We start from the raw sequence: 54781 nt of genomic DNA, 5'->3' as shown, positions 1-54781 counted from the left end.
CTTGCGCACCGCGCCCGCCAGCGCTTCGGGCTGTGGCCACCAGTCGGCCACGGCCAAGGCCTGCGCGGGCGGCAGCGGATAGACGAAGCTGCGCCACCAGTCACGCACGGCTTCCTGCATCAGCGCCTCGGTGTCCGGCTGCAGGGTCTGGCTGAACAGGCTCGCGCTGTCGAAGGCGTGCTCGCGCAGCATGCGCTGGCACCAGCCGTGGATGGTGGAGATCGCGGCCTCGTCCATCCATTCGGCCGCCTGCTGCAGCCGGCGCGCGCACTCGGGCCATCGGGCGGGCGGGTAGCTGGCGCGCAGTTCATGCAGCAGGTCCGGCGTGCCACCTGCCGGCGCGACCTCGCCGGGGGCGAGACGGAAGGCGGCGGCGCCTTCGGCCAGACGGTGCCGGATGCGGTCCCGCAGTTCCTGCGTGGCCGCTTCGGTGAAGGTGACCACCAGGATCTGCGGCGGATCGAGCGGGCGATCGAAAGCGGCCTCGCCGCCGTGGCCCAGCACCAGGCGCAGGTAGAGCGCGCCGATGGTGAAGGTCTTGCCGGTGCCGGCGCTGGCCTCCACCAGCTGCGAGCCACGCAGCGCAAAGCGCAGGGGGTCCATGAGGCGCGGGCTCACCGGACGACCCTCCGCACGGCGGGCGCCGGTGATGAACGCTTGGGGCGATCCGGCACGCTCATGGGGCCTCCGGCCTGTTCCTGGGCGCCTGCTGCAGGGGCCGCAGCAGGCGCTCGGCCAGGCGTGCGAACTCGCCCTCGCTCCAGAGCGTGGCGAAGTCCGGGAAGGCGCGCCCGAGGTAGGGGTCGCGGCGGCACTCGGCTTCCTGGCCGAAGGCGGGCTCGTGGTCCTCGTAGCAGCGGCGCGCGGCCTCGCGCGCAGCCGCCTCGCCCTTGCCGTCCACCGCGGCGATCCAGGCGCACGCGGCCTGCATGGCAAAGGGCAGCGGCCGCGCGAGGCCCTCGGCCATCGCCGCCGCGAGGTCCTGCCAGATCGCGCGGGCCTGGTCCGGGGCCAGGGGCGACAGGCGCAGCGTGCCGGCCTTGCTGCAGACGATGCTGCTCATCGCCTGCCCGCCCAGGTGGCCGGCCAGGTGCATGACCCAGTGGCCCGCCAGCTTGTCCAGGCGCCAGTGCTTGTTCTTCACCAGGCCGGTGCTGTCGATGACCAGCCGGCAGCGCTCGCCCCGCGCGTTGCCGCGCAGGTCGGAAAGCCAGTCCTGCAGCCAGGGGCCGTCCAGTGCGCAGGCCGCGCTGTCCACCAGCTCGGCCTGCAGCTCGATCGGCCAGTCGGCCCGCGCGCGCTCGTAGGCGTGGAAGAGCGCCTCCATGGGTTCGGCCAGCGCCTCGCGCACCGGCGCGGCCAGCGCGCCCACCGGCAGGCATCCGCGGGCGTCCAGCGCCTCCAGGCCGGCGGCGAGCACGGCGGCGCGGTCGCCGCCCCGGTCCAGCGCGGCGCGCTGCGCGGCGATCAGTTCGTCCTGCAGCTTCCAGTGCTGCAGCGCGTCGAGCGCGAAGGGCTCCTGGTCGTCCTCCAAGGCGCCCTCGGCGTCGAAGTGCACGCGCAGGCGCTGGTTGAAGAAGAAGCGCACGGGGGCGCGGGCGAAGCCGGCGAACTCGCGCAGCGTGAAGGGCTCCTCGCGCGGCAGGAGTGCGAGCGCCGGTGCGGGTGCGTCGCCGGGGCCGTCTTCGCGCGCATGCCGCCACTCGCGCGCGTAGCTGGCGATGCGGGGGTCCCGGCCGTCGAAGTAGGCTTCGTCGAAGGGCTGCAGGCGGTGCTCGCAGCTGAGGGCCTCGAGCAGCGCCCGTCCGGCCTCGACGCCGCCGCGCGCGTCGCCTTCCAGGCGCCAGCAGGCGGCGAGGTGGTCGCGCAGCTGCGCCACCAGCACCGAGGCCGGGCGCTCCTGGTTGTCGCGGATGCTGCGGCCGACCCAGCTCACGTGCAGATGGTCCCGGGCGGACAGCAGGGCTTCCAGGAACAGGTAGCGGTCGTCCTCGCGGCGCGATCGGTCCCCCGCGCGCCAGTCGTGGGCCATGAGGTCGAAGTCCGCGGGCGGGCGGCTGCGCGGGTAGTCGCCGTCGTTCATGCCGAGCAGCGCGATGCGCCGGAAGGGAATGGCCCGCATGGGCATGAGCGAGGCGAAGGTGACGCCCCCGGTGAAGAAGGTCTGCGAGAGCGAGCCGCGTTCGATGCGCGCGAGCCAGTGCTCGCGCACCACGGCCAGCGGCAGCGCGTCCTCCAGGGCGGCATCGGCGCACTCGCGCGCCCAGTCGTGCAGCGCGCCGCGCAGGCGCAGCACCAGCAGCGCCTGCGCACTGCCGTCCGGCGCGTCGAAGAAGTCGTCCAGCAGCGCCTCCAGCCGCTCGCGCCAGGCCGACGGCGGCACGGGCTCGGCCAGGGCGCGCCCATGGCGCTCCAGCAGGTCCACCAGGCGCGCGAGCGGGCCGAGCAGCGCCGCGTCCAGTCCGCCGATCTCGTCCATGGGCGCGACGCCCTGCCAAGGCTGGCCGCGGCCCACGGCGTAGCCCAGGAACATGCGGCGCAGGCCGAAGGCCCAGCTGTTCTGCTCCAGCCCCGGCGGCAGGCCCAGGCTTTCGCGCTGCGCCGCGTCCAGGCCCCAGCGCACCTGCGCCTGCGCGATCCAGCGGCGCAGCAGCGGCAGGTCCTCCTCGGCCAGGCCCAGGCGCCGGCGCAACGCGGGCACCTCCAGCAGGTCCAGCACCTCGCTGGCCGGCACGCGCGAGCGGGGCAGCGCGAGCAACTGCGCCAGCGCGGCGACCAGCGGCTCGTGGTGCCCCGGGCCGCGGTCGGCGATGCCGAAGGGAATGTGGCGCGCGTCGCCGCGCGCGGCCTGCCCGAAGACGGCCTGGATGTGCGGCGCGTAGGCGGCGACGTCCGGCACCATGACCATCACGTCGCGCGGGCTGAGCGTGGGATCGGCCGCGAAGGCGGCGAGCAGGCGGTCGTGCAGCACCTCGACTTCGCGCAAGGGGCCGTGGGCGATGTGGAAGGCGATGGAGCGGTCGTCGCGGGAGACATCCGGCCACAGGGCGCGGGTCTCGGCGGGGTCGCGCAGCTCCAGGATGTCGTCCTGCAGGCGGTGCAGCAGCGACGGCGACCCGCCTGGCGCGGCGTTGGGCTCGAAGCAGTCCACCTGCCGCAGGACCTGCTCGAAGCGCCGGTCGTAGCCCTCGCGCTCGTCGTGCGCGTCGAGCAGGCGGATGAAATCGCGGCCCTGCCGGCCCCAGGCGGCCAGCAGCGGATGGCTGGGCGCGTCGGGCGCATTCGCCGGCAGGCGGCGCGGACGCTGGCGGCGGCGCTCGGCGCGCAGCAGCTCGTGCCCCGGCAGGATGCGGGACCAGTCGTGCCGGCAGGGGTTGTGCACGCACAGCAGCACCTGGCACCAGCGCGCGAGCGCCGCGAGCGTCTCCAGCACCTGCTGCGGCATGGAGGACACCCCCAGCACCGAGATGCGCCGCGGCAGGCCCGCAGGCCGCGCGCGGCCCGGCTCGCGCGCGGCGTGCAGGAAGCGTTCGTGCACCTCCGCCCGGCTGCGGCTGGCGGCGCGCTCGCCCACGTCGGCGCGCAAGGCGCGCCAGAGCGCGGGCTGCCACAGCGCCTCGCCGGGCAGCGGCTGCGTTTCGCCGCGCTGCGTGATCGTGTCCTGCCCTTCGGCCCAGGCGCCGAGCCAGTCGGCGCGCCAGACCTGGTACTGGTCGAACAGGTCCGCCAGGTGTTCGCACAGCTGGTGCAGGCGCCGCCCGGGCACGTCGGCGCCCGCGGCCTCCCCCAGGCCCTCGTCGGCGCGCAGGAAGCGGCGCAGGGGCTCGAAGGCGGGCTGCTCCAGCAGGGCGGGCAGCAGGCGCATGAGGCGCCAGACCAGGCGCGGCTTGTCGAATGGGGACTCCGCCGGCACCTCGCCCGGCCCCAGCAGCGCGCGGTAGGCCGTCCAGGTGAACTGCGCCGGAAGCTGCGTCTGCACGGCGGCCGCAATGCCCATGCCGCCCTGCCCTTCATCGCTCGCCATGTGCAGCTTGAACCACTGCGCCACGCCGTTGCTCTGCACCAGCACGACCTCGTTTTCCAGCGGGTGCAGGGGCGTGGCGGCCATCCAGGTGGACAGCAGGGCGCGCAGGGTCTCGGGATGGTTGCCGTGCAGCACCATGAAGCCGGGCTGCACGGCATCGGCCCTCTCGGGCGGATCGGAAACGCCCGGCACGCTCACGGCTGCGCGGGGCCGGGGGCCGGGTACTTGCGCGCGTTGAGCGCCATCTTGCGGCGCACCGCCTCGTCCAGGTCGATCTCCAGCACGGCGGCCAGGCGCACGAGGTACAGGAGCACGTCGGCGATCTCCTCGCGAACGGCCTGCGCGGTCGCGGGCGCCTGCGCGACCGCGCGCGACTCGTCCTCGGTGAGCCACTGGAAGATCTCGCTCAGTTCGCCCACCTCGCCGGTCAGCGCCATCACCAGGTTCTTGGGCGCGTGGAACCGCGCCCAGTCGCGCGCGGCCGCGAAGCGTTCCAGTTCGGCCATGAGCGGCCGGGCGTCGATGAGGAAAGGATCGGGCGATGTCATGGGGACCTCAAGCCTGCCACACGCCGAAGCCGCGTCGCCGCAGCGCGATGCCCAGCTCCACTTCCACCACGCGCGCGGCTTCGTAGGGCATGGGGTTGTAGGCCTCGTACAGCTCGGGCAACAGGCGCAGGCCGAACGCCATCACGAAGCGGTTGGCCTGGATGCCGGCCTTGTGCTTGTCGAAGCGGACATCCGGGTCGAGCCCCGTCATGCCCACGTACACGAAGGGGCAGCCCTCCCGCCACTGCGGGTTGGCACGCCGGAAGCGCGGCCGTTCCCACACGGCGCGCGCGAGTTCGACGACATAGACGTAGTGATGATCCGGTGCGCGTGGCATGCGAAAGCTCGGCCGCGCGAGTATGGACCCGCCAGGACCCCGGCCGCGCAAAAGCCGCGCGGAAAAATTCCGTCGCGGCCGATCGGCGGGCCCCACGCGCCCACCGGCCGCTACACTCACGCCCTTTTGGAAAGGAGACTTCATGAAAAAAGGCGAACTCGTCGAAGCACTGGCCCAGGCCACCGGAGAGTCCCAGGCCGCCGCCGCCAAGCACCTCGATGCCTTCATCGAGGTCATCAGCCAGCAGATGGCTTCGGGTGACGAAGTGACGATCACCGGCTTCGGCAGTTTCAAGGCCAGCAAGCGCGCTGCGCGCACCGGCCGCAACCCCAGCACCGGCGCGGCCATGGAAATCCCCGAGTCCACCGCCGTGCGCTTCACCCCCGGCGCCAAGCTCAAGGCCGCCGTCAACGGTCAGTAAACCGCCTGGGTCCTGCGGACCTCCGTTCGCCCTGAGCGTTCATCACCGCGGCCGAGGCCGCGTTGGAAGACATGGCTCGATCAAACACATCCGTTCGCCCTGAGCCTGTCGAAGGGCCTGTCCTGAGCCTGTCGAAGGGCTCGTGTGGTGGGTCTCGCGCGATGGGCTTCGACAGGCTCAGCCCGAACGGGTTGGACCCGACGGGTACGTGGATTGGCTGTTTTTTTGAGAGCGTTTGTTCACCGCGGCTGAGGCCGCGTTGAATGATTGGCTCGATCAAACACACCCGTTCGCCCTGAGCCTGTCGAAGGGCTCGCGTGGCGGGTCTCGCGCGATGGCGCTTCGACAGGCCTGTCCTGAGCACCGTCTGCGGCGGTTTCGACTCCGCTTGCCCTGAGCTTGTCGACGGGCCTGCGCTTCAGCCCAGGGCCTCGTAGGCCCGGCGCTTGAACTCCAGCGCGTAGGCGTGGCTGGTGCCCAGCCAGCGCTGGGTCATCAGCACGCCGGCCGTGCCTCGTTGCGGGTGGATCCACCACACCGTGCCGGCCATGCCTCCCCAGCTCACCTCCCCTTCGACGCCTGCCGGCTCGCCCGGTCCGGGCGCCAGCGCCACGGCCGAGCCCAGGCCGAAACCCATGTGGCGGCGCGGCGGCAGGCCGGGGAACTGCACGCACAGGTGCGCCGGCAGCTGGTTGGTCCACATGCGCGAAAGGGTCTGCGGCTTCAGCAGCGTGGGCCCGCCGGGGATCAGCGATTGCAGGAGCTTGACCATGTCCCCGCGCGACGACACCAGGCCCCCACCGCCCGAGTAGCGCGCGAAGAGGCTCAGGTACGCACCCGGATAGGGAAGCTCGTCCATGCGCACCAGGCCGGGCACGTCCGGCCGCGCCAGATCCACGCTCGCGTACAGCGCGCAGAGGCGCTCGCGCTTGTCGGGTGGCACCCAGAAGTCGGTGTCTTCCATGCCAAGGGGGCCGAAGATGCGTGTCATCAGGAAGTCGCGGAACGACTGGCCCGAAACCACCTCCACCAGCCGGGCCAGCACGTCGGTGCCCACCGAGTATTCCCAGCGGGTGCCGGGCTGGAAGGCCAGGGGCAGGGGCTCGAGCGCATCGATCATCGCCGCCAGGTCCGTGCTGGGGTCCAGCACACGGGCATGCCGGTACGCCGCGAAGAAGAGCGAGCCGGGATCGAAGACGCCGTAGCTCAGGCCCGAGGTGTGGGTCATGAGCTGGCGCACGGTGATGGGGCGCTCGGCAGGCTCGGTGTCGTCGATGCGCGTGGCGCCTGCACGCAGCACGCGGCGCTTCGCCAGTTGCGGCAACCAGCGTTCCACCGGGTCGTCCAGGCCCAGGCGGCCTTCTTCCTCCAGCAGCATCACCGCGCAGGAGGTCACGAGCTTGGTGTTGGAAAACACCCGGAACAGATGGTCTTCGCGCAGCGGCACGCGGGCCTCGCGGTCGGCCCAGCCGGTGTGGAAGCGGTCAACCACCTCGCGGCCCCGCAGCAAGGCCGTGGACACACCGGCGAGAAAGTCGTGCTCGACCTGCGACTGCAGGGCGGCATGGAAGGCATCGAAGGACCTCGGATGGGGCGCGCTCATGGATTCCTGTTGTGCAAGCTTGAGCGGCGATTATTCAGGCGCCCGGCAAGCGCGCGTGTCGCCCAGTGGTCGCGTTCCCAGGCGGTGGCGGCCTACATGCAGGTCCACGGCACGGGGCTAAGTTGGCGCGCATCCCCCCACGAGAGGCGCACACATGAATTCCAGCCAGAACGGGCAAGAGCCCGACCGCATCGATCTCGACGACAAGGCCTCGCGCGAGCACTGGGCGCGCAAGCTCGACTGCAGCGAATCGCAACTGCGCGACGCCGTGAAAGCCGCCGGTCCGCGCGCGGCCGACGTGGAGGCCTGGCTCAAGGGCGTGCACAGCACGACCAACTCGGACCGGGTGCGCGAGGCGGGCGGGTAGGCCCGCGGGTGGCGGCCTGCCACATCACCCTGCTTTGAGCACTCGTCTATGCAGCCCCGGTGCTGGCGCGACCGGCACAAGTGTCGCGACGGTGCTTAGCCCCACAGACCTTGATAGCTCATCGAGATTTGCCTCCAGCGCCACATGCTTCGACTTGAGGCGGCCATGGATCTTGTACAGATCGGGATCGGAGCACCTCATCGCTTTGCGCCTCGACTGACCTAGGCCTTCCACCTGGCGAAAGGCAACCCACTTGTTGTTCCGCACGGTTAAGCATCGATGCTTCTGCGTCGGTCTCCTCCGCACGGTGGCGCGTTCCTGAAGTCAGCGCGCCTTTGCAGCCGCACCCTGCTCCAGCCCTGGACGGCTGATCCGGTGCAAGGGGTTTTCTACGTCCAGTGCGTAGGGCTTGCGCCAGCCTTCGAACGGCATCTGCGTAAACCTCGAGGCAACGGACTGCGCCAGCAACAGAACTTCCGCGGTGCTCAGTCCCTTGGTGCTCAGGTGGAAGGTGCGGTCGCCGGTTGCCCACTGCAGGTTGCGGACGGGCGCGCCGCGCTCATCGCTCAGTGATTCGATGGTGGCGGGGCTTGCACCGACCTGTGTGTTGTTGAACTCCGGCGCGATCACCAGCCCGTCCCCTCCAGGAACGTCCACTTGGCGCTCCGAGAGCTCGACCAGAACATCAGTGGATGCATTGCCAAGCACTTGGAAGAACCCGCTGAATCCTCTGTCCAGCACCTGCTTGGCCTGCACGTCGGCGCCGAGCAGCTGAAATGCCGGCCCGAGCACGGCCTGAAGGTCCGTCGGACTGATCGCGAGCTGGGTGTGCAGCTTGCCCAAACCGTGCTTGCGCAGGTTCTCGGCCATGTAGTCCATCGACAGGAACTCATGCGTGAGCTTCCCCCGGCTCATGCTGCCGGTCTCGTGGAGTGCTGCGAGCTTGGCGGCGAGGTCATCGCGCCAACCATCCGGAAGGTTCTGAAGGGCGAGCGGCACATACCTGATTCCGGGCTCCGGGATCGGCAGAGGCGACTGCGACCCGGTGACCACTGAGCCGCCCGCCATGGAACTCGGGATCACTGATTCAGCTGAGCGTTCGTGACCGACAGCTTTCGGTTGGGCAAGATCTGAATAAGTCCCGGACCCATCCGAGCCAGCTGCTTCCTCGGGAAGCATGGATCGGTATTTGCCCAGCGTTAGCATCAATGCCGCCAGCGCCGCGCCGGCAGCCATCAAGAAGGCTTGCGTCGGCTTCATCTCACCACGTCGTCAGATTGCAGTCGATGGCACCACTGCTTTGGTAGTCCGCGTAGCGAGCCCCATCCAGCAGTTCCCAGTGATGGCCGCGGACCCAGCGGAACGGGCGAGTTCCGTTAGGCTGCTCACGCTTATCACCGTTGTCCACCTTACCCGCCCAGGTTCGCCACGAAGGACTATTGAAGTTCCCCGCCACATAGGTGGCGAGCAGCTGGTCGCTCCAGATACCGGCCCACCTGGTTTGCCGATAGTGATTCGATTGAACCTGTGAGCGATGGATGGCCTTGAATGAAGGATCCCAACTGATCGACTCGTTGAAGGTGTATCCCAGCCCAGCGGGCTGATCCGCGGCAAGGGTACCAGGCAGTTCGCGCGACTGACCACGCGCGCCCAATAGTTAGCCGCAGTTGCATCAGGTGATGCCGTCAAGCTGGCCGCACTGACCAGCATCGCAAAAAGAGAAGTTCTGCAGTTCATGATTCCTCTAAGTGCCGCTGCCCACGCGACGCGTGGTGTCACAGAGGCCTCGAATCATTACCTTTGTGCTACCTGTTGCCAGCCAATGTGACTGTTAGTATTGACGTCCATCAATTAGGACAGGGTCAGCCCAGACGTCGGCGGCTTCGATAACGCCCGTTTCCGTCAGACCCCACCGCCAAGGCCCCCACCCCTCCCCCGCTAAACTCGCCGGCTTCCCCTGTCCTCTTCCTTGCCCCATGAGCCCCGATGCGTCCCTTGCCACCCTGACCCAGTACGTCCTCTGGGGCGGCCTTCTCATCGGCGTGGTGTTCGGGGCGGTGAGCCAGTCCACGCGCTTTTGCGTGCGCGGCGCGATCGCCGACTGGGTGATCTTCCGCGGGCCGGCACGGCTGGTGGCCTGGTTCGTGGCGGTGGCGGTGGGCGCGGTATGCGTGCAACTCCTCATCGCCTCCGGCAGCTTCGACGCCAGCCGCACGTTGGCCTGGTCCGACCGGCTGCTCTGGGCCTCGGCCCTCTTCGGCGGACTGCTGTTCGGCTACGGAATGATCCTGTGCGGCGGCTGCCCGCAGCGCAGCCTGGTCAAGGCGGGCCAGGGCAACATGAAATCGGTGCTCACCCTGCTGGTGGTCGCCATCGCGGCGCTGATGACGCTGCGCGGCCTGCTCGCCAGCCTGCGCGTGTCGGTGTTCGACCGCTGGTCCGTGCAGCTGTCGGGGCCGCAGGACCTGGGGCATGTGCTCTCGTCCGCGCTGGGCCTGTCGGCGGGGTCGCTGCGCTGGCTGCTCACGCTGCTGATCGTCGCGGTGGTTGCCGCCTTCGCCTGGCGCGTGCGCCGTTCCCTGGACGCGGGCACCGTGATCGGCGGCGCGCTGGTGGGCCTGCTGCTGGGTGCGGCGCTGGTCCTCACCGGCCACATCGGCTTCATCGCCGAACACCCCGAGACGCTGGAGAGCGCCTGGCTGGGGACGCAGTCGCGTCGGCCCGAAGGCCTGTCCTTTGCCGCGCCCATGGGCCACCTGCTGGACCTGGTGACGATGTGGACGGACCAGAGCACGGTGCTGAGCTTCGGCGTGGCCGTGGTGCTGGGCGTCTTGGGCGGCAGCTTCGCCAGCGCCCGGCTGCGCGGCGACTTCCGCTGGGAGATGTTCGCCTCGCCGCGCGAGTTCGGCGAGCACCTGCTCGGCGGCGTGCTGATGGGGTTTGGTGGCGTGACGGCGCTGGGCTGCTCGGTCGGCAACGGCGTCACCGGTCTGGCACTGCTGTCGTCCGGCGCCGTGCTCGCGGTGATCGGCATCGTCGCGGGCGCCCGTGCGGCGCTGTGGGTGCAGGACCGGCACTCGCAGCGGGCGGACAAGCACGCGACCGCCAGCACGCAGCTGGCCTGAACGACCGCTTCTTCAGCCGCGGATCAGCACCGCATCGGGCGGCACCTGGTCCTCCAGCACATCGCAGTCGCCGGGCGGTGACTGGCGACCCGGCGGCACGCCCAGGACCCAGATGCGGCACGTGCCCGGCGGCGGGTACTGGCCCGGGGAGATGCGAATGGGTTCGGGGCCCGGAGCGGGTGCAGGGGCCGGAGCAGGCGCAGGCGTCGGAGCTGGCGCGGGTGCCGGAGCTGGTGCGGGTGCCGGAGCTGGCGCGGGTGCCGGAGCTGGCGCTGGCGCTGGCGCTGGCGCTGGCGCAGGCGCTGGCGCTGGCGCCGGAGCAGGTGCTGGCGCCGGAGCAGGTGCCGGTGCTGGCGCTGGCGCCGGAACAGACGGGTCCTGGTAGCGCGCAGCCCGCGTGATGAAGCCGACCCGGCGGTCCTCGCGCAAGGCCAGCGAGACCAGGCGGTCCGGCGAGGAAGCGGTGTCGAGGTAGGCCACGCCACTGACCTGCGTTCCGTCCGGGTGCGGGCAGTCCGATCCCCGGTAGCGCAGGCTCATGTTGAACACGTTGCGCCCCGAAGGCCGCGGCTCGATGCGTCCGGTGAGCACGCAGCTGGGCGTGGCGATCCAGTTGAAGTCGCCGCTGCTGCTGATGGCCAGCACCGTGGCTTCGTCCAGCGCATAGCGCCCGGCGAGCGCCTGCGGCGAGGGCGCTCGTTCGTAGTTGGGGTCGTAGTCCAGCGACAGGACGCTGCCGGTGCCGCTCGTGGCCGCGATGCGCGAGCGCGGCGTGAGGGTGCCGGCGTAGGTGACGGCGTTCACCGTGCCGACCAGGATGTCGTACTCCGTGGCTTCGGCGCTGAAGCGGCCCGCGTCGCCCCGGCTGGCGCCCTGGATGCCGCCGGTGATGCGGACCTCGTCCGTGTACACGCCCCAGGTGCTGCCGTCCTCCAGGATGATCACGTCGGCAAAAGCCTGCGCGCCCCGGGTGCCGGACCAGAAGCCCTCGGCCGCACTGTTCGCATCGAGGCTCACGGCATCGCCGACCGGACCTCCCCCACCGCCTCCGCCGCAACCCGCCACCCAGGCGGTGAGCGCGATCGAGCCGATGGACCAGAGGGGACGCCGTGCTGCAGGTATCTTCATGTGAGCCTCAGCACCGCACCGTACGTGAAGCCCGGCGCGAAGGGGCGGCTGGCTTACAGGCGCTTGCAGCTCAAACGTGTGGAGGCATTCGTTCGCTGGCGAGAGTGGACTGCCCCCTCCCCCGCTGGGGGAGGGTTGGGGTGGGGGCCCGCGCGCCGACGATGCTGCTTCTGGCGTGGCCCCCATCCCGGCCTTCCCCCAGAGGGGGAAGGGGTGAAGCCAGTCAGAAGTCCAGCTCGTCCTGGATGGCCGCGATCCCGGCCTTTGCGCAGGTGTCGTCCGCCTCGCCGCCCGGGGCGCCGGAGACGCCGATGGCACCCACGATGGCGCCGCCGCCTTCGATCATGCGGCCGCCGCCGATGGCCACCACGCGCGGCAGGTGGCGGATGCCCGAGGGCTCCTCGCCGGCCTGCGTGACCTTGGCGAAGGCCAGCGTGTCCATGCGGAAGCTCAGCGCCGTCCAGGCCTTGTTCACGGCCGTCTCGGGCGTGTGCGCGCCGGCCAGGCGGTCGCGCAGAACGACCAGCGGATGGCCGCCGCGGTCATTCACCGCCACCGCGATCTGGTAGCCGCTCTTGCTGCAGCTTTGCAGGGCCGCCTGGGCCGCCTTGAGCGCGGCTTCGGGCGTGATGGACTTGAGCGTGTAGGTGGCCGGCTGGGCCGCCGCGCCGCCCGCGAACAGGGCGGCGGTCAAGGCGATCAGGATGCGGGTCATCTCAGACCTTCACCGGCGCGTAGCCGGGATTGGGCAGCACCGGCCCCACCAGCCTGGGCACGTTGGGCTGGCGCGCCGCGACCTTGCCGCCGCGGGCCTTGAGCCACTCCTCCACCACCTCCCACACGGGGCGGTTGCCGGCGCTGCGGGCTTCCTCGGCCACCGGTGCCCAGCCCGCCACCTTGTAGGTGCGCGAGGCCTCGATCGGCTTGCCGCCCAGGCGCATGTCCGTGATGCGCCGGCCCATGTCGGCGGTGGGGTCGCAGGTGTACTGCAGCCCGCCCACGCGCACCATGTCCCCGCCCTGCTGGTAGTAGGGGTCCGGGTTGAAGAGGTTGTCCGCCACGTCCTCCAGGATGGTCTTGATCATCTCGCCCGAGAGCTCGCTCACCGTGGCATAGGAGTAGGTGGTGGCGGTCATGTCCATCAGCCACTCGCGGGTGATGGGCTGGCCGGCCAGCAGCGTGGTTCCCCAGCGGAAACCGGGCGAGAAGGCGATCTGCGCGCCCTGCACGTCCATGAGCGCGTCCAGCAGGAGCTGGTCGCCCGTGCCGTTGAAGTTGCCGCGCCGGTACAGCGTGCCTTCGGTGGTGGCCAGGCGCTCGGCCAGCTTGCCTTCATAGGGCGCGCGGATCCGCGTGATGAGCGCGTCCATGGCCGCATCGGCCGGGAGCATGTTGGCGAAGACCGGCAGCAGCTTGTAGCGGAAGTCCGCCACCTTGCCGTCCTTCACGTCGAAGTCCAGCACGCCCAGGAACTTGCCGTTGGAGCCGGCATTGGTCACCAGGGTCTTGCCGCCGGCATTGGCCACGATGCTGGCCACCGGCATGCCGTCATGCGTGTGGCCGCCCAGGATGGCGTCGATGCCGGTCACCCGCGAGGCCATCTTGAGGTCCACGTCCATGCCGTTGTGGCTCAGGACCACGACGACCTTGGCGCCCTTGGCGCGGGCCTCGTCCACCACCTTCTGCATGTTGTCATCCTGGATGCCGAAGCTCCAGTCGGCCACGAAGTAGCGCGGGTTGGCGATGGGCGTGTAGGGAAAGGCCTGGCCGACGATGGCGCAGGGCACGCCGTTGATCTCTCGGATGACGTAGGGGTCGAAGACCGGGTCGCCGAAGTCGTTGGTCTTGACGTTCTGCGCGACGAAGGAAACCTGGCCCTTGAAGTCCTTCTCGATGATCTCCTTGACCCGCTCCATGCCGAGCGTGAACTCCCAGTGGCCGGTCATCACGTCCACGCCCAGGAGCTTGCACGCCTCGACCATGTCCTGGCCCTTGGTCCACAGCGCCGTGGCCGAGCCCTGCCAGGTGTCGCCGCCGTCCAGCAGCAGCGCGCCCGGGCGGCTGGCCTTCATGCGCTTGACCAGGGTGGCCATGTGCGCGAAGCCACCCACCTTGCCGTAGCGGCGCGCCGCCTGCTCGAAGTCCAGGTAGGTGAGCGCGTGCGCCTCGGCCGTGCCGGGGCGCACTTTTGCGACCTTGAGCAGGTGCTCGCCCACCAGGTGCGGCAGGCGGCCCTTCATGTCCGCCACGCCCAGGTTCACGCTCGGCTCGCGAAAGTGGATGGGACGCAGCTGCGCATGGCAGTCCGTCATGTGCAGGAAGGACACGTTGCCGAAGCGCGGAATGTCGTAGAGGCCCTGGGCGGCCGTGGCGGCGTCGGCCTCGGCCCAGCGGCCCAGCGCGAGCCCCGCGACGGAGGCGGCGCCCAGGGTCTGCAGGAAGTCGCGTTTGGAAAGGTTCATGGCGTGAGGGATGTGCCGGCGATGAATGAAAAAAGGGCGCCGACCCGCGTGCGCGAGCGCGGCGCCCCTCGTTCGATGAGCCCCGTGGTGGCCTTACTTGTTGACGGGCGAGGCCGGGTCCAGCAGCAGCGCCATGATGTGGCGCACCTGCTGTTCGTTCAGCGTGCCCATGTGGCCGGCGCGCGGCATGTTGGAGCAGGCGTTGTAGGCCTTGGCGTTCCAGATCTTGCCCCAGGTGTATTCCACGATGGGCTTGGCCGCCGCGCTGCTCGGGTCGGTGACGCCGCGGATCTTGCCGTAGTTGTAGAGGCTCGGGCCGATGGTGCCGAAGGAGATTTCCTCCTTGGCGATCTGGTGGCAGTTGTAGCAGTTGCCGCCGTTGACGCTGTTGGCCGCGTCGGTCCAGGTCATGCCGCGGCCGCTCTGGGCGATCTTCTCGCCTTCCTTCCAGTCGCCCAGGAACTTGCCGTCCGAGGGCCACTTGACGGTCTTGAGGTTGGCTTCCTCGATGCGCTTGGCCGTCGCGGCGTCCAGCGGCTTGCCGGCCACGTCGGCGGCGTTGCAGGCCTTGAGCGTCTCGTCGATCTGCGTGACGCGCTCGACCTTGGCGATGCCCTGGTCACGAAAGGCGGCCTTGACCATGTCGTTGGCCATCTTGTCATGGTCGACGGCAGCCTGTTGCTGCGCGGCGCTGCCGGCGCAGCCGGCGAGCGCGACGGTGGCGGCGGCCAGGAGCAGGGTTCGGGTGTGCAGTGGCTTCATGGCGGGTCTCCGTCTTATCGCTTGATGGCCGGGGCCGCCGACTTGGCGCCCTTGGCATTCACGCCCAGGTAGCTGCTGAGGGCCGTGAGCGCGTCGCTGCCGAACTCGGGGTAGGGAAAGCGTTGCTGGCGGAAGCAGTCGTTCAGGCGCAGCTGCATGCTCCACATCTGGCCGTTGGAGACGCGGTAGGCCGGCCAGGCCGCGAAGCCGACGCCGTCGCCGGGGTTCTTGGTCAGGTTGGGCAGGTCCTGCAGGCGGATGCGCTTGCCGTCCTCGCCGTGGCAGGAGGCGCAGGAGAAGTCGTGCGTGCCGCCGCGCATGAAGAAGATGCGCTTGCCTGCCTCGTAGAAGTTGCGCTCCATGGGGTGCGCCTGCGGCAGGTTGAAGGGCAGGCCCTTGGAAGCGGCGGCGACATAGGTGGCCAGCGCGGTGACGTTCGCCATCTCGCCCTGCCCGAAGCGGGTCTTGGCGATCTTGTCGCCGTCGAAGCCCTGCAGGCGCTCCATGCAGGTGACCAGGCGCGACTCCAGGTCCTGCACCGTGCCGGTGTCCGCGAAGTAGCGCGGCAGCTCGACGAAGGCGCCCTTGACGACGCCCGGGCCCTTGCCCAGGTCGCACTGCTCGAGCGACGCGTTCTTCGGCCCGCGCTTTTGCTTCCAGAGCTCTTCGCCCTTCATCTCGTACAGCTCGGCCGGGTTGCCGTCGGCCAGCATGGCGCGGTATTCCTCGATGGCCTCGATGGTGGACTTCTGGGCCCAGCTGGCAGCCGAGGCGGCCAGCAGGCCGGCGCCCACGACCAGCGATGTGTGCAGGGTTCGCATGGAATGTCTCCTCCGTTGGAATGGCGCCCCCGGCCCGTGGGCCCGGGAGCTGCGGCGAATCACGAGACGGTGGCCTCGTCGGTGCGGGTCTCGCCCTTGTTGTCCTTCCAGGTCACGGCGATCTTGTCGCCGGCCTTCGCACCCTTGACGGTGAACTGCAGGAAGGGGTTCTTGGACACTGCGGGGCCCCACTCGGCCGTCATGACGGTCTTGCCGTTGTGGGCGACGGTGACGTCGGTGATGTGCCAGGCGGGAATGGTCTTGCCGCTCGAGTCCTTGCGCTGACCGGTTTCCATTTCGTGGCTCATGAGCACGCGCACCAGCGCGTTGCCGTTCTGCGATTGGGCGCGGATGCGCATCGGGTCTGCCATGTCGATCTCCTCAGGTCTCGTCGTGATGCTCGTTCAACCGCCGCAGCCACCCAGGGTGACCTTGACTTCCTTCTTGGCGTAGTGCGCCTTGCCATCGTTGGTGATGGCCACCGCGTACACGTCGGAGGACTGGCCCATCTTGGCGCGGGTGCCGAAGCTGGGGACCACGCTGTCGTTCACGTCGAACTTGGCGACCAGGGCGTTGGGGTTCTTCTCGACCAGCAGCAGCAGGTGCTTGACGCCCGTCAGCGTGGTGGCGGCCGTGAGCGGCACCACGGCGCCGTTCTCGGCGATGTCGGGTCCCTGGATGGTGACGTCCTTGCTCTCGGTGAGCGAGTTGCCGCCGAAGGCCTTGGCGGCGTCGGCGACGGTCTTGGCTTCGAAGGCGGCCTTGGTGAAGGCCTGGGCCTGCGTGGACAGCAGGCTGCCGGAAGCGAGCACGCCGACGGCGGCGGCGCCCTGCTTCAGGGTCTGGCGACGAGATTGCATGACGGGTCTCCTCAAATGTAAGTTCATGCTAATGAAGCGATTGTAGGCAACCAACAGGGATTACCCCTGCCGGGGCACGCCTCAAGGCGCGCCGCCGGCCAGCCACCGCGCCAGCAGCGTGGCGTCGGCCTCGCCCAGGGACTGCGGCGGCATCGGGATGCTGCCCCACACGCCCGAGCCACCGGCGCGGATCTTGCCGCTGAGGTAGTCGGTCTTGCCGGCGTGCTTGCCGGCGATCTCGGCCCAGCTGGGCCCCACGATGCGGCGGTCCGCGGCGTGGCAGGCGGTGCAGTTGTTGGACTGCGCCAGGGCGCGGGCGCGCTCGGCGTCCGCCGGGGGAACGGAGGCGGCGGCGCCCGCCGGGGCGCTCGGCTTGGCTGGCGCGGATGCCGCCGCCGGCTTCGCGGCGGCCTGCACCGTTCGCGCCCCGCGCTGCGGTCCCACCAGCCGGTTCTGGTCGGCCAGGTTGCCGTGCGCGTCACGCGCGAAGTCCGGCAGCATGGAGGCGACCTTGGGCTCCACCGGGCAGTCCTTCATGCAGGCCTGGGCCTGCACGTCGGGGGCGCGTGCGCCACCGAGTTCGGCGCCGGGCCACATCGCATGCGCGGTGCTCATGCCCTTGCGGTTGGGCAGGCGCTGCTGCACCTCGGCGATGTTGGCGTCGCCGAGCGTGAAGTCCGCCGGCACGATGCCGCCCAGGTGCAGCAGGTAGCCGGTGACCGCATAGACCTCCTCCACGCTGAGCGACTTGGGCGCGTTCCAGGGCATGGCGCGGTTGATGTAGTCCCAGAGCGTGGAGACATGCGCCAGCTTCATGAGCGTGGTGCGGCCCGGGTAGTCGGCGCGGCGCAGGTTGGCCACGCGACCGTTCTTGATGTCTTCCTCGGTGGTGCCGCCCACCAGGGGCGCGAAGACCTCGTTGGACTCGCCGAAGACGCCATGGCAGGAGGCGCACTTGGCCTCCCACACGTCCTGCCCCTTGGCGACCGAGCCGCTGCCCTTGGGCAGGCCCTTGAAGTCGGGCCGCACGTCGATGTCCCAGGCCTTCACTTCGGCCGGCGTGGCCGCGCGGCCGACGCCGGGGAAGCGCTGCGCCGGATCGGCGGGCGCCTGCGCCTGCGCGCAGGTCGCACCCACGGCGAGCAGCAGCGCTGCCCACCCTGCCTTAAGCGAGCTGGACATTGCGCACCTCCCCGTTTTCCTGCACCAGCCAGCTCTGGATGGCGTTGTTGTGATAGATGGAGCGCGAGCCGCGCACCTCGCGCAGCTGGCGGTAAGTGGGCTGCACGTAGCCGGTCTCGTCGGTCGCACGGCTTTGCACGATGGCGGGCTTGCCGTCCCACGCCCAGTCGATGGAAAAGCGCGTGAGGCACTTGTCCATCACGGGGCCCTGCAGGCGCGCGCGCCGCCAGTTGCGGCCGCCGTCCACGGACACGTCCACGTGCCGGATCTTCCCGCGGCCCGACCAGGCCAGGCCCGAGATGCTGTAGAAGCCCTTGTCCAGCAGCACCTGGCCGCCGGAGGGCGTGGTCACCACGCTCTTGCACTCCTGGATGCTGGTGTACTGGCGGTGGGTGCCATCGGGCATCAGGTCCACGTAGTGCAGCACCTCGTCCTTGCTGCCATAGGGCTGGTCGCCCACCTCGATGCGGCGCAGGTACTTGACCCAGCTGACGCCCTGCACGCCGGGCACCACCAGCCGCAGGGGATAGCCGTTCTCGGGCCGCAGCATCTCGCCGTTCTGTCCGTAGGCCACCAGCACCTCGCCCGAGCGCACCAGGCTCATGGGAATGGTGCGGGTCATGGACGAGCCGTCGGCGCCTTCGGCCAGCAGGAACTTGCCGTTCTTCAGGTCCGCCCCGGCCATCTCCAGCAGCGTGATCAGCGGCACGCCGGTGAACTCGCTGCAGGACAGCATGCCGTGCGAGTACTGCACCGTGGGGACGGCGACGTTGCCCCACTCCATGCCGGTGTTGGCCCCGCACTCGATGAAGTGGAAGCGCGACTGCGAAGGCAGCCGCATGATTTCATCCATGGTGAAGACCTTGGGCGTCTTGACCATGCCGTTGACCATCAGGCGGTGCTGGCTGGGGTCGATGTCCCACCAGCCCTGGTGGTGCCGCTCGAAGTGCAGGCCGCTGGGCGTGACGATGCCGAAGAGCGACTGCAGCGGTGCGAACGAGACCGAGGCCTGGCGCGTCTGCGTGAGCCCGGGGCTCTGGCGGCGTTGCACATTGGCCTCGTACTTCGAGGGCTTGCCGTAGCCGTCGGTGACCACGGGCTGGCCCAGGCCGCGCGTGTGCTCGGGCAGCTCCAGGATGGCGGCCTCGCCCTCGCCCACGGCTTTCTGGGCCAGGGCCACGGGCGCCGTCGCGCCGGCAGCCGCCGCGGCGAAGGCGCCGCGCAGGAAATCGCGCCGGCCGCTTCGCGCCTGCTGCATCACGGTGGCAATGCCGCCGGCATCGAGGAAGCTCTCCGGCGCCTTGCGCAGCCGGCCGCTTCGGGGGTCTTGGGGTGTGTCCATCGGTCTCGCTCTCCTCGCCGTCGGCGGCCTTGCTCGGCTATTTATTCGAATATCGGCATACGCGAATATAACGAGCTCTCGTGGGAGCTGCGAGGGTTTCGGACTCGGTGCAAACCCGAAGGTCGCGGCGGCAGCCGACCTGCCGGACCTTCAGCCCGCGACCGCGCGCCGGGCCTGCTCGATCCGCTGCTCCAGGTAGGCGCCGTAGAAGTCGGTGGACGCGCCCACGAGCCGCGGCGCCACCTCGCGCGCCTCCCGGCCGAAGAAGAGCAGCGTGGGCGCCGAGCGCACCTGCCACGCGCGCACCATCTCGCCGTGCGTGCGCAGCACCCCCGCGAAGTCCTGGAGCCGCTCCTGGCTGCCCATGTCCACCTGCACGACCGGCAGCTGCTGCTCCCGCCGCAGCGGCGCGAGGTAGCTTTCGCGCACCAGCTTGCACCAGGGGCAGCCGTGCAGGCTCACCATGACCACCAGCGGCTGGCCCAGCGCCAGCGCGGCGGCCAGGTCCACCGCCAGCGAGCGCGGGGCGGGGAGCAGCGGCAGCTCGGCCGGCCGGGCGGGCCGCGCCGCCGGCGGGCCGGCCATCGCCAGCGGCGCAAGGGCCATCGGCAGCACCGAGAGGAGCGTGCGACGCTTCATTTGACCTCCTGCTCCATCAGCAGGTAGGTGTTGTAGGCGTTCATGCGGTTGGCCGCGCGGAAGAGCGGCAGGTGCTCGAAGCGCGACCAGTCGGTGCGTGCATAGGCTTCGTCGAAGGGCTGCATCTCGCGCGCCGCCCGGCCCATGTGCTCGCGCAGGTAGGCCAGGTAGTCGCGCGTGGTCTCCATGTCCTGCCGGGCCGAGGTCGAGAGCTCGCCATGGCCGGGCACGACCACCTGGGCATCGAGCTGCAGGACCTGCTCCAGCGCCTTGATCCAGTGACCGCTGTTGGCCTGCCCGACGAAGGGGATGCGGCCGCGGAAGACCAGGTCGCCGGCAAACAGGACCTTCTCCGCCGGCAGGTGCACCACCAGGTCCTCCGGCGTGTGGGCCGGGCCCACGGGCAGCAGCACGATGCGCGTGCCGCCCAGAACCAGCTCATGGCGGCCTTCGATCCACAGGTCCGCCGGCACGAGGCGCGTCTGGGCGTCGATCCAGGGCGCCAGCTCCTCGCGCGAAGCGGCCAGCCGCTGGGTGGCCGTGGCCGAATGGAGGTACTCCAGCGCGCCGCGATGCGCCACGATGCGCGCGCCCGCTTCCTTGAAGACCTGAAGGCCGTAGATGTGGTCGGCGTGGTAGTGCGTGAGCACCACGTGCGAGACGCCGCGCCCGGTGACGCGCCGGATTTCGGCCAGGAGCTCGCGCGCGAGCTGGGGCGAGCCCAGGGCGTCGATCACCACCGCCCCTTCGGGCGTGGCGATGAAGCCGGCGTTGGAGATGAAGTTGCGGTTGGCGGGGTTCCCCAGGGCGGAGGCGCCCTGCACGAACCAGGCCGAGGGCGAGACCTGCCGGGCAACCACTTTGGGCGCGGCTTCCTGCGCGCGCAGCACCGCCGGGGCCGCGCAGGCCAGGGCCAGGGCGGCGGTGAAGCGGCGGCGCGAGAAAGACGATGGGCTCACGGCGGGACGAAGGCGGCACGGCCGCCCTCCTCTACTTCAGGTCGGACTCGATGGCGATCTGCGTGCACACGGCGCGGCAGAGCGTGACGACGCGGTCGTTGATGATGCGGTAGTGGATCTGCACGCCTTCGCGCCGGCGGCCGATCACGCCGGCCTGGTAGAGCGTGTTCAGGTGCTGCGACATGTTGGGCTGCGTGGTGTCGATCTCGGCCAGCAGCTGGCTCACGTTCTTCTCGCCGTTGCACAGGCTGCTGATGATCTTCAGCCGCATGGGCGCGGACATGACGCGAAACAGCTCGGCGGCGAGCTCGAAGACCTCGTCGGACTCGATCGAATCGTCGACCCGGACGGCAGCACGCTTGTTCATGGGCAGGGGGCCTGGTTTTCAGGGCTTGATGTAGGCGTAGCCCTCGCGCGCCTGCAGCCGCCCGATGCGGGCCACCCCCGAAGGGGTGAACTCGGCGTCCATGCTGAACTGCTCCTTCTTGAGGTTGCGGTTGCGCAGCGTGATCTCGCAGACCTCGAAGCGCACGCCGCGCGCCTTCAAGGCGCTGACCAGCGAGGGATAGTCGATGTTGGGGTTCTTCTTGTCCTTGGCGCCTTCCATGAGGAAGTCCACGCCGTCGGCGTGCGTGACCACGACGATCTGCGTGTCGGGCGCCACGTCCAGGTGGTTGCGGATGTTGCGCAGGCCCTTGGTCGCCTGCCCTTCGGCGTGGTCGATGTGATAGACCACCTTGTCCTGGGCCCAGGCGGCCGCGCCCAGGGCCAGCCCCAGGGCCACCACGGCCAGGGAACGTGTGATGCGGGTCATTGGAAGCTCTCCTCGCGGACGGCGCGAATCGGACAGCCGCCATTTCACCAGAAATATCGTTACTTCATTCACTACGAATGTCTGAGGCCGGCAGGGGTTTACCCTCTTTCGCCGCACCGACGTGCTTCATAGAAACCCTCAGAGTCTGCGCGCCAGGCTCCTCGCCCCTTTCCGCTGGAGAACAACGATGCCGTATCGAACCCTCGCCGCCGGCCTGCTCGCCGCCGCGCCCCTGCTGGCCGCCGCGCAGGACCCGCAGACGCTGTACGTCGCCGCCGTCGCGGCCACCTGTGCCAACTGCCACGGCACCGCCGGCCGGCCGGTGCAGGGCTCGCCCTTGCCGCCCCTGGCCGGCATGCCGAGCGAGCAGATGCTGGCCCAGCTGCAGGCCTTCAAGGCCGGTACGCGCCCGGCCACGGTCATGCACCAGATCAGCAAGGGCTTCAGCGACACGCAGCTGCAGCAGATCGCGGCCTGGTTCGCCGCCCAATCCCGTTGAGGAGGCCTGCAATGAAGCGACGCACCCTGCTCCACTCCTCCGCCGCCCTGGGCCTGCTCGGCCTGGGCGCCTGCGCCGCCACGCCCCGCATGCCGGACAAGGCGCGGGTGGTCGTGGTCGGCGGCGGCTTCGGGGGCGCCACCGCCGCCAAGTACGTGCGGCTCTTGTCGGACCACAAGATCGACGTGGTCCTGATCGAGCCCAACGAGGCCTTCGTCTCCTGCCCGCTCTCCAACCTCGTCGTCGGCGGCAGCCGCCAGATGCCCGAGATCACCACGCCGTACACGGGACTGTCGCGGCGCCACGGCATCACCGTGGTGCGGGACAGCGCCACCCGGCTGGACACGGCCGCGCGCCGCGTGCACCTGGCCGGCGGCGGCAGCATCGGCTACGACAAGCTGGTGGTGTCGCCGGGCATCGACCTGCTGCTGGACCGCGTCGAAGGCCTGGCCGCCGCGCACCAGCAGGGCCGCGTGCTGCATGCCTGGAAGGCCGGCCCCGAGACCGTGCAGCTGCGCCGCCAGCTCGAAGCCCTGCCCGACGGCGGCGTCTTCGCGATCACGATTCCCGAGCAGCCCTACCGCTGCCCACCCGGGCCCTACGAGCGCGCCTGCCAGGTGGCCTGGTACTTCAAGCAGCGCAAGCCGCGCAGCAAGGTGCTGGTCCTGGACGCCAACCCGGACGTCACCTCCAAGGGCGCGCTCTTCAAGCGCGCCTGGGCCGAGCTGTACCCTGGCATGGTCGAGTACCGGCCGCAGCACGCCCTGGAGGCCGTGGACGCCCGCACCGGCACGCTGAAGTTCGCGGTCAACGACGACGTGAAGGCCGGTGTGCTGAACGTGCTGCCGCCCATGCGCGCCGGCAGCTTCGCCGTGCAGGCGGGGCTGAACAACCTGGCCAACAACCGCTGGTGCGGCGTGAACTACCTGACCTTCGAATCCACCGTGCATCGTGACGTGCACGTGCTGGGCGACTCCATCCAGATCGCCCCCGGCATGCCCAAGAGCGGCCACATGGCCAACAACCACGGCAAGGTGGCCGCCGCGGCCATCGTGGCCCAGCTCGCCGGCCTGCCACCCAACCCCGCGCCCATGCTCACCAACACCTGCTACAGCTTCGTGGACGACCAGCGCGTGATGCACGTGGCCAGCGTCCACGGCTGGGACGCGGCCGACCGCACCTTCAAGACGGTGCCCGGCTCGGGCGGGCTCAGCCCGGCGGCCAGCGAGCTGGAGGGCACCTACGCACTGAGCTGGGCGCGCAACATCTGGGCGGACATGCTGGCTTGAGGCGGGCTGGGCGCCGCCCCGTCCCAGCCTCCACCTGATCAGGATTTGACTTGGCTCAACAGTGGCCAGGCCGGAGGGTGCGAACAATGGAGGCACCCTCCCTGCGCCCGCATGACGACCGATCCGCTGCCCGCCATTCGCACCCGCGACGAACTCCTGGCCGCGCTCGATCGCCCGCCCGGCGGCGAACCCCACGCGGGGTACATGCCGCCCCTGGCGCTGCGCGAAGGCATGTTGCGGCTGGGCGTGCCTTCGGTCGATCTCGCGCATTTTCCGGTGGACCCGAACGCCATCAAGGCGCTGGCGGCCGAACAGGCACGCCGGTACCAGGTCCTGCCGCTGCTGCGCACGCGCACGCACCTGGCCATGGCCATGGCCGACCCCCTGGCCTGGCAGACGCTGCACGAGCTGGAGTTCTCCACCGGCATGCGCATCGATCCCGTGCTCGCCGAGCCCGAGGCCATCGCACAGGCGGTGCAAAGCTATTACGGATCGGCGGCGGATGCCGAGCGCGTGACCCAGCTGGTCGCGCGCCTGGGCGAGGAAAGCGCCGAAGCCTTCGCAGCCTCCCAGGCGCCGGTCACCGAGTCGGACAACACGCTGGTGCGGCTGGTCAACAAGATCATCGCGGACGCGCACGAGCAGCGGGCCTCGGACATCCACATCGAGTCGCGGCCGAACAACCAGTCCAGCCGGGTGCGCTTTCGCATCGACGGCGAGCTGCGGCCTTACATCGAGGTGCCGCCGAACTTCCGCGCCGCGCTGGTCTCGCGCATCAAGATCATGTGCGGCCTGGACATCTCCGAGCACCGCCGTCCGCAGGACGGCAAGATCCGCTTCGAGGAGTTCGGCCCCTTCGAGCTCGAGCTGCGGGTGGTCATCATGCCCACGCTGCGCGGACTCGAAGACGTGGTCATGCGCATCCTGGAGCCGCCTCGCGCACTCACGATCGACCAGCTCGGCCTGTCGCCCCGCGTGCGCGACGAGCTCAAGCGCATCGCGCAGCGCTCCTATGGGCTGCTGTTCGTGTGCGGGCCCACGGGCTCGGGCAAGACCACCACGCTGCACTCGCTGCTCGGGTTCATCAACACGCCCAACCGGAAGATCTGGACCGTGGAGGACCCCGTCGAGATCACGCAGGACGGCCTGTGCCAGGTGGAGGTCAACGCCCGACTGGGGCTGACCTTCCCGCAGGTGCTGCGCAGCTTCCTGCGTGCCGATCCGGACGTGATCATGGTCGGCGAGACGCGCGACCCCGAGACCGCGCACACCGTGGTGACGGCATCGCTCACGGGCCACCTCGTTGTCTCGACCATGCACACCAACAGCGCTGCCGAGAGCGTCGTGCGCCTTCTGGAGCTGGGCCTGGACCCCTTCAACTTCTCGGATGCACTGCTCGGGATCGTGGGACAGCGGCTCGTGCGCACGCTGTGCCGCTGCAAGAGCGCCCACGCAGCCAGCGACGAGGAACTCGCCGCCCTGGCCGCCGAATACTGCCGCGACACCGCAGAGGCGCCGGCGGACGTGATCCGTCGGTGGCGCTCGCGCTATGGCGACCCCCAGGGCAGCATGACCCTGCATGCAGCGCAGGGCTGCCCTGCCTGCGAGAACACCGGCTACAAGGGCAGGATGGGGGTTTACGAGCTGCTGGTCGCCACACCGGCCATCAAGGCCGCGATCCAGCAGCGCCGGTCGTCGAACGACATCCTGCAAAGGGCCGTGTCCGAGGGCATGGTCACCTTCTTCCAGGACGCGATCGGCAAGGTGCTGGAGGGCCACCTCGACCTGCAGCAGGTGCTCGTGAGCTGCCGGTGATCAGGCCGCCACCAGCGGCAGCCGCAGCACGAACTCGCTTCCCTGCCCCGGCCCGCGGCTGCTCGCCTCGATCTCGCCCTCGTGAAGGCGCACGATGGCCTGGGCGATCGACAGGCCGATGCCCAGGCCGCTGTTGGCCTTGTCGAGGGCGTGCTCCCCCTGGACGAAGAGCTCGAATACGCGCGGCAGCAAGGCGGGTGCCACGCCCTGCCCCGTATCGATGACGGTGATCACCGCCTCGGCTCCGACGACCGCGGCGCCCAGGTCCACCGATCCGCCCGGGGGCGTGAACTTCGCGGCGTTGGCCAGGAGGTTGTCCAGGGCCTGCACCAGCCGGGTGTGATCGCCGTCCACACGGGCCGACTCGGGCGGCGGTGTGACGGAAAAGCGCAGGCCACGCGCCGCCATCGTCGGCCGCGCCATGTCCGCGGCCTGCTCCACCACCTCGCGCAGCAGGATGGGCGTGCGCTCCACGCGGATGGCGCCGCGCGTGAGCCGGGCGACGTCCAGCAGGTCGTCCACCAGGCGCACCACGTGATCCACCTGGCGCGTCATGGCGCCCGCGATGCGCTGGACCACGGTGGCCTCGGCCGATCGCGTGGCCAGCAGGTGCACGCCGCTGCGCAGCGGCGCGAGCGGGTTGCGCAGCTCGTGCGCGAGCATGGAGAGGAACTCGTCCTTGCGCCGGTCGGCTTCCTCCAGGCGTTGGGTCTGGCGCAGCAGTTCGCGCTCCAGGCCATAGCGTTCGCTCAGGTCGCGAAAGACCAGCACCACGCCCAGCAGGGTGCCGTCGCCCGCGCGGATCGGCGCGCCCGAATCGTCGATGGGAAGTTCCTCGCCGTTGCGGCGCACCAGCAGCGTGTGGTTGGCCAGGCCGACCACCACGCCCCGCCGCAGCACCTGGGCCACCGGGCTCTCCACCGGGGCGCGGCTGCTGTCGTTGATGATGACGAAGATCTCGTCGAGGTGGCGGCCCGTGCAGTCGGCCAGCGGCCAGCCGGTGAGCGCCTCGGCCACCGGGTTCATGAAGCTCACGCGGCCTTCGGCGTCCGTCACGATCACCGCGTCGCCGATGCTGTGCAGCGTGACGCGGTACCACTCGCGGCTCTGGTGCAGGTCGGCTTCAGCAAGGCGCCGGCGCCGGATCTCGCGCGAGAGCTGCTCGATGCGCTCGTTCAGCACCCGGAAGCGGTCGCCGGCCGCCGCGCGCGGGATGCACCGCAAGACGAGCAGGGCCTCGCGGTCGGCCGAGGCCGGCCGCAGGAGCGCGCCCTCGCAGCGTACCGGGACGGCCTCACCCGTGCCGTCCCGTAGCACCAGGCTGGCCGGCGCGAAGCTGCGGCTGCGGCCGAACTGCACCAGCAGGTCCGCGAGCTGCTCGGCGCCGCCGTCCACCCGCTCGGCCAGGGCACTGCCCGCCAGCGCCTGCGCCGGGCGCCCGAGCAGGCGCGCAGCAGCCCCGTTGGCGCGCCGCACGACGCCGCGTGCGTTCACCACCAGCAGCGCTTCGGGCAGCAGGTCTACCAGCGCGCCCAGGTTCGCGGGATCGTCCACGGCGACCCCGGGCTCAGGACGACTTGAAATATTCGCGGGCCTCGCTGGAGGCCTCGTCGGGCGCGCGCCGGTCGCTCAGGTGGAGCACCACGCGGCACTCCCCGTCGCCGCGCGCGATGGTCTTGTCCAGCTCGACGCGCGCATAGCCGAGGTTCTCGGCCGCGATCACGCCGAAGACGTTGGAGGTCATCATGCACAGCGCCGGCCTGTCCAGCACCTTGCTGCCGAAGGGACAGTGGCCGTTGCCGAAGACGATGCGGTCGGCATCCTCCTCGATGACGTAGAAGCTGCCCTGGATGCGGCGCTTGAGGTCCACCAGGACCTGCGCAACCTGTTCGCGCGACAAGGTGGACACGTCCAGCGCCGTCTTGTAGCTGTGGTCGATGTGCTCGCCCACGCGCTGGCCGACCACGCTGATGAATCCGGAGGCTTCTTCGAGGCCGACGACATCCTGCAGCGTACCGCTGAGCTCGCGGACCAGGATGCGCAGGAACAGGTCTCGCTCGAGCGGCACGTCGGCCGAGGCGATGGGAATGCTGCGGTCGGGGGTGCTCATAGGGACGGAAGGGGGTGGGGACATGAACGCGCCATTGTGCGCCCGCTGCAAGTACCGCGGGCGGGCCCGCCAATAATCACGTCATGAGTGAACCCCTGGACCTGCAGACCCTGCGCGTGATCCTCGCGGTGGCCGAGTGCGGCTCCATCAGCGCCGGCAGCGACCGCTTGCAGCTGGCCGTGGCCGGCGCGAGCACGCGCATCTCGGCGCTGGAGTCGGCCCTGGGCATCCGCATCTTCGAGCGCTCGCCGCGGGGTGTTGAACTCACCGCCGCCGGTCGCATGCTCGTGCGCCGCGGCGGCGGCCTGATGGAGGATGCCGAGCGCCTCGTCGCCGACCTGCGCGACTGGAGCCAGGGCCTGGCCGGCCATGTGCGCATGCTGGCCAACGCGTCGTCGCTGCTGCAGGTGCTGCCGCAGCGGCTCGCGCAGTTCATGCAGGCCCACCCGCGCATCCGGGTGGAGGTGGAAGAACGCATCAGCCCGCAGATCCTGGGCGAGCTGCAGGAAGGGCGCGCCGACGTCGGCGTGGTCGATGCCGCCAGCCCCGCGCAGGGCCTGGATTTCGTGCCCTTCTTCCGCGACGAGCTGGCGCTGGTGGTGCCCGCCGGGCACGCCTTCGCGAAGCGCGAGCAGCTGCTGCTGGCCCAGGTACTGGAGGAGAACTTCATCGTGCTGACCGGCGCCAACGCGCTGTCCACGCGCCTGTTCAACGCCGCCTCGGCGCTGGGCCAGACGCCGCGCATCCGCATGCAGATGCGCAGCTTCGACGCCGCCTGCCGCATGGTCGCCGCCGGGCTGGGCGTGGCCGTGCTGCCGCGCCTGGCCATCGCGCCCCAGCTGGCCGAGCTGCCGATCCGGGCCGTGCCGATCCGCGAGGACTGGACCCGCCGCACGCACTACCTGGCCCTGCGCACCGGGCCCGACGCCCCGGCCGCGGCCCGCACGCTGGTGGACGCGCTGCGCGAGGGGTCAGTCGCCTGAGAAGCCGCGGGGGGCTTTCGCCGGCCGCGAAAGCCCCCTTCGCCGGGCGAGCTTGCCCTGCGGGCGGTGCGCGCCGAGACTGCGGGCTGCGAACCCCTCCCCATTCCCCTTTCTCCTTGCCATGCCCATCGCCGCCGTCCGCGCCACGCCGCTGAACCTGCCCGTCACCGTCTCCACCGCCTCCGGCAAGACCAAGAGCACCTCCCTGTCGCTGTGCCTGGTGGACATCGAGCTCGACGACGGCCGCGTGGGCACCGGCATGACGGCCATCACGGAAGAAGAGGTCATCGGCAGCATCGTCAACGACATCGCCTCGCATGCCCTCGTGGGCCTGGACCCGCTGGCCCACGAGCAGATCTGGGAGCGCCTGTACTGGCTGCTCACGCCGCGCGGCCAGTCGGGCTACGCGAGCCACGCCATCGCGGCCATCGACCTGGCCCTGTGGGACCTCAAGGGCCAGCTCCTGGGCCAGCCGGTGTGGCGCCTGCTGGGCGGCGCGCGGCAGGAAGTGCCGGTGTATGCCACCTTCGGCTTCGCCTTCTTCGACCGCGAGGAGCTCGCGGCCGCGGCGAAGAGCTGGGTCGAGCGCGGCTTCAAGCGCCTGAAGATGACGGTGGGCCACCACGGCCTGCAGCGACGCGACGAGCCGCGCCCCCTGAACGAGCTGATCGCCGAGGACGTGCGCCGCATCCAGGCGGTGCGCGAGGCCGTGGGCCCGGACGTGCAGATCTACATCGACGCCAACTGCAGCCTGGACTACATGCACGCGCTCTCCCTGGCCCAGCGCGTGGAGGACTTCGGCATCAGCTTCTTCGAAGAGCCGGTGACGCAGAACGACATCCCCAACCTGACCAAGCTGCGCGCCAAGACGCGCATCCCGCTCGCGGCCGGACAGAACGAGGGCCTGGCCAGCCGCTTCCGCGACCTGCTGGTCGCGCAGGCGGTGGACGTGGTGCAGCCCAACGCCTGCATCACCGGCGGCTACACGCAGTGCCAGAAGATCGCCGGCCTGGCCGCGGCCTTCAACACCCAGTTCGCCAACGGCGGCGCCTGGCCGCACCACAACATGCACCTGCATGCGGGGCTCGCGAATGGTTCGCTGGTGGAGTACCACTCGGTGGCCGTTGAATGCTGCAAACTCGTCTTCGACGGCCTGCCCGAGCCCAGCCAGGGCATGCTGGCCCTGCCCCAGACGCCCGGCCTGGGTTTCACGCCCAATCGCGAGCGCATCGCGGAGCTGGCGGAGCGGCCGGGATCGCGCGGCGTGGGCAAGGCCTGAGAGACGGCGCGCACCGGCCATGCTGCTTCTCATGCGGCCCCATCCTTGCCCCCCAGCGGGGGAAGGAGCAACAGCCCCCTCCCCCTTTGGGGGAGGGCTGGGGTGGGGGCCACGCGCGCCGGCCACGCTGCTCCTCGCGCGGCCCCCTTCCCTGCCTTCCCCCAAAGGGGGAAGGTGAAATTCCCTCTCGACCACAACAGGAGACATCGCATGACACCCCGCTTCCACCCCCTGCGCCGCAGCCTCGTCGCAGCCGGCCTCGCCCTGGCCGCCCTCCCCTTCGCACACGCGCAGGGCCAGTACCCCGAGCGCCCCATCAAGCTGCTGGTGGGCTATTCGGCCGGCGGCGGCGTGGACGCCATCGCCCGCATGCTCTCCAGCCGCCTGCCCGAGCTGCTCGGCCAGCAGGTGGTGGTGGAGAACAAGGCCGGCGCGGCCGGCGTGATCGCCGCGGACACGGTGGCGAAGGCGCCAGCGGACGGCTACACGCTGCTGCTGGGTGAGAGCGGACTGCTGATCAACAAGCACCTGAATCCGAAAATGCCCTTCGATCCGCTCACCGGTTTCACGCCGGTGGCCGGCGTGTTCCAGTCGCCGCTGATGATCGTGGCCAACAACGACCTGCCGGTCTCCAATCCCAAGGAACTGGTGGCGCGGGCCAAGGCCAACCCGGGCCGCCTGTCTTACGCCACCTCGGGCGTCGGCACGGTGCACCACCTGGGGATGGAGACCTTCAAGGGCCGCACCGGCACGCACATCGTCCACATCCCCTACCGCGGCGCCTCGCAGATCGTGCCGGACGTGATCAGCGGGCAGGTGCCGCTGGGCGTGGTCAGCGCCACGGCCGGCCTGTCGCAGGCCAAGGCCGGCAAGCTGCGCGCCGTGGCGATGATGAGCGACGACAAGCTGCCCGGCGCCGAGAACGTGCCTGCGCTGTCGCAGGCCGTGCCGGGACTGAGCGTCGCCCCGCGCCTGTTCGTGCTGGCGCCAGCCGGCACGCCGCAGCCCGTGATCCAGCGCCTGAACGACGCCATCCGCAAGGTGATTACCAGCCCCGAGACGGCGGAGGCCGCGGCCAAGCAGGGCGCGATTCCCGCCTACCTGCCGCCGGCCGAGCTGACCAAGGAAATGAAGCAGGAGTCGCAGCAGTGGGCCGAGGTCATCAAGCAGCAGAAGGTGACGCTCGAATGAGCGCTGCGCCCTGCATCGGCCTGATCGTGCCGCCCGCGCACGGGCAGGTGCCCGCGGACGCCGAACGCCTGTACGGGCGGCGGATCCGCTTCATCGCCCGCGGCGCCGGCATCGGCGCCGTGTCGCCCGAAGGCTTCGCGCCGGTGGTGGACCAGATCGTCTCGCATGCGGTGGCGCTGCGCGACGCCGGCGCCCAGGTGGTCTCGCTCATGGGCACCTCGCTCAGCTTCTACCGCGGCCCGGAGTTCACCGATTCGCTGCGCCGCCGCATGGCCGAAGCGACCGGCCTGCCTTGCACCACGATGAGCCATGCCGTGGTGGCGGCGCTGCGCGCGCTCGGCGTTCAGCGCGTGGCGGTCGCCACCGCCTACGTCGACGAGCTGAACGACCGGCTGGTGGACTACCTCAGCGCCTGCGGCTTCACCGTGACGGCGATCCGGGGCATGTCGCTGACCGGCGTGGAGGCCATGGGCGAAGTGCCCACCCGCGCGCTGGTCGAGCTGTCGCGCGAGGTCGTGGACCGTGACCGCTCGGCCGACGGCATCTTCATTTCCTGCGGCGGCTTGCAGACGCTGGACGCACTGCGCGAGCTGGAGGACACACTGGGCCTGCCGGCCACCGCCAGTTCACCGGCCGGCTTCTGGGACGTGGTGCGCACTGCGGGCCTGGACCCGTCTTCGCCGGGTCACGGGCGGCTGTTCACGCCGAACGCCTGAGGTTCGTTCAGCGCCCGGCTCAGGGCGTCCAGGCTGCAGGGCTTGGGCAGCACGGGAAAGCCGTCGGCGGCGATCTGCTCGACCTGCTCGGAGTAGCCCGTCATCACCACGATGCGAAGCTGCGGCCAGCGCTGGCGCACCGAACGCGCCAGGGCCAGGCCGTCGATGTCTCCGGGCATCACCACGTCGGTCAGCAGCACGTCCGGCAGCTCGGTCGCCGATTCGAGCAGCGCCAGGGCCGCATCGCCCCGGTCCACGTGCCGCACCTCGCAGCCGGCCGCCTCCAGCAGGGGCAGCAGGGCCGAGGCGACGGCGGCGTTGTCCTCGACCACCAGCACCCGGCGCCGCGCGGCGCACGCGGGCTCGGCGCTCGCGCGCGCGGGCTCGGCCGCAGGGGGGGTGGCGTCCACGGCGAAGAACATGCGGATGGTCGTGCCCTCGCCCGGTCGGCTCTCCACCGTCGCGCAGCCCCCGGCGCGCTGGCACATGCCGTACACCTGGCTCAGGCCCAGCCCGGTGCCCTGCCCGGCCGGCTTGGTGGTGAAGAAGGGCTCGAAGACCTTGTCCACGATCTCGGGCGGCATGCCCGCGCCGCTGTCCTCGGCTTCCACCATCACCAGCTCGCCCGCGAGCCCGGGCACGGGCGCGGCGGCGTTGGCGGCCCGCAGGACGAAGCGCCCGCCGCCAGGCATGGCATCGCGCGCGTTGATGGCGAGGTTGATGAGGGCCAGCTCGAACTCCGCGGTATCGACGCGGATGGGCGCGGTGTCCGGCGCGACCTCGATGCGCAGATCGACGCGGCTGCCCAGGACCGGGCGCAGCAGGTCGGCGGTGGTGGGCAGGTGGCGCTGCAGCAGCACCTGCTCGGGCACCAGCGCCTGGCGGCGCGAGAAGGCGAGCAGCTGGCGCGTCAGCTGCGTGGCGGCGTTCAGGGCCCGGTCCATGGGCGCGAGGTAGGTGCTGCTGACGCCCGGGTGCTTGATGCGCAGCAGGGCCAGCGAGTTGCTCATGACCATGAGCGCATTGTTGAAGTCGTGCGCCACGCCGCCCGTGATGCGGCCCAGCGCCTCCAGCTTCTGGGCCTGCAGCAGCGTGGACTGCATCTCCTGCTGCAGGCGCAGCGATTCGGCCAGGCGCCGCGCGGCTTCGACGGAGGCATTGCCACGCGTGATGACCGTGCGCACGGCGAAGGCGAGGCCGAAGGCGGCGGGCAGGCCGAACAGGGCGAGGATGGCCATCTCCTGCAGCCAGCGTGCACGCACCGCGGCCGATTCCATGGCGGCACTTACGTAGAGCGGGAAGTGGCCCACCTGCCGGAAGTGCGCCAGCCGCTCGCGGCCATCCACGCCCGAGATGCCGTGCGCGCGGCCTTCGGTGCGGCCCTGTGCGAGCTCGGGCATGACCAGGCTGTCCGCCGGCAGGCGCTCGACGTGCAGCGAGCGGGGCGTACGTGCGAACACGCCGCCATCAGCCCGGAACAGCATGAGGGCCATGCCCTGCTCCTCCCGGGTGAGGTCGGCATAGAAGGCTTCGAAATACGGCGCCAGCAGGCTGATCGAGATCACGCCGTCGAAGCGGCCGCCCGCGTCGCTGCGGCCGACGCTCACGTCCATGAAGGGCTCGCCCGTGGTGCGGGCCACCAGCGGCTGCGAGATGTAGACGCCGCGCCCGCCCTGCTGGTGCCACAGGAAGTAGTCGCGGTCGCCGACCCAGACGTCCGGCGCCGGATAGAAGCGGCTGGCCGCCTTGGGCCTGGCGTCCGGCCCGAAGATGAAGATGCCCTGCAGCTGCGGCTTGTCCCGGGCCATGGCGGCCAGCGCGGCATGCAGCGCCGACTGCTGCGCCGCGAGGCCCTCGGCGCCATGGGCCGAACCAGCCGCATCGCGCACCCGGTCCAGCAGGGCCTGCGTGGTGTCCAGCACGCCGCGCGCATGCTCGGCCGCCACCCGCACCGTGCGGTCCAGGCGATCCTCGGCTTCGTTCCAGAGCTGCACATAGCGCCAGGCACCCACCAGGATGAGCGCCAGCACGGGCAGCAGCACGCAGGCCAGCGGCAGGAAACGCAGCATGCCGCGGGCGGGAGACTTGAGGGTGTGGGGCATGCGGCAGCTCGTCGCCGGTCCGCTCGCAGCGGCCGGGCGCGTGAGACTAACAGGAACTCAGCGGCCACGGAGCGAACGCGGCAGCGTGCGTGAGCCATTCGCCACGCACTCGCCGCGCCTGCGCCACGTCTTTCGCCACGTCTTGCGCTAAGGTCGCCCACCATGCAGGCCCAGCTCACCTCCTTGCGGGTCGGACTCATCTCCGACACCCACCGGCTGCTGCGGCCGCAGGCCTTGGACCATCTGCGCGGCTGTGACCTCATCGTGCATGCCGGCGACCTGGTCACGCCCGACGCGCTGCAGGTCCTGGGTGAACTTGCGCCCGTGAAGGCGGTGCGCGGCAACAACGACCGGGGCGACTGGGCGCTTGCGCTGCCGGAGGTCGAACGATTCGAGCTCGGCGGCGTGGCTTTCCTGGTGGTGCACGACCTTGCCGCGCTGGCCATCGACCCGCAGCGCGAGGGCGTGCGGGTGGTGGTGTCCGGTCATTCCCACAAGCCGCGGATCGAGGAGCGTGGGGGCGTGCTGTTCGTCAACCCGGGCAGCGCGGGTCCGCGGCGCTTCTCGCTGCCGGTGGCGCTCGGGGAAGTGTGCGTGTCGGCGGGCGGACAGGTGGCGGGGCGGATCATCACGTTGACGTGACCCGCCCCGCCCCCGCGTGATCAGGCTTCCTGGAAAGCCTCGTCGCGCGACTTCTTGATCGCCGGCAGCAGCATGATCACCAGCAGCAGCACGGTGGCCGCGAGCAGGCTGGCCGACAGCGGGCGCGTGACCAGGGTGGAGAAGTCGCCGCGCGAGAGCAGCAGGGCCCGGCGCAGGTTCTCTTCCATCATCGGTCCGAGCACCAGGCCCAGCAGCAGGGGCGCCGCCTCCATGCCGCAGCGGATGAAGACGTAGCCCACCAGGCCGAACAGGGCCGTGACGAACACGTCGAAGGTGTTGTTGTTGATCGAATAGACGCCGATGCAGCAGAACACCAGGATGGCCGGATAGAGGTAGCGGTAGGGCACCTTCAGCAGCTTGACCCACAGGCCCACCAGCGGCAGGTTCAGGATGATCAGCATGGCATTGCCGATCCACATGCTCACGATCAGGCCCCAGAACAGGTCCGGGTTGCTGGTCATCACCTGCGGGCCGGGCTGGATGTTGTGGATGGTCATGGCGCCCACCATCAGCGCCATCACCACGTTGGAGGGCAGGCCCAGCGTGAGCAGCGGCACGAAGGAGGTCTGCGCGCCGGCGTTGTTGGCGGCTTCCGGACCGCCCACGCCTTCGATGGCCCCCTTGCCGAACTGCTCCGGATGGCGCGAGATCTTCTTCTCCAGCGTGTAGGAAGCGAAGGCCGAGAGGATGGAGCCGCCGCCGGGCAGGATGCCCAGCACCGAACCCAGCGCCGTGCCGCGCAGGGCTGCCGGCAGGAAACGGCGGAAGTCCTCGCGCGTGGGGAACAGGTTGGTCACCTTGTTGGTGAAGGTCTCGCGGTGCTCGCCCTGCTCGACGTTGTTCATGATCTCCGAGAAGCCGAACACGCCCATGGCGATGGCCACGAGGTTGATGCCGTCGGTGAGTTCGGGCACGTCGAAGGAATAGCGCGCGACCCCCGAGTTCACGTCGGTGCCCACCAGCCCGAGCAGCAGGCCCAGCAGGATCATGCCGATGGCCTTGATCAGCGAGCCCGAGGCCAGCACCACGGCACCGACCAGGCCCAGCACCATGAGCGAGAAGTACTCCGCGGGGCCGAACTTGAAGGCCAGCTCCGCCATCGGCGCGGCGAACGCGGCCAGCGCCAGCGTGGCGAAGCAGCCGGCGATGAACGAGCTGATGCCCGCCGTGGCGAGCGCCGCCCCCGCGCGGCCCTGCCGTGCCATCTGGTAGCCGTCCAGTGCGGTGACCACCGAGGAGGTCTCGCCCGGCAGGTTGACCAGGATGGCCGTGGTGGAGCCGCCGTACTGCGAGCCGTAGTAGATGCCCGCCAGCATGATCAGGGCGGCCACGGGCGGCAGCGTGTAGGTGATGGGCAGCAGCATCGCGATGGTGGTCGCGGGGCCCAGGCCGGGCAGCACGCCGATCAGCGTGCCCAGCAGGCAGCCGACGAAGGCGTAGGCGAGGTTCTGCAGGCTCAGGGCCGTTTCGAAGCCGAGCGCGAGATTGGACAGCAGGGTTTCCAGCATGTTCTTGTTTCCTTCAGCGCACGAAAGCGGGCCACAGGGGGATCAGCATGTCGATGCCCCAGATGAAGACGCCCAGGCTGAAGGCGATCAGGAAGGCCGCGTTGAGCAAGGCGCCCAGCCATGTGAACTCGTGGCTGGCTTTGCTGGACACGAGGATCAGCACCAGCAGCGCGCCGACCAGGCCCAAGGGCTGGAGCAGCAGGCCGAACAGCACCACCGAACCGAGGATCCAGAACAGCGTGCTCAGGTGCACGCCTCGGATGCGCTCCACGGCGGCGCCACGGGTGAGCCCGGATACCGCGGTGGCGATGCCCACCAGTACCAGCAGGATGCCCACGGCCAGCGGGAACCACCCGGGCCCCATCCGCGCGGCTTCGCCGATGCGGTAGTTCAGTGCCCCGATGGCGAATGCCGCCCCGGCCACGATGTAGATGACGCCTGCCGCGAAATCCTTCTGGTTACGTATGCGCGATCCCGACTGCATGCTGCTTGTCTCCTGAGTGCGTGCCGCCGGAACGGTCGGCAGAGGTGGACCGGTTTATATCACGCCATGACTTAATCGAATCACGGTGTGACATGGGCATCTGTTCGAGACGCGAACAGCGTGTACAGTTCCTGCGGATCAGGAGAACAGGATGGGGCGCATGGGCATGAGAGCGGAAAAGGTGCTGCCGGCAGGCGAGCTGGACAAGGCGCAGCTCGAACGGCTTTCCCAGTTCCGGTGGCAGCTGCGCCGCTTCCTGCGCATCAGCGAGGACACCTCCCGCGATGCCGGCATCACGGTGCTGCAGTACCAGCTGATGCTGCACACCCAGGGTTTCCCCGAGCGCGAATGGGCCAGCGTGGGCGAGCTCGCGGAACGCCTGCAAGCGCAGCCCCATGGCGTGGTGGCCCTGGTCACGCGCTGCGAGCAGGCCGGACTGGTGCGCCGCCGCAGCAACGCACAGGATCGGCGGCTGGTGGAGGTCCACCTCACCGCCAAGGGTCGGCGCACGCTGGAGCGCGTGGCGCTCAGCCTGGAGTCCGAGCGCCTCGCGCTGGCGCGCGTGGCCGAGGAGGCCATGGGCGCCTCCAGGCGCTGAAGCCTCCGCCCACGGCGCGGTGGCCTCGGCCCTCACCCCGCCGTCCTCGCGCCGCTGCGGATGCCTTCCCCGCACGCCTTCCGGGCCCGCGACAGCGCGGCCTCGATCGCCTCGCGCTCGACCGCGTCCGCCGCGGCCTGAAGTCCGGCTTCGGCCACGCGCTCGGCCTGCCCGAGGAGGAAATGGCGCATGGGCGCGTCGGCTGCATGGGGCACGAGCAGCGCCAGCGCGTCGATGGCGGCGACGACGACCCGGGGGTGCGCGGCCGCGGGACGGCGGATCGCCTCGATCGCATGCTGGATATGGTCCTGGTGCGTGTAGCGCGGCCCCTGTACGCGCGGCGTGCCCTGCGCGTCCACGTAGTAGCCGCTGGGCAGGCGCTTGCGCAGCAGCCGGCTCAGCGCACCGCGCAGGCGGTCGATCACGACGATGGCCGTGTTCTCGTCGTTGAGTGCCGGTGAGAGCGCGCGCAGCGCCACGTCCACCAGGTGGCGCAGCGAGTACGCCAGGTCCTGCACCGGCGTGCGCTCGGGACCGATCAGCACCAGCCGCGCCACCGTCGTGGCGAACGCCTCGCTGGGGCCGCCGGGGCGCGCGTAGCGGGCGATGGCATCACCGCGCGCGACGAACTGTCCGGCCAGCACCGAAAGCCGCACGAAGCCGTCCTCGGCCGTCGTCCGCGCCAGCAGCTCGTGGTAGCGGACCGCCTCCACGTAGCCCTCCTGGCGCGAGAGCACGAGATGCGGCGCAGGCGGCTCGGGTCCGGGCGGCGGTCCGGGTGCCATGCCATCGGGCGAGAGCGTGGCGATGCTCGCCTCCAGTTCGGCGGCGACGCGGCGGATCACTTCGTCGGCCACGATGGCGTGCGCGATGGTGTGCAGGAACACGAGCATCGCCAGCACGCAGACCACGCCCAGTACGACGCCGAGCGTCACGGTCAGGTGCGGCGGCTCGCCAGGGGCCAGGCCCGCCTGCGGTCCGGCGCCGACCACCTTCAGGGCCAGCAGGCCGTAGAGGATGGTCATCGCGAACAGGCCGAGCGTGAAGTGCGTTCGCCGGTCGCGCACATAGGAACGCACCAGGCGCGAGCCGTACTGGCTCGCCGCCAGGGTGAGCGTGACCACCGTGATGGAAAAGACCAGGCTGGCCATGGTGATCATGGCCGCGACCAGCGTGGACATGAGGCTTCGCGCGTCCTCCACCGAGCCGCCGTGGACCCACCACGCCGGCAGCAGGGTGTGCGACAGGCCGCCCTGGTCCGCCCACATCGCGCCCCGGAACAACAAGCCGCCGCCCAGCATCATCACGGCCGGCAGCGGCCAGATGCCCGTGCGCAACCGGTCGAGGATGATGTCCGCGCGGAGGTACACGGCGATGCGGGGCGGGGCGGCGGGCTCAGAAGCTGTGACAGCTTCGTCAGCCCGTCGCCACGGGCAGGACGCCCGGGCCGCCGAGCGCGGCCTGCGGCGCCGACTCTGCCCTCACCTTCTTCTTGGGCAATGCGAGCTGGCGCGCCGGCGGCGTGGGCGCATCGGCCTCGCGCAGCAGCGACAGGTTGCTGCGGCCGATGCCGACGCAGGCCACCCCCTGGCTCGCCAGCTGGTGCGGGTCCAGCAGATTGCGGCCGTCGAACACGAGCGGCGTGCGCATGCTGCGCTTCAGGAGCGATGCGCTCAGCGTGCGGTAATGCCGCCACTCCGTCACGATCACGACCGCATCGGCACCCTCGAGCGCCGAGGTCGGCCGCTCAACGTAGCCCAGCTGCGCCAGCAGCTGCGGTTCGCCCGCGAGATCGTGCTCCAGCGCCCGCTGCGCCTGCTCGCGGGCGACGGGATCGTGGGCCACCACCCTGGCGCCGGCGCGCAGCAGCCCGGCCACGAGGGCGCGGCTGGGGGCTTCGCGCATGTCGTCCGTGTCCGGCTTGAAGGCCAGGCCCAGCACGGCGATGGTGCGGCCGCGCAGGTCACCCCCGAAATGCGCCAGCACCTTGTCCAGCAGGACCTGCTTCTGGCGCAGGTTGGCCGACTGCACCGCTTCCAGCACGGCCAGCCGCGTGCCGCTCGACTGGGCGGTGCGGCACAGCGCATCCACGTCCTTGGGAAAGCAGCTGCCGCCATAGCCGGCCCCAGCCTGCAGGAAGCTGTAGCCGATGCGCGGGTCGGAGCCGATGCCCTGGCGCACCAGCTCGATGTCGGCGCCCAGGCAATCCGCGAGGTTGGCCAGCTCGTTCATGAACGAGATCCGCGTCGCCAGCATGGCATTGGCCGCGTACTTGGTCAGCTCGGCGCTGCGCACGTCCATGACGCGCAGGCGCTCCTGGTTGCGGTTGACGGGCGCATAGAGCTGCCGCAGCAGGGCGAGCGCGCGCCGCCCGGGCAGGTCGTCGTCGGCGCCCACGACGATGCGGTCGGGCGCCATGAAGTCCTGCACCGCCGCGCCTTCCTTGAGGAACTCGGGGTTGCTCACCACCGAGAAGTCCAGGTCCTTGCCGTGCGCCTGAAGCTCGGCGCGCACGAGCCGGGCCACCTGCTCGGCGGTCCCCACCGGCACGGTCGATTTCTGCACGACGACGCGGAAGCGGTCCATGTGCCGCCCGATCGCGCGCGCCGCGTCGAAGACGCAGCTCAGGTCCGCGCTGCCGTCATCGCGCGGCGGCGTGCCCACCGCGATGAACTGCACGTCGCCGAAGGCCACGCTCGCCTTGACATCGCTGGAGAAGAGGAGGCGCCCCTCTTCCACGTTGCGCTGGACGATCTCCTGCAGCCCGGGTTCATAGATCGGCATGCCGCCTGCCTGCAGCAAAGCCACCTTGTCCGCGTCCGAGTCCAGGCAGAACACGTCGTTGCCCAGTTCGGCAAGGCAGGCCCCGGTGACCAGACCCACATAACCGGTGCCGACGATGGTGACCTTCATGAACCGCACTCCCTTGCAGCCGCAGCTACTTGCGACCGAAGCCAGAGGGTACGGAGCACGACCTGGACGGTGGTGGCTTGGCAGGCTCGTGTGCGCGTAAGCACCTTCCTACCGTGATTCGGGTGGCAAGACGCCTTGCAAAGGGACACACGTTTCGGCTGACCAGATGTGGGTAGGTGCCATGCCGGAACTGCCGGGCCAGGCGCGTTGCGAAGAGGTGTCGGGCTCCTCCGCCCGCCCCTCGAGCCACTCAGCCTGCCGCTGCGTCTCGTCGGCCACCTCCTACCGCCACTCGCGCCACGGCAACCCTTCGAATGCGGCGCGACCGCCCAGCAAGCCCGCCCTTGTGCAACTCAGGATCCGGCACCACATGAAAGAAGCAGCCGCTCACGACCCCGCTCCGACGAGTGACGAGCGCCAATCCGAGCTCATCGAGGCCGCCGAGTCGGCCGGGCTGCGCTACGTCTCGGACGACCGCCCGGGCATCCGCCGCGAACGCGTTGATGACGGCTTCCACTACTTCAAGCCCAAGGGCGAGCGCATCGAAGACGAGGCCACGCTGGAGCGCCTGCGCAAGCTGGCCATTCCGCCGGCCTGGACGGATGTCTGGATCTGCCCCTCGGCCAACGGCCACCTGCAGGCTACTGGCCGTGACGCCAAGGGCCGCAAGCAATACCGCTACCACCCGGCCTTCCGCGAGGTGCGCGAGAGCAACAAATACGAACGCATGCTGGAGTTCGCCCGCGCCCTGCCGGCCCTGCGCGCGCGCGTGAACGCCGACATGGCCAAGCGGGGCCTGCCGCGCGAGAAGGTGCTGGCCACCGTGGTGCACCTGCTGGAGACCACGCTGATCCGCGTGGGCAATGACGACTACGCGAAGGAGAACAAGAGCTTCGGCCTGACCACGCTGCGCAACCGCCACGTGAAGGTGGAGGGCTCGCAGCTGAAGTTCCGCTTCACGGGAAAGAGCGGCAAGAGCTGGAACCTCAGCACCAGCAACCCACGCGTGGCCCGCGTCGTGCGCGCCTGCCAGGAGCTGCCGGGCCAGGAGCTCTTCGCCTATGTGGACGAGGACGGCGAGCCGCGCGACGTGAGCTCCGACGACGTCAACGCCTACCTCAAGGAGATCTCCGGCAGCGACATCACCGCCAAGGACTTCCGCACCTGGGCCGGCACCGTGATGGCCGCGCTGGCGCTGCACGAGCTGGAGCAGGCCGGAACGCCGGCCACGGCAAAGAAGAACCTCAAGGCGGCCATCGAACAGGTGGCGGCGCGCCTGGGCAACACGCCCACCATCTGCCGCAAGTGCTACGTCCATCCGGAGGTCCTGGACGCCTACGTCTCGGGCGGGCTGCTGCTGCAGGTGCGCAGCGAGGTCGATGCCCAGCTGCAGTCCACGGACCTCACGCCGCAGGAACAGGCCGTGCTCAAGCTGCTGGAGAAGCGCCTGTCGCAGACGGTCGAGGGCGCGCTCTCGCAGAGCCTGGTCATGCTGGGAAAGCAACGCAAGAGTACGTCAGCCAAAGCCGCGAACGCTCGCGCCTGAGCCCACGACATGCCGCGGCGCCGCTATAACGGGCGCGGGCAACGTGAATGGAAGAAGGGAGCGACATGGGCACGGGAAGCACGGAACGGGGTCGGCGCATCCTGGTCACCGGAGGGGCGGGATTCCTCGGCAGCCACCTGTGCGACCGCCTCGTCGACGAGGGCCACGAGGTCATCTGCGCGGACAACTTCTTCACCGGCCGCGAACGCAACGTGGCGCACCTGCTCGGCCATCCGCGCTTCACGCTGATGAAGCACGACGTGACGAGTCCCTTGCCCCCGGACCTGGTCGTGGACCAGATCTACAACCTGGCCTGCCCGGCCTCGCCGGTGCACTACCAGCACGACCCCGTCAAGACCACGCGCACCAGCGTGCTGGGCGCCCTGCACGTGCTGGAGCTGGGTCGCGCCCGGGGAGCGCGCGTGTTCCAGGCCTCCACCAGCGAGGTGTATGGCGACCCGCAGCAGCACCCCCAGTCCGAGGCCTACTGGGGCCACGTCAACCCGGTGGGCGTGCGCAGCTGCTACGACGAGGGCAAGCGCTGCGCCGAGACGCTCTTCGCCGACTACCACCGGCAAGGCCTGGCGCAGGTGCGCATCGCGCGCATCTTCAATACCTACGGCCCGCGCATGCACCCGCGCGACGGACGCGTAGTGTCCAACTTCATCGTGCAGGCGCTGCGGGGCGCGCCCATCACCGTTTACGGAGACGGCAGCCAGACGCGCAGCTTCTGCTACGTGGACGACCTCATCGAAGGCTTCGTGCGGCTCATGCAGGCGGAGAACTTCAGTGGTCCGGTCAACCTGGGCAACCCGGGTGAGTTCACGGTGGCCCAGCTGGCGAAGCTGGTCATCGAGCTGACCGGATCGCGCTCGCGCATCGTGCATGAGCCCCTGCCGGCGGACGACCCGACGCAGAGGCGGCCAGACATCCGACTGGCCGCCGAGAAGCTGCAGTGGCAGCCCACCGTGCCGCTGCGCGAGGGGCTGGTGCGCACCATCGCCTCGTTCGAGCAGTCGCTCACCGCCGACGTTGACTGAGACCGAGCTCCAGGACGTGGCCACGCGCTGGCAGGCCGCCATGCGCGCCGGCGACTTCGAGGCCGCCTGGCGGCAGACCGACCGCATCGAAGGACCCCGCCGCGAGCAGCAGCACGCGCCGGGCTTCGTGCGCGGGCCGCAGCACCTGGTCTGGGACGGCACGCCGCCCGCGGGCCGCTCGGTCCTCGTGCGCTGCCTGCACGGGCTGGGCGACACGCTGCAGTTCATGCGCTTCGTACCCACCGTTGCGGCGCAGGCGCGTGAACTCCACTTCCTGGTGCAGCCCATGCTGCTGGCGCTGCTGCAGGGTGCGCCAGGGCTGGGGAAGGTCTCCAACGCGTGGACGGACCACCCGCCCGCGCACGAGGTGGAGATCGAGGTGATGGAGCTGCCCTACGCCCTGCGCAGCACGGCGGCCACGCTGCCACCGCCCTACCCGCACCTGCCGCCGCGCGTGCGCGAGCGGCAGGTCTTCGTGCTGCCGGTGGAGGCCGGCCAGCGTCGCGTGGCCCTGTTCTGGTCCGCGAGCCGCTGGGACCCGAGCCGATCCCTCCCCTTCGACGCGCTCGCACCGTTGCTCGCCCTGCCCGGCTTTCGCTTCTACGACCTGCAGCAGGACCTGCACCGCAACGCCGACGTGCTCGCCGCGCCACTGGTGCCCGTGTGGCGCCACACGGAATCCATCCTCGCCGCCGCCTCCGCCCTGCTGGAGATGGACCTGGTGATCGCCGTGGACGGCATGCCCGCGCACCTGGCCGCCACGCTGGGCCGGCCCACCTGGCTGCTGCTCAAGCACGAGGCCGACTGGCGCTGGGGCGAAGGCCGCAGCGACTCGCCCTGGTACCCGGGCCTGCGGATCTTCAGGCAGCCGCGGCCGGGGGATTGGGAAGGCCTGGTCGATGAAGTGATGGACGCGGCTACCCGCCTGCCACCGTTGCATTGAGCAGCACGAGCCGACCCCCTCCTTCGTACAGCTCGATCACGCTGAGCGACGCGCAGGCGACGTCGAAGCACTCCAGCCGGTCCAGGGACAAGCCGAGCACGCCGGCGATGCTGGCCTTGATGACGTCCGCGTGCGAGACCACCAGCACGCTCTGGTCCGGATGCTCGCGCCGCAGCCGCTCCAGGCCGGCGCGCGTGCGCGCGGCCACGGCTTCGAACGCCTCGCCGCCCGGGGGCCGGGCCTGGGACCGCTGCTCGCACCAGCGCCGCCAGGCCTCGGGATCCCGCTGGCGCACGGCTTCGAAGGCGAGGCCGGTCCAGTCGCCGAAGTCGATCTCGTCGAACTCCCGGGCGATGGACACCGGCAGGCCCAGGCGCGCGGCCAGGGGTGCGATCGTCTCCCGCGCGCGCGGCTGCGGGCTGGAAGCCAGCACCTGCGGGATGCCGATGCGATCGTCGCCATGGAAGTGATCCGCCAGACGCAAGGCCTGTTCCCGCCCGATGGCATTGAGCCCCAGGCCCTCCATGCGGCCGGCGAGCGCCCGGCCGGCCAGATCGTGGGCGGCATGGCGCAGCAGCAGCAGCCGGGTCATGCGCCGCGCATCAGGCCGTGGCCGCGAGCGGCATGGGCGCGGAACGGCCCGCGTAGCGCCGCACCATGCGGGCGCAGAACTCGGCGTACTCCTCGGCCACCTGCGGCGCGCTGGTGTGGTGCGGCTGCAAACCCCGGTGCTCGGGCGTGAAGCAGAACGTGACCGTGAGGTCGAACTCGTCCAGCGCGGCCATCTGGCGATCGAACCACGCGTCGGCATCGGGCCGGAAGCTGTCGGCCCAGCTCAGGCCCGTGCGCAGCTTCTTCACACCCAGCTGCCGCAACCAGCGCACCGCATCATGGAGGCGGTGGTCCTCGAAGTGGAACCACTGGCAGATGCCCAGCTCGGGCGTGAAGCGGTGGAACTCGCGGGCGGCGAGCTTGGGGCTGCCGTCCTCGCGCAGGAGGCCCATGTGGAAGTGGCGGTAGTAGCTGGAGCCCTCGGCCTCGCGATGCCGCGTGGTGGCGGGCCAGGCCTTGGGCAGATCGTAGAGCGAATACCAGTGGATCCGCGGGGCGCGCCCCATCAGCAGTTGCGCCGTGCGCTCCAGCCCCCAGGCCTGCACCTCCTCGGCGCCGAAGGTGGACACGCCCACCTCGGTCACCCAGACCGGCAGCGAGGTCACGGCCTGGATCTCGGCCAGCTTGTCGGGCCACTCGTGGATCTGCCAGAGGTTCCAGTCCAGCGGGAACCCGTGCACCGCCACGGCATGCACGCCATCCAGCACGCCCTGCGCGTCCAGCCGCTGGATGAACTGCGGGTCGATGGGCGAGATGCCGCCCAGCACGCGGGTGAGCTGCGCGTTCTCGGCCGCCACCGCCGAGCAGGCCAGGCGCGTCATCTCGCCGAAGCGGATCCACTCCGGGTCGAGCTCGAGGTCCCAGTGCGACTTGTTGTTGGGTTCGTTCCAGAATTTGACGGCTTCGATCATGGAAAGAGAACTGGAGGTGGGGGGACTCCCCACTAGAGTCAGGCGGTCTTCACCGCGGTGGGCTTGCTGCCTGGGTTGCGTCGGCGGGACTTGATGGGGACCGCATCGCCACGGATGAAGGCTTCCACCAGCTCCCGCGCTTCATCGTCGGTGAACTGGATGGGCGGGCTTTTCATGAAATAGCTCGACGGCCCGTTGATGGCGCCGCCGATGCCGCGGTCCAGCGCGATCTTGGCGCAGCGGATGGCGTCGATCACCACGCCGGCCGAGTTGGGCGAGTCCCAGACCTCCAGCTTCACTTCGCACTGCATGGGCACGCCGCCGAAGCCCGTGCCCTCCATGCGGATGTGGCAGAACTTGCGGTCCTCCAGCCAGGGCACGTAGTCGCTCGGGCCCACGTGCACGTTCTTCTCGGCCAGCGGCTGGCCCAGCTGGCTGGTGACCGCCTGGGTCTTGGAGATCTTCTTGGACGCGAGGCGCTCGCGCTCCAGCATGTTGAGGAAGTCGGTGTTGCCGCCGAAGTTGAGCTGGTAGGTGCGGTCCAGCCGCACGCCGCGCTTCCTGAACAGGTCCGTGAGGATGCGGTGGACGATGGTCGCGCCCACCTGCGACTTGATGTCGTCGCCCACCAGCGGCAGCCGCCGCTGGGCGAAGCGCTTGTTCCAGTAGGGCTGCGAGGCGATGAAGACCGGCACGCAGTTGACGAAGGCGCAACCGGCCTCCAGCACCTGCTCGACGTACCACTTGGTGGCCATCTCCGAGCCCACCGGCAGGTAGGAGACCACCACGTCGGTGCGCGTGTCCTTGAGGATGGCGACGATGTCGTCGGTGCTGCCACCGGCCTTGGGCACCACATCCTTGAGGTAGGTGCCCAGCCCGTCGTGCGTCATGCCGCGGTGCACGGGCACGTTCAGGCGAGGCACCTCGGCGAAGCGGATGGTGTTGTTCGGTTCGGCGTAGATGGCCTCGCCCAGGTCGCGGCCGACCTTGTGCGCACTGATGTCGAAGGCGGCGCTGAACTCGATGTCCCCGGGCAGGTAGCCGCCCAGGTCCACGTGCATCAGCCCAGGAATGAAATCCTGGCCACTCGCATCGCGGTAGTAGTGCACGCCCTGCACCAGCGAGGACGCGCAGTTGCCCACACCGATGATGGCCACGCGAAGCTTTTTCATCCGGCTTCTTCTCCCTGGAAACACAGCGTGAAAGGCATCCTACACAGCACATTCCGAACCGTGTTGCGACTTGCGCTCGGCAATGAAAAAAATAGCACCGAAGAGTTTCAGCGGGCCCCGCCGCGAAGGCCAAGGGCATACGATTCGCCAGCACGAGAACTCAGGGATTAGGTCACGTCATGAAGAAAGTGCTGATCACGGGAGGCGCCGGTTTCATCGGCTCGCACCTGGCCGACGAGCTGCTAGCCAAGGGATACGAAGTGCGTGCGCTGGACACGCTCTCGCCGCAGGTCCACGGACACGGGCGCCAGCGGCCGGACTACCTGGACAAGGAAGTCGAGCTCATCGTCGGCGACGTCTGCGACAAGGAAGCGGTCGAGCAGGCGCTGCGCGGGGTCGATGCGGTGTATCACTTCGCCGCCGCGGTGGGCGTGGGCCAGAGCATGTACGAGGTGGCGCACTACACGCGGGTGAACAACCTCGGCACCGCCGTGCTGCTGGAGGCGCTGATCGCGCGGCCCGTGGAGCGCCTGGTGATCGCCTCCAGCATGAGCCTGTATGGCGAGGGCCTGTACCGCACGCCCTCGGGCCAGGTGCGCGAAGGCGGCGAACGCTCGCTGGAGCAGCTGCGGCGCGCCGACTGGGAACTGCACGACGCCGACGGCACCACGCTGCAGCCCGTGCCCACGCCCGAGTCCAAGAGCCCGGCGCTGGCCTCGGTCTACGCCCTGTCCAAGTTCGACCAGGAGCGCCTGTGCCTGATGACGGGACGGGCCTACCAGATCCCCACCGTGGCGCTTCGCTTCTTCAACGCCTACGGCCCGCGCCAGGCGCTGTCCAACCCCTACACCGGCGTGCTGGCCATCTTCGCCTCGCGCCTTCTCAACGACAGCCCGCCGCGCATCTTCGAGGACGGCCTGCAGCAGCGCGATTTCGTGAGCGTCTATGACGTGGCGCGCGCGTGCCGCCTCGCGCTGGAGACGCCGGCCGCGGCCGGTGAGGTGTTCAACGTCGGAAGCGGCGAGCCGCAGACGGTGCGCGCCATCGCAACCCGGCTGGCCCGCGTGATGGGCCGGGAGGGCATCGAACCCGAGATCCTCGGCAAGTACCGCGTGGGCGACATCCGCCACTGCTTCTCGGACATCGGCAAGGCGCGCAAGGTGCTGGGCTACGAGCCGCAGGTCCGCCTGGACGAAGGCATGGCCGAACTGGCGCAGTGGCTGGCCGGCCAGGCCGCCGAGGACCGCGTGGCGCAGGCCAGCGCCGAACTCAGCGCGCGCGGACTCACGGTATGACGGGCGCGGCAACAGGAGGGGTCACCCTCATCACAGGCGGGGCCGGGTTCGTCGGCTCCAATCTCGCCGACCGCCTGCTCGCGCAGGGGCGGCGCGTGCGCGTGCTCGACAGCCTGCAGCGCCCGGGCGTGGAGCAGAACCTGCAGTGGCTGCGCCGCACCCACGGCGACGCGCTGGAGGTGTCGGTGGCCGACGTGCGCGACGCACGTGCCGTGCGCGAGGCGGTGGCCGGCGCCACGCAGGTCTATCACTTCGCCGCGCAGGTGGCCGTGACCACCAGCCTGGCCGATCCGCGCGAGGACTTCGAGGTCAACGCCGCCGGCACGCTCAACGTGCTGGAGGCCGTGCGCGCCAGCGACGCGCCCCCGCCCCTGCTCCTGACCTCCACCAACAAGGTGTACGGCGGCCTGGCCGACGTGCCCCTGGTGCTGGAGGGCCAGCGTTACCTCCCCCAGGACGCGCAGTGGCGCGCGCGTGGCGTCTCCGAGGCGCGGCCGCTGGACTTCCACAGCCCCTACGGCTGCTCCAAGGGCACCGCCGACCAGTACGCGATCGACTACGCGCGCAGCTACGGCCTCACAACGCTCGTGTTCCGAATGAGCTGCATCTACGGCCCGCGCCAGTTCGGCACCGAGGACCAGGGCTGGGTCGCGCACTTCCTGCTGCGGGCGCTGCGCGGCGAGCGCATCACGCTCTACGGCGATGGCCGACAGGTGCGCGACATCCTGTTCGTGGACGACCTGGTCGATGCCTTCCTGCTGGCCGAGCGCAACGCGCCGCGCCTCTGCGGCCGCGCCTTCAACATCGGCGGCGGGCCCGCCAACACCATCAGCCTGCTGGACCTCGTCGACCGCATCGAGCAACTGCACGGCACGCGCCCGGGCCTGGAGTTCGACGCGTGGCGCACGGGCGACCAGCGCTATTACGTCTCGGACACCGGCGCCTTCGAGGCCGCCACCGGCTGGCGCCCGCGGGTGGACACGCAGGCCGGCATCGAGCGCCTCTACGGCTGGCTCGCCGAGCGCGAGCGCGGCTCGACGCCCGCCGCCCGGCGCGCGCACACCGAAACCGAACCCGAAGGAGCCGACGAGGCATGCAAGCCTGTGTGATCGACGCGCCGCAGCACGCCGTGCTGCGCACCGTGGAGCGTCCCGAGCCCGGACCGGGCCAGGTGCTGCTGCGCCTGGAGGGCTCGGGCGTGTGCGCCTCCAGCCTGCCGCTGTGGGAAGGGCGCAGCTGGTTCGAGTACCCGCAGGCGCCGGGGGCCCCAGGACACGAGGGCTGGGGCCATGTGGAGGCGGTGGGCGAAGGGGTTACAGGCATTGCGCCGGGCGACCGCGTGGCGGCGCTCAGCTACCGCGCGCACGCCCAGTTCGACATTGCCGAAGCCAGCGCGGTGGTGCGCCTGCCGGCATCGCTGCAGGGCCGCGCCGTCCCCGGCGAGCCGCTCGGCTGCGCCTGCAACATCTTCGAGCGCAGCGGCATCGAGCGCGGGCAGACCGTCGCCATCGTGGGCATCGGCTTCCTCGGTGCCCTCCTCACCCAGATGGCCGTGCAGGCCGGCGCGCGGGTGATCGCCCTGTCGCGGCGCGGCTTCTCACTGGACATGGCGCGGCAGGCCGGGGCGCAGCACGTGCTCCCCATGGACGACCACTACCGGATCCTGGAGCAGGTGAAGGCGCTCACCGAGGGCCGCTGGTGCGAGCGCGTGATCGAGGCCACCGGCCTGGAATGGCCGCTGCAACTGGCCAGCGAGATGACCGCCGAACGCGGCCGCCTTGTCATCGCGGGCTACCACCAGGACGGCATGCGCCAGGTCAACGTGCAGCTGTGGAACTGGCGCGGCATCGACGTCATCAACGCGCACGAGCGCGACCCGCGCCGCTACGTGGACGGCATCCGCCGTGCCATCGCGCTGATGCAGGACGGCCTCATCGACCCCGAGCCGCTCTACACCCACCGCCTGCCGCTGGACCGCCTGGGCGAGGCGCTGGAGCTCACGCGCACCCGGCCCGACGGCTTCTTCAAGGCGCTGGTGACCGCATGACCGGCACACAAGGCAAATTGCCCCGCCTGGGCTTTCTCGGCCTGGGCTGGATCGGCCAGCACCGCATGCAGGCCCTGCTGGAAGCCGGCGCCTGCGAGGTCGCGGTGGTGGCCGACCCGTCCGAATCCGTGCGCGAGCGCGTGCGGGCGCTGGCGCCGCAGGCCGCCGTCGTTTCGTCCCTGGACGAGATGCTGGCCCATGCCATCGACGGCGCGGTGATCGCCACGCCCAGCGCGCTGCATGCCAGCCAGGCCCTGCAGCTGCTGGAGCGCGGCGTCGCGGTCTTCTGCCAGAAGCCCCTGGCACGCACCGCGCAGGAAACCGCCGCGATGGTGGACGCCGCGCGCCGCGCCGACCGCCTCCTGGCCTGCGACTTCAGCTACCGGCACACCGAGGCCATGCGCCGCGTGCGCCAGGGCGTGGCCGAAGGCGAGATCGGCGAGGTCTATGCCGCGGACATGGTGTTCCACAACGCCTGGGGCCCGGACAAGTCCTGGGCCCGGGACGCCGCGCTCGCGGGCGGCGGCTGCGCCATCGACCTGGGCGTGCACCTGGTGGACCTGGCGCTGTGGGTCCTGGGCTTTCCCGAGGTGCGCAGCGTGGACAGCCGCCTGCATGCGCAGGGCCGGCGGCTCGCGCCCGGCGCGGGCGAGGTGGAGGACTACGCCGTGGCGCAGATGGATTTGGCCAGCGGCGCCACCGTGCGCCTGGCCTGCTCCTGGAACTTCTCGGCCGGTCGCGACGCGGTGATCGAGGCGCACTTCCACGGCCGCGGCGGCGGGCTGTCCATGGTCAACCGCGCGGGCTCCTTCTACGACTTCGCCGCCGAGCGCTACAGCGGCAACCAGCGCAGCGTGCTCACCGAGCCACCCGACGCCTGGGGCGGTCGCGCCATCGTGCAGTGGGCACGGCGGCTGGCCGCTGGCGCCGGTTTCGACCCCGGCATAGCGACCGCGGTTCAGGTGGCCTCCGTGATCGACCGCATCTACCAGCGCTGACATGAGCCCTCACGATCGCAGCGTGCTCATGACGGCCGACACGGTCGGCGGCGTCTGGACCTATGCCCTGGAGCTCTCGCGCGGCCTGCTGGCGCGCGGATGGGGCGTGCACCTGGCCACCATGGGGGCGCCGCTGTCGGCCCGCCAGCGCGCCGAAGCGCGCGCCCTCGGCGGCGGACTGCGCGTGCACGAAGGCGCCTGGCGCCTGGAGTGGATGCAGGACCCCTGGGCCGACCTGGAGCAGGCCGCGCGCTGGCTGCTCGCCCTGGAAGCCGAGCTGCGGCCCCGCGTGGTGCACCTGAACCAGTACGTCTTCGGCGTGCTGCCTTTCCGCGCGCCGACGCTGCTGGTCGCGCATTCCTGCGTGGCCTCGTGGTGGCGCGCGGTGCACGGAGAGGCCGCGCCGCCCGCCTGGGACCGCTACCGCGACTGCGTGACCCGCGGCCTCGCGGGTGCGAGCTGCGTGGCCGCCCCCACGCGCGCGATGCTCGCAGCCCTGCAGCGCGAATATGGCTTCGACGGCCCGGCCGTGGTGATCCCCAACGGCCGCGAGGTCGCGCGCTTCGAGCCGGCGCCCAAGCAGCCCTTCATCCTTGCCGCCGGCCGCCTCTGGGACGAGGCCAAGAACCTCGCCGCGCTCGATGCCGTGGCGCCCGCCCTGTCCTGGCCGGTGCGCGTGGCCGGTGCCTGCGACGGGCCCGACGGGCAGCACCGCCGTCCCAACTGGGTGCAGGTCCTGGGCACCCTGCCGGCGCCGGTGCTGGCACGCGAGATGGGCCGCGCCGCCATCTATGCCCTGCCGGCGCGCTACGAGCCCTTCGGCCTGTCCATCCTGGAGGCGGCGCTCAGCGGCTGCGCCCTGGTGCTGGGCGACATCGGGAGCCTGCGCGAGACCTGGGGCGAGGCCGCGCTCTTCGTGCCGCCGGACGACGCCGTCGCCCTGCGCGAGACGCTCACCCGGCTCATCGCCGATGCGCCGCTGCGCGAGCGGCTCGCCCAGGCGGCCTGGGAGCGCGCGCACCAGTTCCCGGCACAGCGCATGACCGAGGCCACGCTGGCCGCCTATGCCCGCCTGCCCACGCGCAGGCCCCGACCCCTTGCGGAGGAATCGACTTGCGCGTAGTGCTGTTCTGCCATTCGCTGCTGTCCGACTGGAACCACGGCAACGCGCATTTCCTGCGCGGTGTCTGCGCCGAGCTGCGCGAACGCGGCCATGCCGTGCAGGTGTACGAGCCGCACGACGCCTGGAGCCTCGCCAACCTCGTGCAGGAGCACGGACGCGCACCGCTGGAGGGCTTCGCACGGGCCTACCCGGGCCTGGCCAGCACCCGCTACGCGATGCCGGGGCTCACCACGGCGGCATCGCTGGGCGATCCGCAGCCTCCCACCCCGCTGGACCTGCACCAGGCGCTGGACGGCGCCGATCTCGTCCTCGTCCACGAGTGGAACGAGCACGAGCTGGTGCGCCGCATCGGCGAGCACCGCCGGCGCAACCCGCACTACAAGCTCCTGTTCCACGACACGCACCACCGCAGCGTCACTGAGCCGCAGGCCATGGCCGCCTACGACCTGCGCCACTACGACGGCGTGCTGGCCTTCGGCCGCGTGATCCAGGCGCTCTACGAGGAAAAGGGCTGGGCGCGCCAGGCCTGGACCTGGCACGAGGCGGCCGACACGCGCGTGTTCCACCCCCTGCCGGGCGAGCCCCGCGAGGGCGACCTGGTCTGGATCGGCAACTGGGGGGACGACGAGCGCAGCGCCGAGCTGGACGAGTTCCTGCTGCAGCCGGTGCATGCCCTGGGCCTGCGCGCCCGGGTGCACGGCGTGCGCTACCCCGCGCACGCAAAGCGTGCGCTCGCCGAAGCCGGCATCGACTACGCCGGCTGGCTTCCCAACTACGAAGCCCCGCGCGTCTTCGCGCGCCATGCCGTCACCGTGCACGTGCCGCGCCGGCCCTACGTGCGGGCGCTGCCGGGCATTCCCACCATCCGGATGTTCGAGGCGCTGGCCTGCGGCATCCCGCTGGTGAGCGCGCCCTGGAACGACGCGGAGGGCCTCTTCACGCCGGGCGAGGACTTCCTCGTCGCCACCGACGGCACGCGGATGCGCGAACACCTGCGCGCGGTGCTGAACGACCCCGCGCTCGCGGCCTCACTCGCCGAACACGGCCGTCGCACCATCCTTGCGCGCCACAGCTGCGCGCATCGCGTGGACGAACTGCTGGCCATCCACGCCAGCCTGCGCACCACGGCCACCAAGACATCCCTGGAGACCCAAGCCTCGCCATGAAGATCGCCTTTTTCGCCTCGAGCCTGGTCTCGGCCTACTGGAACGGCGCCGCCACCTACTACCGCGGCATGGTGCGCGCGCTGCACGAGCGCGGGCACCACATCACCTTCTACGAGCCCGACGCCTTCGAGCGCCAGCAGCACCGCGACATGGACGACCCGCCCTGGGCCGAGGTGGTGGTCTACGGCGCCGGCTCCGAAGCCGAAGTCCTGCGCACCGTGGAGCGCGCGCGCGGCGCCGACCTCGTGGTCAAGGCCAGCGGCGTGGGCGTGCACGACGCCCTGCTGGAGCGTGCCGTGCTGGACCTGCAGGGCCCCTCCACGCTGGTGGCGTTCTGGGACGTCGATGCCCCGGCCACGCTGGACCGGCTGCATGGCGACGCGCAGGACCCCTTCCACGCCCTGGTGCCGCGCTACGACCTGGTGCTGACCTACGGCGGCGGCGAACCGGTGCGCCGCGCCTATCGGGGGCTGGGCGCGCGCGAGTGCGTGCCCATCTACAACGCGCTGGACCCGTCTACCCACCACCCCGTGCCGCCCGATCCGCGCTTCGACGGCGAGCTGGGCTTCCTCGGCAACCGCCTGCCGGACCGCGAAGCGCGCGTCGAGGCGTTCTTCCTCGACGCCGCCCGGCGCCTGCCGCAGGCCCGCCTGCTGCTCGGCGGAAGCGGCTGGCAGGACAAGCCGCTTCCGGCCAATGTGAAGTACCTCGGCCATGTCTACACCGCCGACCACAACGCCTTCAACTGCACGCCGCGCGCGGTCCTGAACATCAGCCGCGAGAGCATGGCCCGCTACGGCTTCTCGCCGGCCACGCGGGTGTTCGAGGCGGCCGGTGCGGCGGCCTGCCTCATCACCGACGCCTGGGAGGGCCTGGAACAGTTCTTCGAGCCCGGCCGCGAGATGCTGGTGGCCGCGAGCGGCGAGGAGGTGGCCGCACATGTCGAGGCGCTGGACGCCGAGCGCGCCCGCCGCATCGGTCGCGCGGCCTACGAGCGCGTGCTGGCCGAACACACCTACGCGCACCGCGCGGCCCAGCTCGACGCGCTGCTGGCCGGCCGCCGGCGCGTGCCTGCGGAGGTGGCGGCATGAAGATCGTCGTCCTGGGCCTGTCCATCACCTCGTCCTGGGGCAACGGGCACGCCACCACCTACCGGGGCCTGGTGCGCGAGCTGGCCCTGCGCGGGCACGAGCTGCTGTTCCTGGAGCGCGACCAGCCCTGGTACGCACAGCACCGCGACCTGCCCGAGCCGCCGCACGGCCGCACCGTGCTCTACGCCAGCCTGGACGAGCTGCAGCAGCGCTTCGAGGCCGAGGTCGCCAGTGCCGACCTCGTCATCGTCGGCTCCTTCGTGCCCGACGGCGTGGCCGTGGGCGACTGGGTGCAGCGCTGCGCGCGCGGCGTCACCGCCTTCTACGACATCGACACGCCCGTGACGCTCGCGCGGCTCGTGCGCGGCGAGCACGACTACCTCGCGCCACGCCAGGTGCCCGGCTACGACCTGTACCTGTCCTTCACCGGCGGCCCGACGCTGCGCCGGCTGGAGCAGCAATGGGGGTCGCCCCGCGCGCGGGTGTTCTTCTGCTCGGTCGATCCCACGCTCTACTTCCCCGAGCCGCGGGCGATCCAATGGGACCTGGGCTACATGGGCACCTACAGCGACGACCGCCAACCAGGCGTCGAGCGCCTGCTCATGGAACCGGCGCGGCGCATGCCGCAGGGGCGCTTCATCGTCGCGGGGCCGCAGTACCCCGACACCATCGCCTGGCCGCCCAATGTCACCTGGCAGGCGCACCTGCCGCCCGCGGAGCACCGCGCCTTCTACAACCGCCAGCGCTGGACGCTCAACATCACCCGGGCCGACATGGTCCGCGCCGGCTGGTCGCCCAGCGTGCGCCTGTTCGAGGCGGCGGCCTGCGGCACGCCCATCGTGAGCGACCGCTGGGAAGGCCTGTCCGAGCTGCTCACGCCCAACCGCGAGATCATGCTCGCCGACCGGGCCGAGGACGTGATCGGCCTGCTGCAGCAGCTCGGCGAGGACGAGCGCCTGCGCCTGGCCGAGCGGGCCCGCGCGCGCATCCTGGCCGCCCACACCGCCGCGCACCGCGCCGAGCAGCTGGAAGCCTACGCGATGGAGCTGCTGCATGCCGGCGCGTCCCCGGCGCTGGACCGCCGCACCGACGCCCCGGCCTCGGCGGCGGAGGCGGCGCCATGAGCGCGCGCGAACGCAGCGATTCCGACACCGACGCGCTGCGCCGCGAGGTGGAGGCGCTCGGCCCCTGGTTCCACAACCTGCACCTGCCCGGCGGCGTGCAGACGGCGCCCGACCATTTCCTGCAGGCCGACTTCCCGCGCTTCAAGTGGCTGCAGATCGAGCGCCACGT

53 protein-coding genes (2 of these 53 running past the window's edge) are annotated in these 54781 nt (G+C 70.6%); 24 read left to right on the top strand and 29 right to left on the bottom strand.

The window, feature by feature from the left end; genetic code table 11:
* The 4 genes in view from recB to EZ242_RS01050 are tightly spaced (at most 58 nt apart) and all read right to left on the bottom strand, a layout consistent with a single transcriptional unit that may run on beyond the window.
* On the bottom strand, positions 1–618 hold the beginning of the coding sequence (gene recB / locus EZ242_RS01065) for an exodeoxyribonuclease V subunit beta (RefSeq protein WP_240786937.1). It extends 3006 nt beyond the left edge of the window; only the first 618 of its 3624 coding nucleotides appear in the window; its start codon is at positions 616–618; its stop codon lies beyond the left edge, outside the window.
* A 58-nt stretch (positions 619–676) separates the two neighbouring features.
* Positions 677–4222 carry an exodeoxyribonuclease V subunit gamma gene (recC, locus tag EZ242_RS01060; RefSeq protein ID WP_240786936.1) on the bottom strand — a complete coding sequence of 1182 codons (3546 nt, stop codon included), beginning with the start codon at positions 4220–4222 and terminating at the stop codon, positions 677–679.
* A complete protein-coding gene (locus EZ242_RS01055; protein ID WP_135283259.1) occupies positions 4219–4572 on the bottom strand; it encodes a nucleotide pyrophosphohydrolase in 354 nt (117 codons plus the stop codon). The genes recC and EZ242_RS01055 overlap by 4 nt, the downstream gene beginning before the upstream one ends.
* A gap of 7 nt (positions 4573–4579) precedes the next feature.
* Positions 4580–4909 carry a hypothetical protein gene (locus EZ242_RS01050; protein ID WP_135283258.1) on the bottom strand — a complete coding sequence of 110 codons (330 nt, stop codon included), beginning with the start codon at positions 4907–4909 and terminating at the stop codon, positions 4580–4582.
* Positions 4910–5051: 142 nt separating this feature from the next.
* Here EZ242_RS01050 and EZ242_RS01045 point away from each other — a divergent pair, with 142 nt between their 5' ends.
* Entirely contained in the window at positions 5052–5330 is a 279-nt protein-coding gene (locus EZ242_RS01045) for an HU family DNA-binding protein (protein ID WP_135283257.1), read from the top strand.
* Between the two features lie 418 nt (positions 5331–5748).
* On the opposite strand, the gene EZ242_RS01040 is transcribed toward EZ242_RS01045, so the two are convergent.
* On the bottom strand, positions 5749–6933 hold the full coding sequence (locus EZ242_RS01040) for a serine hydrolase domain-containing protein (RefSeq protein ID WP_135283256.1): 1185 nt from the start codon (positions 6931–6933) through the stop codon (positions 5749–5751).
* A gap of 154 nt (positions 6934–7087) precedes the next feature.
* Here EZ242_RS01040 and EZ242_RS01035 point away from each other — a divergent pair, with 154 nt between their 5' ends.
* A complete protein-coding gene (locus tag EZ242_RS01035) occupies positions 7088–7300 on the top strand; it encodes a DUF3606 domain-containing protein (protein WP_135283255.1) in 213 nt (70 codons plus the stop codon).
* A gap of 324 nt (positions 7301–7624) precedes the next feature.
* On the opposite strand, the gene EZ242_RS01030 is transcribed toward EZ242_RS01035, so the two are convergent.
* Complete coding sequence (locus EZ242_RS01030) at positions 7625–8560, bottom strand: hypothetical protein (RefSeq protein WP_135283254.1); 936 nt, start codon at positions 8558–8560, stop codon at positions 7625–7627.
* 716 nt (positions 8561–9276) lie between these two features.
* Here EZ242_RS01030 and EZ242_RS01025 point away from each other — a divergent pair.
* Complete coding sequence (locus EZ242_RS01025; protein WP_135283253.1) at positions 9277–10425, top strand: YeeE/YedE family protein; 1149 nt, start codon at positions 9277–9279, stop codon at positions 10423–10425.
* 12 nt (positions 10426–10437) lie between these two features.
* On the opposite strand, the gene EZ242_RS21875 is transcribed toward EZ242_RS01025, so the two are convergent.
* The 13 genes from EZ242_RS21875 to EZ242_RS00960 all read right to left on the bottom strand — a co-directional run bounded on the left by EZ242_RS21875 (position 10438) and on the right by EZ242_RS00960 (position 21394).
* Positions 10438–11553: a hypothetical protein gene (locus tag EZ242_RS21875; RefSeq protein WP_167784575.1), complete on the bottom strand. Its 1116-nt coding sequence runs from the start codon at positions 11551–11553 to the stop codon at positions 10438–10440.
* Positions 11554–11776: 223 nt separating this feature from the next.
* Positions 11777–12268 (bottom strand): GlcG/HbpS family heme-binding protein, encoded by a 492-nt coding sequence (locus EZ242_RS01015; protein ID WP_135283252.1) that lies wholly within the window; start codon positions 12266–12268, stop codon positions 11777–11779.
* Between the two features lies 1 nt (position 12269).
* Complete coding sequence (gene soxB, locus EZ242_RS01010; protein ID WP_135283251.1) at positions 12270–14015, bottom strand: thiosulfohydrolase SoxB; 1746 nt, start codon at positions 14013–14015, stop codon at positions 12270–12272.
* 93 nt (positions 14016–14108) lie between these two features.
* Positions 14109–14777 carry a sulfur oxidation c-type cytochrome SoxX gene (gene soxX / locus EZ242_RS01005; RefSeq protein ID WP_135283250.1) on the bottom strand — a complete coding sequence of 223 codons (669 nt, stop codon included), beginning with the start codon at positions 14775–14777 and terminating at the stop codon, positions 14109–14111.
* Positions 14778–14791: 14 nt separating this feature from the next.
* Positions 14792–15598, bottom strand: a complete 807-nt coding sequence (soxA, locus tag EZ242_RS01000) for a sulfur oxidation c-type cytochrome SoxA (RefSeq protein WP_135283249.1) — start codon at positions 15596–15598, stop codon at positions 14792–14794.
* A gap of 59 nt (positions 15599–15657) precedes the next feature.
* Entirely contained in the window at positions 15658–15969 is a 312-nt protein-coding gene (gene soxZ, locus EZ242_RS00995) for a thiosulfate oxidation carrier complex protein SoxZ (RefSeq protein ID WP_205960572.1), read from the bottom strand.
* Between the two features lie 33 nt (positions 15970–16002).
* Entirely contained in the window at positions 16003–16458 is a 456-nt protein-coding gene (soxY, locus tag EZ242_RS00990; RefSeq protein ID WP_135283248.1) for a thiosulfate oxidation carrier protein SoxY, read from the bottom strand.
* Between the two features lie 81 nt (positions 16459–16539).
* Positions 16540–17640 carry a c-type cytochrome gene (locus EZ242_RS00985; protein WP_135283247.1) on the bottom strand — a complete coding sequence of 367 codons (1101 nt, stop codon included), beginning with the start codon at positions 17638–17640 and terminating at the stop codon, positions 16540–16542.
* A complete protein-coding gene (gene soxC, locus EZ242_RS00980) occupies positions 17624–18982 on the bottom strand; it encodes a sulfite dehydrogenase (RefSeq protein WP_135283246.1) in 1359 nt (452 codons plus the stop codon). Before soxC ends, EZ242_RS00985 begins: the two co-directional genes overlap by 17 nt.
* 150 nt (positions 18983–19132) lie before the next feature.
* Positions 19133–19621, bottom strand: a complete 489-nt coding sequence (locus tag EZ242_RS00975) for a thioredoxin fold domain-containing protein (protein ID WP_240786935.1) — start codon at positions 19619–19621, stop codon at positions 19133–19135.
* The gene (locus EZ242_RS00970) at positions 19618–20580 is read right to left on the bottom strand and encodes an MBL fold metallo-hydrolase (RefSeq protein WP_338101435.1); all 963 of its coding nucleotides are present in this window, start codon (positions 20578–20580) and stop codon (positions 19618–19620) included. The genes EZ242_RS00975 and EZ242_RS00970 overlap by 4 nt, the downstream gene beginning before the upstream one ends.
* 31 nt (positions 20581–20611) lie before the next feature.
* Positions 20612–20947 (bottom strand): ArsR/SmtB family transcription factor, encoded by a 336-nt coding sequence (locus tag EZ242_RS00965; RefSeq protein WP_135283245.1) that lies wholly within the window; start codon positions 20945–20947, stop codon positions 20612–20614.
* Positions 20948–20965: 18 nt separating this feature from the next.
* Positions 20966–21394 carry a DsrE family protein gene (locus tag EZ242_RS00960; RefSeq protein WP_135283244.1) on the bottom strand — a complete coding sequence of 143 codons (429 nt, stop codon included), beginning with the start codon at positions 21392–21394 and terminating at the stop codon, positions 20966–20968.
* 187 nt (positions 21395–21581) lie between these two features.
* Here EZ242_RS00960 and EZ242_RS00955 point away from each other — a divergent pair, with 187 nt between their 5' ends.
* The 3 genes from EZ242_RS00955 (at position 21582) to EZ242_RS00945 (ending at position 24997) form a co-directional block, all read left to right on the top strand.
* Positions 21582–21893: a c-type cytochrome gene (locus EZ242_RS00955; RefSeq protein ID WP_135283243.1), complete on the top strand. Its 312-nt coding sequence runs from the start codon at positions 21582–21584 to the stop codon at positions 21891–21893.
* A gap of 11 nt (positions 21894–21904) precedes the next feature.
* Positions 21905–23182, top strand: a complete 1278-nt coding sequence (locus tag EZ242_RS00950; RefSeq protein ID WP_135283242.1) for an NAD(P)/FAD-dependent oxidoreductase — start codon at positions 21905–21907, stop codon at positions 23180–23182.
* Between the two features lie 111 nt (positions 23183–23293).
* A complete protein-coding gene (locus tag EZ242_RS00945) occupies positions 23294–24997 on the top strand; it encodes a GspE/PulE family protein (protein WP_135283241.1) in 1704 nt (567 codons plus the stop codon).
* Here EZ242_RS00945 and EZ242_RS00940 read toward each other — a convergent pair whose 3' ends face one another.
* Both EZ242_RS00940 and EZ242_RS00935 read right to left on the bottom strand, forming a co-directional pair.
* The gene (locus EZ242_RS00940; protein WP_135283240.1) at positions 24998–26551 is read right to left on the bottom strand and encodes a sensor histidine kinase; all 1554 of its coding nucleotides are present in this window, start codon (positions 26549–26551) and stop codon (positions 24998–25000) included. It abuts the gene before it with no gap.
* 13 nt (positions 26552–26564) lie between these two features.
* Entirely contained in the window at positions 26565–27107 is a 543-nt protein-coding gene (locus EZ242_RS00935) for a methanogen output domain 1-containing protein (protein ID WP_135283239.1), read from the bottom strand.
* An 83-nt stretch (positions 27108–27190) separates the two neighbouring features.
* On the opposite strand from EZ242_RS00935, the gene EZ242_RS00930 reads away from it, so the two are divergent.
* The 4 genes from EZ242_RS00930 to EZ242_RS00915 all read left to right on the top strand — a co-directional run bounded on the left by EZ242_RS00930 (position 27191) and on the right by EZ242_RS00915 (position 31276).
* Complete coding sequence (locus EZ242_RS00930; protein WP_135283238.1) at positions 27191–28090, top strand: LysR family transcriptional regulator; 900 nt, start codon at positions 27191–27193, stop codon at positions 28088–28090.
* Between the two features lie 121 nt (positions 28091–28211).
* Entirely contained in the window at positions 28212–29369 is a 1158-nt protein-coding gene (locus tag EZ242_RS00925) for a mandelate racemase/muconate lactonizing enzyme family protein (RefSeq protein WP_135283237.1), read from the top strand.
* 210 nt (positions 29370–29579) lie between these two features.
* Positions 29580–30560 carry a Bug family tripartite tricarboxylate transporter substrate binding protein gene (locus EZ242_RS00920; protein ID WP_135283236.1) on the top strand — a complete coding sequence of 327 codons (981 nt, stop codon included), beginning with the start codon at positions 29580–29582 and terminating at the stop codon, positions 30558–30560.
* Positions 30557–31276: an arylmalonate decarboxylase gene (locus tag EZ242_RS00915; RefSeq protein ID WP_135283235.1), complete on the top strand. Its 720-nt coding sequence runs from the start codon at positions 30557–30559 to the stop codon at positions 31274–31276. Before EZ242_RS00920 ends, EZ242_RS00915 begins: the two co-directional genes overlap by 4 nt.
* On the opposite strand, the gene EZ242_RS00910 is transcribed toward EZ242_RS00915, so the two are convergent.
* Positions 31246–33378 (bottom strand): hybrid sensor histidine kinase/response regulator, encoded by a 2133-nt coding sequence (locus tag EZ242_RS00910; RefSeq protein ID WP_135283234.1) that lies wholly within the window; start codon positions 33376–33378, stop codon positions 31246–31248. The two genes, EZ242_RS00915 and EZ242_RS00910, sit on opposite strands and share 31 nt — an antisense overlap.
* A 162-nt stretch (positions 33379–33540) precedes the next feature.
* Here EZ242_RS00910 and EZ242_RS00905 point away from each other — a divergent pair, with 162 nt between their 5' ends.
* Entirely contained in the window at positions 33541–34020 is a 480-nt protein-coding gene (locus EZ242_RS00905) for a metallophosphoesterase family protein (protein ID WP_135283233.1), read from the top strand.
* 20 nt (positions 34021–34040) lie between these two features.
* On the opposite strand, the gene EZ242_RS00900 is transcribed toward EZ242_RS00905, so the two are convergent.
* Both EZ242_RS00900 and EZ242_RS00895 read right to left on the bottom strand, forming a co-directional pair.
* A complete protein-coding gene (locus EZ242_RS00900) occupies positions 34041–35549 on the bottom strand; it encodes a tripartite tricarboxylate transporter permease (RefSeq protein WP_135283232.1) in 1509 nt (502 codons plus the stop codon).
* A gap of 13 nt (positions 35550–35562) precedes the next feature.
* On the bottom strand, positions 35563–36033 hold the full coding sequence (locus EZ242_RS00895; RefSeq protein WP_135283231.1) for a tripartite tricarboxylate transporter TctB family protein: 471 nt from the start codon (positions 36031–36033) through the stop codon (positions 35563–35565).
* Between the two features lie 166 nt (positions 36034–36199).
* Here EZ242_RS00895 and EZ242_RS00890 point away from each other — a divergent pair, with 166 nt between their 5' ends.
* Positions 36200–36631 (top strand): MarR family winged helix-turn-helix transcriptional regulator, encoded by a 432-nt coding sequence (locus tag EZ242_RS00890; RefSeq protein WP_135283230.1) that lies wholly within the window; start codon positions 36200–36202, stop codon positions 36629–36631.
* Positions 36632–36663: 32 nt separating this feature from the next.
* Here the strand turns inward: EZ242_RS00890 and EZ242_RS00885 are convergent, their stop codons facing one another.
* Together EZ242_RS00885 and EZ242_RS00880 are read right to left on the bottom strand one after the other, a co-directional pair.
* Positions 36664–38001, bottom strand: a complete 1338-nt coding sequence (locus EZ242_RS00885) for a DUF2254 domain-containing protein (protein WP_135283229.1) — start codon at positions 37999–38001, stop codon at positions 36664–36666.
* Positions 38002–38047: 46 nt separating this feature from the next.
* Positions 38048–39544 carry a UDP-glucose dehydrogenase family protein gene (locus tag EZ242_RS00880; protein ID WP_135283228.1) on the bottom strand — a complete coding sequence of 499 codons (1497 nt, stop codon included), beginning with the start codon at positions 39542–39544 and terminating at the stop codon, positions 38048–38050.
* Positions 39545–39914: 370 nt separating this feature from the next.
* Between EZ242_RS00880 and EZ242_RS00875 the strand changes: the two genes are divergently transcribed.
* The 3 genes from EZ242_RS00875 to EZ242_RS00865 all read left to right on the top strand — a co-directional run bounded on the left by EZ242_RS00875 (position 39915) and on the right by EZ242_RS00865 (position 43073).
* On the top strand, positions 39915–41090 hold the full coding sequence (locus EZ242_RS00875; protein ID WP_135283227.1) for a DNA topoisomerase IB: 1176 nt from the start codon (positions 39915–39917) through the stop codon (positions 41088–41090).
* 65 nt (positions 41091–41155) lie between these two features.
* Positions 41156–42130 carry a UDP-glucuronic acid decarboxylase family protein gene (locus EZ242_RS00870; protein ID WP_135283226.1) on the top strand — a complete coding sequence of 325 codons (975 nt, stop codon included), beginning with the start codon at positions 41156–41158 and terminating at the stop codon, positions 42128–42130.
* Positions 42123–43073, top strand: coding sequence for a glycosyltransferase family protein (locus tag EZ242_RS00865; protein WP_135283225.1), 951 nt, complete (start codon positions 42123–42125; stop codon positions 43071–43073). Before EZ242_RS00870 ends, EZ242_RS00865 begins: the two co-directional genes overlap by 8 nt.
* Here EZ242_RS00865 and EZ242_RS00860 read toward each other — a convergent pair.
* The 3 genes from EZ242_RS00860 to EZ242_RS00850 are packed head-to-tail and all read right to left on the bottom strand — an operon-like array spanning position 43048 to position 45768.
* Positions 43048–43665: a histidine phosphatase family protein gene (locus EZ242_RS00860; protein WP_135283224.1), complete on the bottom strand. Its 618-nt coding sequence runs from the start codon at positions 43663–43665 to the stop codon at positions 43048–43050. The two genes, EZ242_RS00865 and EZ242_RS00860, sit on opposite strands and share 26 nt — an antisense overlap.
* 10 nt (positions 43666–43675) lie before the next feature.
* Positions 43676–44596 carry a glycoside hydrolase 5 family protein gene (locus EZ242_RS00855; RefSeq protein WP_135283223.1) on the bottom strand — a complete coding sequence of 307 codons (921 nt, stop codon included), beginning with the start codon at positions 44594–44596 and terminating at the stop codon, positions 43676–43678.
* A gap of 38 nt (positions 44597–44634) precedes the next feature.
* Positions 44635–45768 (bottom strand): inositol-3-phosphate synthase, encoded by a 1134-nt coding sequence (locus EZ242_RS00850; protein WP_240786933.1) that lies wholly within the window; start codon positions 45766–45768, stop codon positions 44635–44637.
* Positions 45769–45947: 179 nt separating this feature from the next.
* On the opposite strand from EZ242_RS00850, the gene EZ242_RS00845 reads away from it, so the two are divergent.
* The 9 genes in view from EZ242_RS00845 to EZ242_RS00805 are tightly spaced (at most 1 nt apart) and all read left to right on the top strand, a layout consistent with a single transcriptional unit that may run on beyond the window.
* Positions 45948–47063: an NAD-dependent epimerase/dehydratase family protein gene (locus tag EZ242_RS00845; RefSeq protein ID WP_135283222.1), complete on the top strand. Its 1116-nt coding sequence runs from the start codon at positions 45948–45950 to the stop codon at positions 47061–47063.
* Positions 47060–48172, top strand: a complete 1113-nt coding sequence (locus EZ242_RS00840) for an NAD-dependent epimerase/dehydratase family protein (RefSeq protein WP_135283221.1) — start codon at positions 47060–47062, stop codon at positions 48170–48172. Before EZ242_RS00845 ends, EZ242_RS00840 begins: the two co-directional genes overlap by 4 nt.
* Positions 48157–49110, top strand: coding sequence for an MDR/zinc-dependent alcohol dehydrogenase-like family protein (locus tag EZ242_RS00835; protein WP_135283220.1), 954 nt, complete (start codon positions 48157–48159; stop codon positions 49108–49110). The genes EZ242_RS00840 and EZ242_RS00835 overlap by 16 nt, the downstream gene beginning before the upstream one ends.
* A complete protein-coding gene (locus EZ242_RS00830; protein ID WP_135283219.1) occupies positions 49107–50108 on the top strand; it encodes a Gfo/Idh/MocA family protein in 1002 nt (333 codons plus the stop codon). Before EZ242_RS00835 ends, EZ242_RS00830 begins: the two co-directional genes overlap by 4 nt.
* Before the next feature lies 1 nt (position 50109).
* Positions 50110–51231 carry a glycosyltransferase family 4 protein gene (locus tag EZ242_RS00825; protein WP_205960571.1) on the top strand — a complete coding sequence of 374 codons (1122 nt, stop codon included), beginning with the start codon at positions 50110–50112 and terminating at the stop codon, positions 51229–51231.
* On the top strand, positions 51231–52397 hold the full coding sequence (locus EZ242_RS00820; protein WP_240786976.1) for a CgeB family protein: 1167 nt from the start codon (positions 51231–51233) through the stop codon (positions 52395–52397). The genes EZ242_RS00825 and EZ242_RS00820 overlap by 1 nt, the downstream gene beginning before the upstream one ends.
* A complete protein-coding gene (locus EZ242_RS00815) occupies positions 52394–53488 on the top strand; it encodes a CgeB family protein (RefSeq protein ID WP_135283217.1) in 1095 nt (364 codons plus the stop codon). Before EZ242_RS00820 ends, EZ242_RS00815 begins: the two co-directional genes overlap by 4 nt.
* Positions 53485–54612 carry a CgeB family protein gene (locus tag EZ242_RS00810; RefSeq protein ID WP_135283216.1) on the top strand — a complete coding sequence of 376 codons (1128 nt, stop codon included), beginning with the start codon at positions 53485–53487 and terminating at the stop codon, positions 54610–54612. Before EZ242_RS00815 ends, EZ242_RS00810 begins: the two co-directional genes overlap by 4 nt.
* On the top strand, positions 54609–54781 hold the 5' portion of the coding sequence (locus EZ242_RS00805; RefSeq protein ID WP_135283215.1) for a TIGR04290 family methyltransferase. 613 nt of this gene lie beyond the right edge of the window; only the first 173 of its 786 coding nucleotides appear in the window; its start codon is at positions 54609–54611; its stop codon lies beyond the right edge, outside the window. Before EZ242_RS00810 ends, EZ242_RS00805 begins: the two co-directional genes overlap by 4 nt.

Source organism: Ramlibacter rhizophilus (genome assembly GCF_004681965.1).
Taxonomy (GTDB): domain Bacteria; phylum Pseudomonadota; class Gammaproteobacteria; order Burkholderiales; family Burkholderiaceae_C; genus Ramlibacter; species Ramlibacter rhizophilus.
This window is presented reverse-complemented; position numbering and strand designations above follow the sequence as displayed.

What these genes read in the sequence shown, in the direction of transcription:
- EZ242_RS00900 (WP_135283232.1), bottom strand. Translation starts at nt 35,549, where the DNA reads ATGCTGGAAACCCTGCTGTCCAATCTCGCGCTCGGCTTCGAAACGGCC.
- EZ242_RS00810 (WP_135283216.1), top strand. Translation starts at nt 53,485, where the DNA reads ATGAAGATCGTCGTCCTGGGCCTGTCCATCACCTCGTCCTGGGGCAAC.
- EZ242_RS01025 (WP_135283253.1), top strand. Translation starts at nt 9,277, where the DNA reads ATGAGCCCCGATGCGTCCCTTGCCACCCTGACCCAGTACGTCCTCTGG.
- EZ242_RS01050 (WP_135283258.1), bottom strand. Translation starts at nt 4,909, where the DNA reads ATGCCACGCGCACCGGATCATCACTACGTCTATGTCGTCGAACTCGCG.
- soxY (WP_135283248.1), bottom strand. Translation starts at nt 16,458, where the DNA reads ATGCAATCTCGTCGCCAGACCCTGAAGCAGGGCGCCGCCGCCGTCGGC.
- soxC (WP_135283246.1), bottom strand. Translation starts at nt 18,982, where the DNA reads ATGGACACACCCCAAGACCCCCGAAGCGGCCGGCTGCGCAAGGCGCCG.
- EZ242_RS00825 (WP_205960571.1), top strand. Translation starts at nt 50,110, where the DNA reads ATGAGCCCTCACGATCGCAGCGTGCTCATGACGGCCGACACGGTCGGC.
- EZ242_RS00945 (WP_135283241.1), top strand. Translation starts at nt 23,294, where the DNA reads ATGACGACCGATCCGCTGCCCGCCATTCGCACCCGCGACGAACTCCTG.
- EZ242_RS00895 (WP_135283231.1), bottom strand. Translation starts at nt 36,033, where the DNA reads ATGCAGTCGGGATCGCGCATACGTAACCAGAAGGATTTCGCGGCAGGC.
- EZ242_RS01055 (WP_135283259.1), bottom strand. Translation starts at nt 4,572, where the DNA reads ATGACATCGCCCGATCCTTTCCTCATCGACGCCCGGCCGCTCATGGCC.
- EZ242_RS00915 (WP_135283235.1), top strand. Translation starts at nt 30,557, where the DNA reads ATGAGCGCTGCGCCCTGCATCGGCCTGATCGTGCCGCCCGCGCACGGG.
- EZ242_RS01045 (WP_135283257.1), top strand. Translation starts at nt 5,052, where the DNA reads ATGAAAAAAGGCGAACTCGTCGAAGCACTGGCCCAGGCCACCGGAGAG.
- EZ242_RS01015 (WP_135283252.1), bottom strand. Translation starts at nt 12,268, where the DNA reads ATGACCCGCATCCTGATCGCCTTGACCGCCGCCCTGTTCGCGGGCGGC.
- soxB (WP_135283251.1), bottom strand. Translation starts at nt 14,015, where the DNA reads ATGAACCTTTCCAAACGCGACTTCCTGCAGACCCTGGGCGCCGCCTCC.
- EZ242_RS01040 (WP_135283256.1), bottom strand. Translation starts at nt 6,933, where the DNA reads ATGAGCGCGCCCCATCCGAGGTCCTTCGATGCCTTCCATGCCGCCCTG.
- EZ242_RS00835 (WP_135283220.1), top strand. Translation starts at nt 48,157, where the DNA reads ATGCAAGCCTGTGTGATCGACGCGCCGCAGCACGCCGTGCTGCGCACC.
- EZ242_RS00830 (WP_135283219.1), top strand. Translation starts at nt 49,107, where the DNA reads ATGACCGGCACACAAGGCAAATTGCCCCGCCTGGGCTTTCTCGGCCTG.
- EZ242_RS00845 (WP_135283222.1), top strand. Translation starts at nt 45,948, where the DNA reads ATGAAGAAAGTGCTGATCACGGGAGGCGCCGGTTTCATCGGCTCGCAC.
- EZ242_RS21875 (WP_167784575.1), bottom strand. Translation starts at nt 11,553, where the DNA reads ATGAAGATACCTGCAGCACGGCGTCCCCTCTGGTCCATCGGCTCGATC.
- soxX (WP_135283250.1), bottom strand. Translation starts at nt 14,777, where the DNA reads ATGAAGCCACTGCACACCCGAACCCTGCTCCTGGCCGCCGCCACCGTC.
- EZ242_RS00930 (WP_135283238.1), top strand. Translation starts at nt 27,191, where the DNA reads ATGAGTGAACCCCTGGACCTGCAGACCCTGCGCGTGATCCTCGCGGTG.
- EZ242_RS00935 (WP_135283239.1), bottom strand. Translation starts at nt 27,107, where the DNA reads ATGAGCACCCCCGACCGCAGCATTCCCATCGCCTCGGCCGACGTGCCG.
- EZ242_RS01030 (WP_135283254.1), bottom strand. Translation starts at nt 8,560, where the DNA reads ATGAAGCCGACGCAAGCCTTCTTGATGGCTGCCGGCGCGGCGCTGGCG.
- EZ242_RS01035 (WP_135283255.1), top strand. Translation starts at nt 7,088, where the DNA reads ATGAATTCCAGCCAGAACGGGCAAGAGCCCGACCGCATCGATCTCGAC.
- EZ242_RS00965 (WP_135283245.1), bottom strand. Translation starts at nt 20,947, where the DNA reads ATGAACAAGCGTGCTGCCGTCCGGGTCGACGATTCGATCGAGTCCGAC.
- EZ242_RS00890 (WP_135283230.1), top strand. Translation starts at nt 36,200, where the DNA reads ATGAGAGCGGAAAAGGTGCTGCCGGCAGGCGAGCTGGACAAGGCGCAG.
- EZ242_RS00860 (WP_135283224.1), bottom strand. Translation starts at nt 43,665, where the DNA reads ATGACCCGGCTGCTGCTGCTGCGCCATGCCGCCCACGATCTGGCCGGC.
- EZ242_RS00920 (WP_135283236.1), top strand. Translation starts at nt 29,580, where the DNA reads ATGACACCCCGCTTCCACCCCCTGCGCCGCAGCCTCGTCGCAGCCGGC.
- EZ242_RS00870 (WP_135283226.1), top strand. Translation starts at nt 41,156, where the DNA reads ATGGGCACGGGAAGCACGGAACGGGGTCGGCGCATCCTGGTCACCGGA.
- soxZ (WP_205960572.1), bottom strand. Translation starts at nt 15,969, where the DNA reads ATGGCAGACCCGATGCGCATCCGCGCCCAATCGCAGAACGGCAACGCG.
- EZ242_RS00955 (WP_135283243.1), top strand. Translation starts at nt 21,582, where the DNA reads ATGCCGTATCGAACCCTCGCCGCCGGCCTGCTCGCCGCCGCGCCCCTG.
- EZ242_RS00960 (WP_135283244.1), bottom strand. Translation starts at nt 21,394, where the DNA reads ATGACCCGCATCACACGTTCCCTGGCCGTGGTGGCCCTGGGGCTGGCC.
- EZ242_RS00950 (WP_135283242.1), top strand. Translation starts at nt 21,905, where the DNA reads ATGAAGCGACGCACCCTGCTCCACTCCTCCGCCGCCCTGGGCCTGCTC.
- EZ242_RS00975 (WP_240786935.1), bottom strand. Translation starts at nt 19,621, where the DNA reads ATGAAGCGTCGCACGCTCCTCTCGGTGCTGCCGATGGCCCTTGCGCCG.
- EZ242_RS00875 (WP_135283227.1), top strand. Translation starts at nt 39,915, where the DNA reads ATGAAAGAAGCAGCCGCTCACGACCCCGCTCCGACGAGTGACGAGCGC.
- EZ242_RS00840 (WP_135283221.1), top strand. Translation starts at nt 47,060, where the DNA reads ATGACGGGCGCGGCAACAGGAGGGGTCACCCTCATCACAGGCGGGGCC.
- EZ242_RS00880 (WP_135283228.1), bottom strand. Translation starts at nt 39,544, where the DNA reads ATGAAGGTCACCATCGTCGGCACCGGTTATGTGGGTCTGGTCACCGGG.
- EZ242_RS00850 (WP_240786933.1), bottom strand. Translation starts at nt 45,768, where the DNA reads ATGAAAAAGCTTCGCGTGGCCATCATCGGTGTGGGCAACTGCGCGTCC.
- EZ242_RS00905 (WP_135283233.1), top strand. Translation starts at nt 33,541, where the DNA reads ATGCAGGCCCAGCTCACCTCCTTGCGGGTCGGACTCATCTCCGACACC.
- EZ242_RS00910 (WP_135283234.1), bottom strand. Translation starts at nt 33,378, where the DNA reads ATGCCCCACACCCTCAAGTCTCCCGCCCGCGGCATGCTGCGTTTCCTG.
- EZ242_RS00925 (WP_135283237.1), top strand. Translation starts at nt 28,212, where the DNA reads ATGCCCATCGCCGCCGTCCGCGCCACGCCGCTGAACCTGCCCGTCACC.
- EZ242_RS00815 (WP_135283217.1), top strand. Translation starts at nt 52,394, where the DNA reads ATGAAGATCGCCTTTTTCGCCTCGAGCCTGGTCTCGGCCTACTGGAAC.
- EZ242_RS00855 (WP_135283223.1), bottom strand. Translation starts at nt 44,596, where the DNA reads ATGATCGAAGCCGTCAAATTCTGGAACGAACCCAACAACAAGTCGCAC.
- EZ242_RS00985 (WP_135283247.1), bottom strand. Translation starts at nt 17,640, where the DNA reads ATGTCCAGCTCGCTTAAGGCAGGGTGGGCAGCGCTGCTGCTCGCCGTG.
- soxA (WP_135283249.1), bottom strand. Translation starts at nt 15,598, where the DNA reads ATGCGAACCCTGCACACATCGCTGGTCGTGGGCGCCGGCCTGCTGGCC.